A 57,671-nucleotide genomic window follows, 5' to 3' on the forward strand; every position below is an offset into this window, starting at 1 on the left:
AGAAAAAACCATGGGCGCTTGCTAAGGTTGAAGGCGCAGAGCAAGAAGTTCAAGATGTTTGCTCGGTCGCGATTAATATCTTCCGTCAATTAATGGTTTATCTTGCGCCAGTATTGCCTGAGCTAACCGCCAATGCCAAAGCGTTTTTGAACATTGACGACTTAAGCTTTGCCAGCCGTAATGAATGGCTATTGGGTCATAAAATCAATAAGTTCAAGCCTTTGATGCAGCGTATCGAAGAAAAAGACGTTGCCGCGATGGTTGAGGCATCAAAAGAGTCTTTGGCTCAAGCTGCTGCTCCAGTTGCTAAAAAAGATAACAAGCCCGCAAAAGAAGCTGATGCTGAGACGAATACTGAGACGAATACTGAGACAAATACTGAGACAAATACTGAGACAAATACTGAGCAAACTGACCATATCGGTATCGAAGACTTTGCCAAAGTTGAGATGAAAGTCGCTCACGTTTTAGCCTGCAATCATGTCGAAGGCGCAGATAAGCTTTTACAATTTACCTTGGACGTTGGCGAAGACAAACCGCGCAATGTGTTTAGCGGCATCCGTAAGTTCTATGAGCCTGAGCAATTGCTAGATAAAAAGGTCATTTGCGTGACCAATCTTGCCCCGCGCAAAATGAAGTTTGGTATCTCAGAAGGGATGGTGCTATCAACTGGCAATCCAAAAACCCAGCTGACAGTGGTTACTTTACCTGACAACTGCGTGATTGGCGATGTGCTTGCTTAATAGTTAGGCTTACTCAACAAACAAAAAAGATGTCCAGCTGGGCATCTTTTTTATTGTCCAAAAACTATCGCTGGTCAATCGCAAAAATCAGTGCTTATATAGAAGATAATATCGATGAATATTGATTCAGCACGTTCTTTATAGAGGTAATGACAAACGCGTTTTAATTTCTTATTGCCATAAGTTACATTACTGTCATAATATGGACGTAATGATCAATGGATTGATTACTTTGATGTTAGCCCGTTATCTCAGCATGCACATAACATTGACTCGGGTAACCTGCACTCTCTAACCTATGAGCCCCAATAAAATGACCTTTGCTACTACTTTACGCTTCAGCCTATTCGGTGCTGCTATGAGCGCCGCGCTTGGATTAATTGGCTGCTCAAACACGACCGACACTGCTGCAACGACAGATACAAGTGCCGCCGCAGATTCTGACAAGCCTGCCAAGACATTAGCCATCACTCAAATCGTCGAACATCCTTCGTTAGATGCGATGCGTCGCGGCATTATTGATGAGTTGGCAGATAATGGCTATGTTGAAGGCCAAAATCTAACCATTAATTTTCAAAGTGCTCAAGGCAATACAGCGACAGCAGGTCAGATTGCGAAGCAGTTTGCAGGAGACAATCCAGATGCCATCGTGGCAATCTCGACGCCATCAGCTCAGTCTATCGTTGCGTCAACTAAGACGATTCCGGTTATTTATACGGCTATTTCAGACCCTGTCGCGGCAAAGCTCATTAATGAGAACAATACGCCTATCCAATCTAATGTGACAGGACTGTCTAGTGAGCTACCTATCGAGCCGCAACTGGACAATATTCAAAAAATTGCGCCTAATGCAAAAACCATTGGCTATGTTTATAGTCCAGGTGAGGTCAATTCGGTGGTGGTACTCAATCAACTAAAAAAAGCTGCGCCTGCGCGTGGGCTTAAGATATTAGACGTAACCGCCAATCGCCCAACGGATGTGGCGATGGCGACTCGTAGCCTTGCTGGTCGTGTTGATGTGATTTATACCTCACTAGATAATAATGTGGTATCCGCCTTTGAAGCGATGGCAGGTGCTGCCAATGAGCTTGATATTCCTGTCATTGCCTCAGACGAGTTCAGTGTGCGACGTGGTGCAACTGCGGCACTTGGTGTCAATGATTATGACTTTGGTCGTACCACAGGCAAAATGGTGTATCGTGTTTTAAATGGCGAAGCAGTTAGTAGCGTTAAGCCTGAAGTGATGAATACTTTAACCTTATATGCAAGCCCGAAACATGCGGCTGAGCAAGGCTTCAGCCTGACTGATGAGCTGCTAAAAAATGCCATTAATATCGACAAACAAGCGCAGAGTGCGGATAAATAATACGGATAAATAATACGGATAAATAGTTTTGACAAGTAGCACTGAAAAATAACATTTAGCCTTCTATATAGATGGCTCGCTTTACCCTTTATCCATCTATACCTTTTATCTATAAATTAAATAATGTACGGACACATTATTATTTTCAGGAGTGAGACCCATGTTGTATCAAAATCGTTTTGGTCATTTTAACTTTAGTAAAGCACTATTATTAGGTGGCGTTTGTACTGCCATCTTGACTGGCTGTAATCAATCAGCACAAGATACCAGCACCACTGATACAGCTGCGACTGGCGATGCAGCCACGGCTATGAAGACTGTCGCAATCACAGCTATCGTCGAACATCCAGCGCTTGATGACGTCCGTAAGGGCGTTATCGACGAGCTTAATGAAGCAGGCTTTAAGGATGGTGAAAATTTAAAGGTTAATTTCCAAAGCGCACAGGGTAACACTGCCACTGCTGGACAGATTGCTAAGCAATTCGTCGCAGACAATTCAGACGTTATCGTTGCGATTGGTACTCCATCAGCGCAGTCAGTAGCTGCTGCTACTAGCAGTATCCCTTTAGTATTCTCAGCAGTCACTGACCCAGTTGCCGCCAAACTAGTGACCAAACTAGATGGCTCTGGCACCAATGTCACTGGCGGCTCTGATGCCCTGCCTTATGAGCCACAAATTGAATTGATGCGTCAAATCATCCCGAGCCTGAAGAATGTCGGCTATGTTTATAGCCCAGGCGAAGTCAACTCAACGATTATCTTGAAAAACTTAAAAGAAAAACTGACACCACTAGGTATCAATGTACTCGAAGCGCCTGCCCAGCGTAGTACTGATATTGCGATGGCAGCACGTAGCCTCGAAGGTAAGGTCGATATGATCTATACCTCAACCGATAATAACGTCGTATCGGCTTACGAATCACTATATCAAGTCGCTAAAGAGAGCAAAATCCCACTGATTGCGTCTGACACTAGCTCCGTTGAGCGTGGTGCCGTTGCTGCATTGGGCGTGAATTACTACGAGCTTGGTCGCGAAACAGGCAAAATCGTGGTACGTATTTTAAATGGTGAAAAAGCAGGCGCTATTCCTGTCTACACCCCGCAAATGTTGGATCTATACGTTAGTCCAAAGCATGCCAAAGAAGAAGGCATTACTTTGTCACAAGCGGTTATCGATAAAGCAAAAGAAGTGGTAGAATAACGCACTTTTATAGCTAGCTCATTACAGCTATCATAAGGTAGATATCGAGTTTGATGGATTTGGTGTCAGCCGTCATCTACCTTTATGCGATGAGGCTAAATGTTTAACATCAGAAACCCAGCTATGAATCAGTAGGCTGGGCTTCTTATTTAAACCACATTGATTAAATATAAAGTATTTGCGTCATTTCTAAATTTGCCCTTTTTTTAATCAAAGCTTTGAACCTAGGTAGCTTATGATAGCTGTTGATCGTGACATGTTTTGGTTTACCCTAACCGCAGATTGTTTAATCTGTTAAATTCACCGCTTAGTCGTTTAGCTAAAATTGACGTATAGATGAGACAGCGCTGATCTATATCACGCACTCATTCTATGAATCGATATTAGAACGTTAGTTGCTAAACGCTTGGTTATGACTTACTGATCTCTTATGTCTTTAATTGCTTTTTTTGGTGCACTTGAAAGCGGTCTGATTTATGGCCTAGTAGCACTTGGTGTGCTGATCTCATTTCGCACCCTCGACTTCCCCGACTTGACCGCTGACGGTAGTTTTCCACTAGGTGGCGCTGTCGCTGGTATTTCTATCATCGCTGGTGTCAACCCATGGCTTGCCTGTGCTTTTGGTATGTTGGCAGGTTCAGTCGCTGGTATTGTTACGGCATGGCTACACGTCAAACTTGGCATCCTGCAACTACTTGCCAGTATCTTGGTGATGGTCGCACTATATTCTATCAATTTACGGATTATGGGTGCGCCGAACTTGCCATTATTGGGTGAAACCACGGTCTTTAGCACCTTGGTCACTGATGGCAACGGTTATTGGATGCGCTGTCTAATTATTGGTGTCGTGGTGATAGCTGCCATGTTATTTTTAAACTGGTTCTATAGTACCGAAACGGGTCTTTCGATGCGGGCGACGGGTTCCAACCTCCGCATGGCACAGGCGCAAGGCATCAATACCTCATGGATGACCATCATTGGTATGGCGATTTCTAATGGTTTGATTGCTCTAGCAGGTGCATTGTTTGTGCAGACTCAAGGTGGCGCAGATATCTCGATCGGTATTGGTACCATTGTCATCGGTTTGGCAGCGGTCATCATCGGTGAAACCATCATTCCTGCCAAGCGAATTTGGCTGATTACCTTTGCCGTGGTCGTCGGTGCGGTGCTGTACAAGCTATTTATTCAGGTGGCGCTATCGAGCGATACGCTCCGTAGTATTGGTTTTGGTCCGCAAGATTTAAACTTGATTACAGCGCTACTCGTCGTATTTGCCTTGGTATTGCCAAAAGCTAAAAATAAATTTTTAAGTCGTAAAGTTCGGGCTTAATGTCAATGTGCAACCATAAGGAATAATTATTATGATGCAAGCTACAGATTTGCGGTTGACCTTTAATCCTGGAACGCCCATTGAAAACCCTGCCCTACGCGGTATCAATCTCAACATCGCTGATGGTGAATTTGTCACTGTCATCGGTACCAATGGCGCGGGTAAATCAACCTTTTTAAATGCGGTCAGTGGTACCACGCGCGTCGATAGCGGTTCAATCTTATTAAATGGTATCGATGTCACCAAAAAGACCGCGCACCAACGCGCCCATTGGGTGGCTCGTGTCTTCCAAGACCCGATGGCGGGGACTTGTGAAGCATTAACCATCGAAGAAAACATGGCGCTGGCTTATAAGCGCGGCGGCAAACGTGGTTTGAGCTTTGCACTCAACCAAAATAACCGTGATTTATTTCGCGAAAAATTATCAGTATTAAAATTGGGGCTAGAAAATCGTCTGACCGACCGTATGGGTCTGTTATCCGGTGGTCAACGTCAAGCCGTCAGCCTATTGATGGCTTCATTGCAACCTTCCAAAATTTTATTGCTTGATGAGCATACTGCTGCCCTCGACCCTAAGACTGCTGCTTTCGTTTTAGAATTGACCGATAAAATTGTAACGGACAATCAGCTTACAACGATGATGGTTACCCACTCGATGCAGCAGGCATTGGCGCATGGCACCAGAACAGTGATGTTACATCAAGGACAAGTGGTATTAGATGTGGCTGGCGATAAACGTCAAGGCATGACTGTACATGACTTACTTGATATGTTTGAGCAAACTCGCGGCGAAAAAGTCGAAGATGATAGCTTGATATTGAGTTAAATAACTTAGCAAAATTCTTCAACTCTTGAAAAAATAGAACGTCTGTTTAATATCAGGCGTTTTTTTATGACTGCTTTAATTGATACGACTGTCTTAATTTTTAAGCATCAAGCAATACTAACTTTTGAATCAACTCACTGACATGTTGTGACTGCATTTTTTTCATCACTTGTGAGCGATGCACCTCTACCGTGCGGACCGATATATCTAAATGGTTGGCGATATTTTTATTCAGATTGCCTTGCAGTAACTCATTGGCGACCTGCTTTTCTTTATCGGTCAGCTGCGCATAAAGATTTTTAATATCATAAAGCGTGGCGCGTTTTAGAGTGAGGTCTTGCGCACGCGCAAGCGCTTCTTGTAGCCGGCGGCTATTAATCGGTTTTTCCAGATAGTCAGCCGCACCTTGCTTCAGCATATTGACAGCATCAGCAATCTCGCCATTTCCCGTTAGCGCTATCAATGCCATAGGGCTGTCCTGTTGACTAAGGTGCACTTGTAGCGCTTGACCACTCATCTCTGGCATCATCAAATCACTCACAATCACTGCTGGACGATAGATATTGACTTGCTGTAAAAATATCAGAGCACTTGCCCACACTTGGGTCGATAGCCCTAAGCTGCTAATCAAAAAATCACAGGACATGCGCACACTTTCTTCGTCGTCAATGATATGAATGATAAGCGATTCTGGCGTAATGCCTGATAAATCGTCAGACAGATGACTGCTTTCATCTTGCCAGCACGTAGGCTCATTTGAGAGTTGATTAGACGTCATATGTGACCTTATGGCTAAATACATTATTGATATTCATTAGAGTTTTTCGTCATTATTCGCTAAAGATAATGACAGATAAAAAGATATTTGTGCGCCCACCGTGTTTGACAGCTGATAGTTAGCATTGGTTTGTAGCAACTGTATTTTACCGTTTAAGCTACGTTTAAAGCGTCGGTGCTCGCTGCTCATTACTTGGTAAACTTGCTCAATTTCAGGTTCGGCATCAATATTATTTAGCTGCATCATACCGCCCAGCGACTTGCATAAGCGCTGACATATCATCAGTCCTAATCCTAGACCGCCTGCTTTCGTTGATTGAGTGGCATACTGACTGGGTAGGTTCTCTGGTAGGTGCTGTGCTTTAAGCTGGGCTTGATCAAAGCCGCCAGCATCATCGCTTAGATGCAATACCAGCCATTGCTTGCCATCGTGTTCTTCTGCCTGACAGCGTAGCATGATATTGGTCGCCCCTTGCTGCGCAGCATTGGTCATGCTATTTATCAATAACTGATCTAATAATAAATTTGGCAAGGTTAAATGCTGGTAATCACTTGCCAGCCAAAAATTGACACCTACTGCTTGCTCACCCAATAATAAGATGCACTGTTGATAGATAGCTGCGATATCGACACGAGTTTCATTCGCTTGCGACCGTCCAGCCCAGCGGCGAATATTAGTCACTACAGCAGCGACGCGTTCTGTTTCACATACAATCTGCTGTAGAGCATTCTCTGTTGCCGCACTATCAAGTGGCGCTATGTCGATAGCATTTTTAGACAAACTTGCGTGTTGACTGCGTATCAATAACCCTTGCGCATAATTTTGAATGGTTGCCAGCGGCTGATTGATTTCATGAGCGATAGCACCGCTCATCTCACCGATGACCGCAAAGCGCTCTGATTGGTGTAACTGCTGATCATAATCACGGATTAGTCTATTTTGCCGCACTATCTTTTTTTGCCGCCGCCATGCCAGCCAGCTCATCCAAGCATAATTTACTGTCGATATCAGGATAACCAAAATAATCACAGCCATCCACAATCGATGCGCCTTTATCCAGTCGATCATATGCGCGCTCAGCTGCTTTTGGGCGGGATGACGATTCATCTCATAAAGGATGCGCTCAGCATCGCTACTCGATTCTGCTGGCAACCAGCGCTGCTCTGCTTGACTCTTGCCAAATAAATGTTGATTGATCTGGCGCACCAAAGCATCTGGCGCTTGCTCGGTCGCTGCCAGTGTCCAATTTGGATATATTTTCGTTGAAGAGTGGCAGCTAGATACAGTGGCGACTGGGTGAATGAGACGGTACTGCTTGTCATTGATTTGACCGCGCCTTGCCATCTCCTCCATCAAACAAAGCGGCGTAATGGCAGCGTCTACCTTGCCACTAGCCAAGGCATGCAAAGTGCGCTCTATCGGATAACCGACAAACTGTGTTTGATAGTGACTTGGCGTGATGCCATTTTGCTGTAATAAATGCGCGCCCAATAAATAACCGCCAAATGCGTCAGTGTCGACGGCAGCAATATGACGTTGCTCTAAATCCTGCAAACGATAAATATCACTGTCGGCAGCAACCCATAAAGCACTGGCGACCTCTTCCATCGCACTCGGCTGTTTTAATGGCGTATATTCATTTAGCTTATTAAATTCATTGGCGAGGGTGACTGTCGTCGATAGCTGATTTTGCGATTGTTGCCCATTAACACCCTCAGCATCAAATCCTTGATTGCTAAAAATTTTATCACGAGGACTTTTATCACGAGCGTTTTGCGCATTGCTATTTAATTGAGCCGTCTCTGTTTGTAAGGTAGCCAGCCAGCGCCACCTGATGGTATTCATTTTTATAAACTGTACTTGCGGGCCAAGCACTAGCGCAAACTGCTGTGCTTCTATTTGCTGTTGCCAATTCTCCAGCGCCAAAGGTACCAATATCACGGTGTCATCTGATAACTGATCATTAAGCTCGTCAAGCCACGGCTGCCAGCGATTTTGTGCGGCTGTTTCGCCTTGCGGTGCCAGCACACCCAAATAGTAGGTCTGGGCGGTTGCCTTGGATAGCGGCAACCAAGCAACCGATGCCACAACGATAATAAAACAGGTCTTTAAGATAGTCCAAATTTTAGACTTTTTATGCATACACCTAGCCTTATATTTGACCTACTAAACGTACATTATAGTAAAAACCTTAATTCTAATGTGGTTTTCCACAATATCACAATATTACCCGCTACCCTATACTAGATGACAGTCGTGTAACTTTTAATTCGCTGAGCTTAAAGCACAAATATTCGATTTCAATTTTGATTTCAATAAGAATGATTAATACACCTCATGAAATATGGGTGATGAATTATAAGCTTGGTAAAAATATCTTATGGAGGGCGGGCTTATGAAAAAATGGCCACTGATTATAATAATAGCAGCCATCATCGGGCTGGTGGTTGCCTTTATTATTGGGCAATTACTGCCAAATATGCGCACCAGCAGTAGCGATATCGAGATCAATATCACTGATCCTGCTCTCATCAAGCAGGGCGAATATATCGCTCGCACTGCTGACTGTATTGCGTGTCATACCACGCTCGATGGCGAGACTTATGCAGGCGGTCTGCCTATGCTAACGCCACTTGGGGCAATTTACTCGACCAATATCACACCCGATCAAGAAACTGGCATCGGCAACTACAGTTTCGCCGACTTTAAAAATGCCGTTAAGCATGGGGTACGCAGTGATAATAAAGCCTTATATCCTGCTATGCCGTATCCCTCTTACCAGCTCATGCCAGAAGAAGACTTAGCCGCGATGTACGCCTTCTTTATGTCCGATGTCACAGCCGTCAAGCAAGCCAATCTAAAAAGCGAGCTACCTCCGATAGCAAACTGGCGCTGGCCCTTGGCATACTGGCAGGTCTTATTTGATCGCAAGCGTGACTTTGTCCCTGAGACAGACGACGCACTATTGACTCGTGGTCAATACTTAGTCGAAGGTCCTGGGCACTGCGGCTCTTGTCATACTGGGCGCGGTATTGGCTTTCAAGAAATCGCTCTAAGTAATGCAGATTCTAACAAGTATTTGAGCGGTGCCATCATCGATGGTTGGCGCGCCAAAAGTATCCGCGGTGAGCATCGCGGACTTGGCACTTGGACGGTTGCAGAATTAAATGACTTCTTCAAAACTGGTCGTACTGATACCACTGCTGCCTTTGGTGCCATGGCCGAAGTGGTTGAGCATAGCACCCAGTATATGACCGACTACGACATCAACGCCATGTCATCTTATCTAAAAACATTAACGCCAGCACCAAACAAAGAAGCCACACTGCCTGCGAAAAAAGACATCACTACGCAAAAATTACTAGATGGTGACTATGATTCGCGCGGTTCGATTTTGTACGCCGAATATTGCCAAATTTGTCACCGTGTCGATGGTAAAGGAGTCGCGCGTATTTTCCCAGCGCTTGATGGCAATAGTGCGGTTTATTCTAACAATGCCGATTCGGTCTTACAGATTACCTTGAGCGGTGGTCGTATGCCTGAAACTCCACATGACCGTATGGCATTTACTATGCCTGAATTCAGCAATCTTAGCGATGCAGATGTGGCAGAAGTGGTCAATTATGTCCGCAATAGCTGGACCAACCAAGCGCCTGAAATCGATGTCAATGACGTGGTAAAAATGCGGGCTTTCCTCGCCAAAAAACCAAAAACCAGTACGGATATTGCTCCAGACTTAAGTATTGACGCGCAAACAAAAGGAGCAAAATAATGAAAAAATCTCCACTCAACTTGCCTACTATTGCTCGCGTTATCTCTCAAAAAATGACCATAGGCAACTTAACCACCGCTATCCTTACTGCTTCAGCGCTTAGTATCGCCGCTATCAGTAGTGGTTGCTCGCAGCCCGAGCCTATCGAGCAGAATGCACCTGAGTACGGCTTAGTCACCACTGATGATGCCAACGAAGATATCGGCACTTATGTGCTGCCGCAAGATACGGCTATCTTGGATGAACCAAATGCTGATGAGATATTTTATGGTAAACGCTTATTAAACGAAACTAAGCGCTTACTGCCAGAGCATGTGGGCGCGCAAATGAACTGTAACAGCTGCCATATTTCACAAGGTAAAATTCCACTGGGTGATCCGTACATCAATAGTTATAACTTCTATCCGCGCGTGATGCCACGATCTGGTAAGGAAGTTGATTTAACCAAACGTATTAATGGCTGCTTCCAGCGCTCAATGAATGGCAAACCGTTGAAACCTGAATCCCCTGAAATGCTGGCAATGTTGGCTTATATGAAGTGGCTATCGCAAAACACCCCAAAAGAGCAAAAAGTCGATATCCAAAATACGGGTAAAGTGGATGAATCATTAACCCCAGACCCTGTCCGCGGCGAACAAATTTATAAAGCTCAATGTGCAACTTGTCATGGTGATAATGGCGAAGGCATCAAAGACAGTCGCGGCGATATCGTGTTCCCGCCACTGTGGGGCGATGAATCCTTTAATATCGGTGCTGGTATGGCACGTACTTACAAGGCGGCAGCCTTTGTAAAATACAACATGCCCATGGGTATTCAGACCAAAGGCTTATGGGGTCACGGAAATGTGCTGAGCGATCAAGATGCCGTCGATGTGGCGCACTTCTTTACTCATCAGCCGCGCCCTGACTTTGCTGGTAAGGTCAATGATTGGCCAAATGGTAAAAAACCTAAAGACGCGCGTTACTGATATCTTAAGAAGACGGTATTTATAAAGACTTTACTTAAGAGGACTTCACTTAGCAGACATCATTCTATGCTCGCTTGTGAGTGAGCATTGACACGATAAACCTTTAAGAAAATGCATTTTTCTTAAAGGTTTTTTTGTTATCTATCAAACCCGCGAAAGAGGACGCCATCCGACATTAGGGTGGCGGTGAATTTCGCATCATTTTCAATGTTTAAATTACATAATATGCGCCTGAATCCAGTATAATAATTAATTATTGTAATACTTATAACTCACCACGAGCATTTATGAAAATCAACAAAGCGTATAAATTTAGGCTTGAGCCTAATACGGAGCAAGAGGTTATTTTAAATAATCTTGTCGGCTCTGCACGTTTTGTTTGGAATCAAATGCTGGCAATCTCATTTGAGATGTTTGCTAAAGATGAGTTTATTAATGCCACCAATCTGGTTAATAAAATTATAGATTTAAAAAGTAATCCTGATTTTAACTTCCTAAAAAGCAGCTCAAACGCTGTGTCTTTACAACAAAAAGTACGCGATCTGGCATCGGCTTGGTCGCGGTTCTTTGATCCTAAAGTACATGCCAGATTAAAAGACAATAAAAAGAAACCTCGCAAACCCAAGTTCTTTAAACTGGCTGACGGCACAGAAATCCAGCTACGCTCGTTGATGCCAAGATTTAAGCGCAAATCCGATGGCTGCGACTCAATTCGCTTGGTTCAGTTTGATAAATATTGCCGTGTTGAAGGTAATCGAGTAAAACTGCCTAATGGCATTGGCCTGGTGAAGTTTAGGAAGTCGCAAGACATCATTGGTACAATTAAAAATGTCACCATCAGCAAGAAATCAGGGCACTGGTACGTGTCTTTTGGTACGGAGCGAGAACTGGATGAGAACCCTCGTCACCCTGCCACAAGCGCCATTGGCTTGGACATGGGTATCAGCAAACTACTCACCACTTCAAACGGTCAGTACATCAAACCGAAAAACAGTTTTAAAACCAATCAACTCAAACTTGCCAAATTGCAACGAGGGTTAGCAAAGAAAGTAAAATTCAGTGAAAACTGGAAAAAGCAAAACCGCAAGATTCAAAAGCTACACAGCCACATTGCTAATATTCGCCATGACTACTTGCATAAAGTCACCACCCGCATCAGCAAAAACCACGCCATGATTGCTTGTGAGGATTTAAAGGTCGCTAATATGTCGAAATCAGCCAGCGGGTCGGTGGAGAACAAAGGTCGTCATGTTAAAGCCAAGTCGGGATTAAACAAATCAATCCTAGATCAAGGCTGGGGCATGATGGTTAATATGCTTGAGTACAAACAGCAATGGCGCGGTGGGTTACTGATCAAGGTAAACCCACACTACACCAGTCAAACCTGTTCTCAATGTCAGCATATTGCTAAAGAGAATAGACAAACTCAGTCTAAATTTGAGTGCGTCAAATGTAGGTATGTTGCGAACGCTGATTTTAATGCGGCTCGTAATATATTAGCGGCAGGACATGCCGTTTTGTCTGCGGAGGGAGGATGCAGTAAGGGTCGCCCGTTGAAACAGAAAACAAGCGACCTTCGTGAGAAAGTCGCCTAAGAGCATCTGCTTTTAGAATCCCCCACTTGAGCTTGGCGAAAGTGGTGGGAGTATGTCAAAGTTAATGCTTCTACAAACTTCTCGCTCGTCACTATATAGTTGCTGTATATCAAAGTTCGCTACCGCCATTTACTATGAGGTCTGTCATGCGCAAAATTCCTGTCTACTCCCACCCTGCTGCCGGTTGGCCTGCGCTGATTTCCTCTACTCGTAAGCTGATGGATTATCAGACTTTTTTACGGGGTAGCGTAAGTGTGCTAAAAAGCAACCAACCTAAAGGCGGATTCGACTGTCCGGGCTGCGCTTGGCCTGACCACAAATCACATAAAGCCATCGACGTCTGTGAAAATGGTATCAAAGTCATTGCTAGTGAGACCATGACAAAAAAAGCCGATGCGCAGTTTTTTGCGCGACATAGCGTCACTGAATTACAAGGCTGGTCGGGCTATGAGCTTGAGCATAGTGGTCGTTTATCAGAGCCTGTATATTATGATGCCGCGCAAGACCGCTACTTACCAATCTCTTGGGAAGCTGCTTATCAATGTATCGCTGAGCAGTTAGGACAGCTTGATTCGCCAGATGAGGCGCTATTTTATACCTCAGGCCGTGTGACCAACGAGCCCGCCTTTATGTATCAGCTGTTTGTGCGCTGTTTTGGCACCAATAATTTACCAGATTGCTCCAATATGTGTCACGAACCAACGTCGGTAATGCTCGGTAGACAGTTGGGTATTGGCAAAGCGACCGTGAAATTGGAAGACTTTGAGCAAGCCAAACTGATATTGATGTTTGGACAAAATCCTGCGACCAATCATCCACGCATGCTTGAAATGCTTGCTCATGCTCACGAGCAAGGCTGTCGAATCCTCTCAATCAACCCTATGCGCGAACAAGGCTTACGTAAATTTAGAAATCCGCAAAAGCCCACGCATATGGCAGCTGGTCAAAGTGATGAGATGGTCGATGAGGTCATTCAAATTCAGATCGGCGGCGATGCAGCACTCTTGACCGGTATCGCTAAGTGGCTGACTAAAAACAATAAAATCGATCAAAGCTTTATCGATGAGCATACGTCAGGATATGAGGCACTCGACGCATGGCTGCGCCAACAATCATGGCCTGATGTGGAACGCGGGTCTGGTATCAGTAAAGAGGAAATCATTATTATAGCAAAACTGGTAGCGGCGAGTCCTGCGACCATTTGCACCTGGGGCATGGGCATCACTCATCACGTCCAAGGCGATGACAATGTAGCGATGATTACCAACCTATTATTATTAATGGGTATGATTGGTATTGATGGCGCAGGCGCGTCTCCCGTCCGTGGTCACTCTAACGTACAGGGCGACCGTACCATGGGCATCCATGAGCGCCCTGCACAAAAGCTACTAGACAGCCTTGAGCGTGTGTTTGAACGTCCGATGCCGCAAGAAAATGGCTTTGATGTGGTCTCTGGTGCAAAAGCATTGATTGCCGGTAAGCTAAAAGTATTTATGAGTATGGGCGGTAATTATGCCGTGGCAGCACCTGATACCAGTGCAATTCAGCAAGCTTTAACCACCACTCAGCTCAATATTTTTGTCGGTACTAAACTTAATGAAACTATGCTGTATCCGGGCGCGAACAATCTTATTCTGCCTTGCTTAGGTCGTACCGAACGTATTATTACTGCCAAAGGTGAGCAATTTGCCACTATCGAAGATTCCATGTGTCAGATTGTACCCACTCGAGGCAACCTGAAACCCGTCAGCGATACGTTGAAATCTGAAGCACAAATTGTGGCAGATATCGCCACTCATTTGCTTGGTGCTGATTCGTCCATTCCTTGGCAAGCAATGAGTGAAGACTTTGACATCGTTCGTGATTATATCGCCCAAGCGATTGACGGTTTTGAAGACTTTAATCAGCGTATTCGCGAAACCGAGCGTGGCTTTCATTTGTACCATTCTGCGCGGCATCGTGTGTGGAATACTGACAGTGGCAAAGCGCAATTTGAAGTACCACAATACCCTATCACCTACGTCGCAGCACAAATGGCAGAGACCTCTTTAGCCTTTCACCATGACAAAAAACCCAATGATAATACTAATAGTGCGCCAAACAATGAACAAAAAATTTGGCAATTGACCAGTGTCCGTAGCCATGACCAATTTAATACCATGATTTTCGGATTTGAAGATCGCTATCGCCAAACCACTCGCCGTGATGTGTTGTTTATGCACCCAGATGAAATGACTCGTTTGGGTTGGCAAGCAGGTGACCGAGTAATGGTATCTCGCCATGCCAGCTCAAATGGTTCAAATAACACAGACGGTACCGCTCAGCCACGCACGCTAGGGCCGTTAGTATTGACTGAGATGGATATCGCCGCTAACGCTGTCGCAACTTATTATCCTGAATGTAATGATTTATTTGATTTAGACACGCATGCACCAGACTCTCACATACCAGCGTATAAATCGACGACCGTTGTTTTGCAACGCGTTGAGGCAAATGCTGTTACGACCGATCATGCATAGTCAGCAACGGGCGAATCATTGAATGATGCATATATTTAAAGGAGATGATAATTTTGGTAATGACCATACGATATAACGAGGTATTATGATTGCCCAAAGTGATACTGAAACTGACGCAAAATATAGCGATAATTTTTCGGTAAACACCCTAACAGATAAGACGTCAGAAACTATAGAGTCATCTGCAACGCCGCTTGCACGTAATCATTGGGCGCAAAAGCATCATTATCCGACAGATAAGTATAACTCTAACAACATTATTGAGACCCGTGTTGCTAAGACTAATATTGCACAGACCCATATGCAGCAAATCAGTATCGACTGCCAATCAGCGAGCTTAGCAGTGGAAGCTGCGGTTGCTATCGTTATCAATGGTATTCACTATGCGGTACTGATGGCAAGCCCTCACCAGCTAGAGTATTTAGCCGTCGGCTTTTTGTCTAGCGAAGGCTTAATTCAGCATAGTCATGAGCTGCTTGATTGGGAAGTTACCCAACTGAATGATATTGCAGATTATCAAAATCTCACGCAAGATTCATTTATAAAGGAACGATTTATAAGAGATGCTACGGATGAAAGTTTAGAATCTGCAGCATTTGAACAAAGCTTATCGTCACTGCAAGATTATGACATTTATGTGGTGGAGCTAGTACTAAACCAGCGTTGTCATCAGCGTATCCAAGCGCAAAAACGTCAGCTAGCAGGGCGTACAGGTTGTGGTATATGCGGCATCACAGGGCTAACACAAGCACTGCCTGACTTGAGTATCTATCGTCAAAACAGACAAAAGGCAGATACACCAAGTCTTGACTGTCTATTAGCAATACGCCAGCAAGTCGATGCGATGCAGCATACTCACCAATTGACTGGTGCCGTACACGCCGCTGCGACGATGTATAATCAGCAGCTATACCTATTCGAAGATGTAGGACGCCATAATGCGCTTGATAAGCTGATCGGTTGGCAACTGCGCAATAAAATAGAGATTAGCTGCGTCCTTATGACCTCGCGCCTATCGATTGAACTGATACAAAAATCGATTCGTGGGCGCATCCCTTGGCTAGTCGGTATGTCTGCACCTACCAGTACCGCAGTGCGTGTCGCTGAGCGTTATGGCTTAGGATTAGCGGGTTTTTTGCGTGATAACAGAGTCACTTACTATTCAAATTATTCAGACCTATAAAGTTTTATGCTCGACTCTCTCATTAAGCGCACTTATTCATAAACTCTCATTTGCAGCGCTTTAATGACAGACATATAACGCTGATTTTTCGATAATAAACGGTCTCCTTTTTAGCTCAAACAAGACCTTTTTAAAACACTATCTATTCCCTATCTCGTTTTATCAAACACACAACGAAATAATAAAGATATTATTTCGTTGTGTGTTTGATAATTATGATGTTTTTTGACGAACCATTCCTAATTTTAAGCTTGATAATAGCTTAATTTGACCTCTTAATACTTTGAATAGCCATTAATTTATGGTCAAATAAGGAGAATTGAGTAGATAATTCGCATTTAGCTAAAAAATAACTTGTAATTTAAATTATATTTGCTAATATAGGCGTCCTTGATTGGCTGGGTGGCAGAGTGGTCATGCAGCGGACTGCAACTCCGTTAACGCCGGTTCGATTCCGACCTCAGCCTCCAATTATTTAGGTTAAAATTTTATTCATATTATATTAATTTTAGCTTGCTTTATTAATATAAATGCTTATAATAGCGACCACTATCTAACAAGTAGAAAGCTTACTTTTAGATAATACAAGTTTTGCCCGGGTGGTGAAATTGGTAGACACAAGGGATTTAAAATCCCTCGCTAGTAATAGCGTGCCGGTTCAAGTCCGGCTCCGGGTACCATTACATAGTCCTATACTATCTTATAGAACAGCTAAAGCCCCTGATATCAGGGGTTTTGTTGTATCTGGCGTTCTATACTGTCTTATGAATCTATCCTAATCCATGCACTTTGAGTATACTGTCAAGTATACCGAGTTTTGAGTCTACTCATGGAGATCTAGGATATGGAAAGAAAAGCGATCAGTTCAGACCGAAGCATCAGCAGCCATAAGCCTGAAGGTAAGAAGTACTTCGTTGCTGTCAAAAATCATCCTAAACTATTCTTAATGGTACGTCCTACTGAGACTAAGTCATGGATGTATCGCTACTACCCGCCTTCAAATCCTAAGCAAAGCATTATCTCCATAGGTATATATCCAAATATCTCATATGCTCGTGCCTGTGAAGTTTGGCGTGAATATGAAGACCTACTAAGCAAAGGGGTTGACCCAAAATTACATCGTGAAGAAATAAAGAAAAGCATTATTAGTAAAACTAAAAACTCTTTTAATCATTTTGCATGGGAGTACTTTGACGGTCTAGATCAAACTCAGAAGAGCAATACCCTCATTCGTAAGAAAGGTCGTCTTGATCTTATATGCAAATATATTGGTGACGAGCCAATCAGCGAGATCACCTCTCCTAAAATGCTTGAAGTCCTGTTAGACATTCAAGCTAACTCATTAAATAAAGCTGGCAAACCCACAGATAAGGCTGAACGCTGTGCAGGTATCGCCAGCGACGTATTTGTCTATGCTGGTGCTCGCGGCTTCTGTAGTAGCAATCCAGCTGCCTTGATCAAAAGCCAATTGGCTAAATCGAGCTATGGTCATCGTCCTGCGATCACTAAGCCTAAAGAATTAGCTAAGCTGCTACGTGATATCGAGACTATAGAAGGTGATCCAAACACTATCAATTCCCTTAGGCTATTAGCATTACTCTTTGTGCGTAATGGTGATCTACGCCGTATGCGCTGGGCTGACTTAGATCTGGAAGCTGGTAGGTGGCGGTTAAAGCCTTTAAAAGGCCAAGGCAAGGTAAATATGGTCAAGGACATGGTCGTGCCCCTACCTCGTCAAGCAGTAGCTATTTTGCGTGAGCAGCAGCAAATCAATGGTCATACTAAATTTGTCTTCTACAGTGAGACAGCAAAAAAGCATCAGATCATCTCTGATGCGACAGCGAATAAGCGTTTAAAAGATTTGGGCTACAAAGACATTCATTGTGCTCACGGCTTTAGAGCTACAGCGAAAACCATCTTACAAGAGCAATTAAAGTATCCTCTCGTGCTTGTTGAGATGGCTTTGGGTCATACAACCAAAGATCCTAATGGCACGGCATATGGTCGATTCGAATACATTGACGATCGTAGTGATATGATGCAGAAGTGGGCTGATTATTTAGATGCTTTGCGAGAAGGTAGAGATACGGCAAAGTTTAGAGCGGATGCGCAAACCAAAGCTGACTCTACCGCGCAGCTACAAGCATTAATTGATCAGCTTGGTGAGGACAAAGTGCTTGGATTACTTAGCCGTAAAGTCTCCGGCTAAAATTTAAAAAAATATTGAGCAATATAATATTTACTAAAAACTGTTATTAAGCTAATAGCAATAGATTAGGAAAGCTGCGAAGCCTATCTCATTTTATCAGACGTTTGATCGACATAGTAAACCGCTTGCGCTAGCCTATCGATCGCTTTGGCCTCTTCCTTACTATAATGATCTTTATTGATCATACTCGACAAACCCCTTCGCATTCTTGTTATATATCCTTTCGGATACATAAGCTTGCAAGTATCTTCATAAGATTCTTCTATGTATCTATAAAGGTTCTTAATGTGGGCTATTTCAGACTCTATGCATCGATTACTGTTTCTAAGCTGCACATCATCATAGTTTAATTTTTTTGTTTCTGACTTGAACTTCTGAATATTCTTCTCACGGCCGTTAACAGAGGAATAAAGCAAGGCTGCAACTGGAATAAAAAATACAACGCCTAATGCAACTATACCGCCATTAATACCGTCCCCACCTGATACTAGAGAGCCACCGCCAAACCATGCCAAGGTAGCATTAGTTTCTGCAGCACCTGACAAAGATTGGATAGAGGTTCCAGTGGAAGCATTTCCAAACATTGATACCAAGCCTAATAATGCCATAACTAAAATAGCGCCAATCAATGCACCAAACATCACTGCTACAATTGGCTTTATATAAAACTTTGATATACGTTTTAAAGGGTATAACTCCTCTGGTACAAAGCTATACGAGTTAAGTTTTTGCTCTAGTTCATATTTATCGTAAGGCTGTTTACACAAGCTTTTACTTTTTTCTATCAGTTTAAAGTTATGGATAGTAGTATTTTCTAGCTTCTTTAATAAAGCATTAGTTTGGTTACGCACGTCAATATGTTGGTTAAACGCATCGCTATATTTTGCAAAGCTACTTTCGTATTCCTGGTTACTTATACTCATAGATGCTTGATCATCAATAGTATTATCAATTGGTAATGCTTTGATTTTACTACGAACTTTTAGTTTTTTAAGTTTGAAACGCCTGTCGCTTTTTATTTTTCTTATAACAGCAAATAATATTACTCCTAGTACCACGACCAATACCACCCAACCGAGCGTAGTTACTTCAGATGTCATTGCTATATCAGTCGTGTCCACTGCGGTATGACTCCTTTTACAGATACTCTATGCATCAAAACAGTTTAAAAATCAAAATCACTCGTAAATGAACGTCTTACTGTATATTTAAGCGATTTGTATTCTTTGTAGTGAGAAGTTCCGCCTACTTTTTCTTCTAGCTTTAAAACAACCTCTTGACCGTTAAGCTCATCGATTCTACGCGTGAAAATCAAGTTTACCTGCTGCTCACGCGCGCGAGGGTTTTCTGAGCGTAAATCGAATGTCATCTCATAGCTATCTGAGATCAACTCACCTGATTCAGTGTAGACACCTACTCTCAGCATACGGGGCTGATTTTTTTCAGTGACAGGGGTGCTTTGATATAAGCTAACGGTAAGCTCCTCTGTAGTAATTAGAGAATTGGATCCGCGTAAAATATCTACCTCAACTGCTGTAGTATCACTTTGCCTTTTTTTATTAATGCTAACGACGGGAACGACAACTTCCTGTAATGATGCTCCGCCATGTACAAAGCGGCTTCCCGAGCCACTAAGTCTTAAGCGATTAATCGACTTAGGTATCTGTACTTCAACATCACCAATTAAACCGAGCGCTTCAGAGCTAAACTTATGCAAGCCTGGTGAATCAACCAATCCCTTACCCAGTATAAATCGACGATCTTTGTATAATATTTCTTTGCCTCTTACTTCAGCACCTGAAAAATCGCTCTGATCTATCTCACGGTTTTGGTAAATAAAACCGTGATCAGCCGTGATTAAAATGTTATTAGCATTAGCTGCTGCTAGCTTCTTAATGATTTTCATTAAATCGCTAAGCGTCTTTTCTGCCGCTTCAAACGCCTGCCCTTCTGAGTGCATTTTGTCGCCAGTATGATCTATCCGATTATGATAAATATAAATGACGTCGTTAGCTTTTAACAGCTCTCGACTGCCCTCTCTATTGAGCTGCATAAAATTATCGGCAGTGATCGCATCTCCTCGATCTTGCAACGCAGCTTTAAGTATCTTACTTCTATTGGACGTTCCTTGAGAGCTTTGACCATTCACAAGCACTGTGCCTGAAGTGTTGTCTGCTATGGATAATGTATCGTTTGGTAGGAGCGCTGCCATACCAAGCTGAGTATAGCTAGGTAGCATAGACAGCATAGGCGCTATATCAGCACTGTAACGATCTTCTTGACGTATTAAGCTGACCAGTTCATCCGCTATCTCATAGCGCATGGCATCTGAGATGATAACGTATATCTTGTTGTTGTTATCTAGAAACGGTTTCACCCAATGACCAAAAAAGTTATCCTGTCTGAGAATTGCCGCAGCATTCCATTGGCTTTCAGATTCTACGAATTCCTGAAAGCGATTACCTAACTTAAGCAAATAGTTATTAGAGTATATATTCTCTATTTTATCGTTAAGATGGTTGAGCAGTGACACCTCTCCTGACTCAAGTTTATGGTAGATAAACTTACGATAAAGCTGATCAAGCTTGTACCAAGACTGGGTATAACGCTCTACCCCTTGTACAAGGCTATCCATATCGATTTTGACTTGATTAAAAGTAGCTATAAACTGCGCTGCATTATCAAGGGCTTGGTAGGTATGCTCAAAATCAGCGTACCAGTGACTCTGACGACGCTGGCGAATCCAGATGGCCATTTGCTCAGCGGTAAAGTCACTTTGCAAGACTGCATTAGCTAGCGCGCTAATTATCTTGTTATCGATTAAACGGAAGTAGTCTATATCGATGAGCTGTTTAAAATCTCTACTACTAAGATCATCTCTAATATCAAGATCATCAGAAAATTTATCGGATAACATCTCAAAGCTGTCTTTATATTGTCTACTATCTTTCCAACGTTTCAGAAATACCAAAGCATCATTGGACAGCTTTACCTGACCATCCGTTGCCATTGCATAGCTAGACTTGAAGAGTTCAATGGCAAAATCATGAATACTAGGCTCAGTAGAGTTATAGCCATAGTAGCGATTCATTTGCTCCCAGAAAAAGCCATCAAGAGCAGATCGACTAATCAGACTCATCTTTTCATCTTTATCATTGGCTAAGTCCTGCAACAGACTCTCAACGACTGTGTCCATTTTAGGCTCGCTCTTAGCACAAACAGCCAGCATCTTTAGCTGAACCATACCTGAGCTATCACTGGGCTCTATAAGCTTGCTTAGAGCATCTTTACGGCTTTTAGCGCGAAAGAACTCTGCATGATCCTTTAAGACCTCTGCAAACTCAATACCTAATGATAACTCCGAGAGCCAGATAGCAACTTGGTCAGTACGAAATTCCCCGTGAGCCAGCTGTACATCCAATAGCCAATTATCTAATAGCGCAGGCTGAGCACCTGCACGATAAAGCAGAAATTTTTGATTAGGCTGCTCACGTATTATTTTATATTTAACACTGAACTCATTGTTATCTAGGACAATTTTTTCAATATTCTCTAATACTAGACTGTCAAAGTCATCACGCAGCTCATGCTTGGCATCGTACCAAAAAACAATACGATGTTTTTTAAAGAGCTGCTGTAATGCGTTGATGATGCGATCATTCATTAGCTAAGCCCCGTCACTTTCTTTAATGCTTTACCAAATTTAGGGTAGTTTACTTTTACACCATCATCTAGGTCTATCTCTATTTGTTTGGTCGCTAATGGATAGAGTACGTCGCGCTCATAATCTTCCATCTCTGTGATCATTTTGTTAGTGATATCTAGCTTTTTTTGTGCTTTTGTTTTTTCACTTTGGCTTTGACTGGCACTAATATTGATCATAGTAAGCTGGTCTTTATAAGCATTAAGCTTAGTACGGAATTCGCGTAGATAGTCATTGAGTACGATACTTACCGTATCTGGCTGATAGCGATGCATGTAGATAAGCGCACTAAAGCTACCACTAGTGAATAGCCAATATATTGGACGTTTCTTATAACGTTTTACGTGATCGTCATAGAAGTCTTTTAGGAAATAGTCACGAATATCACGTGGCTTGTCATTCTTGCCAAGCGACTGCTCAATGAATTGCATATTGCTTTCATACTGCTCTTCACCAAAAGCCACTTTGATGAATTTACGGAAGCGCTCAACAATATCATCGCTGAACCAGCCATCATCTAAAATAGGAATAACGTTGTTTTTATCAGGCATGAAACTTGGATTAGGTATCTGTTCAAAATACTGCTCTATTTTGTCACCTTGATTGGCAAGTATCAGCCCAGGCTTGTCTAAGCTATAGCGACCAAACATACAGCCAACGGCATACGAGATCAGCTCACGCATGGTATCAGCTAGCAATAGCGCCTCTAGCTCATCGTCTGTCTTATCGCCACCATAGCGATAATACGGATTACAGGTCAGAGTAATCTCTTTAAGAGGTACTTCTGGAGTTAACTCATCTTGCAGACCATAGGCGTCAATAAAAATACGATTATTTTCTTCTTCTAACCGCTTCATGTCATCGGTCATTTGTTGCCAATGAGTGCGTAGCTCTTTATAGGTATCCGATAATTTTGACTGGCGATATTTGCTTTCAAGCAGTGGTAAGGTAGTAAAATCCCATGAGTCTTCGTAAGAATCCCAGTCCTTTTTTGATAAAAGCACCATGCTCTCAATATAAGAAAAGTTTTCCTGAGTTTCACTTAACGGAATTTTAGCTACTATACCTCCATTGAAATCTAAAGTAGGCGACATTGCTGATAAGAAATAATAAGCAGCTTTAGAATTTAATAATCCAAGTAAAGTATGTTTATCACTTAAAGTTATAGGGAAAAGCATCTGCCCTTTAGTATCAAATAAAGATCCATAACCATTGTCTCTAAGTGAAAATTCATCTGAAGATAGTGATGACCATGTTAAACCATCTTTAAAATAAAAATCCTGATTCCAGCATTTGGAATTATTGCGAGTTATTTTCCCAGCTTCTAAGTCATTTCTTTTTTTCTCTTTTATGTCATACCCATCATTTTTCCAGTTGATCGAATAGTCTTTATTACCATACCACTTGCGGTAACCACCACCTTTATTTAGAGGAAACCATTTTGCTTCAGACTTAACGGATTCTTCTCTATTTCTACATGAAGGTTCAAAATGACCTATACTAACTTCATACCAAAATCTCAGGAATAGATCGTTGTTACCAGTTTGCAGTCCTGCTCTAAAAACCGCACTATCACTTAATGGTTTATTTTTGAAACAACTTATAGAGTTTTCACTAATCCAATAAGCAATTGGTTTGCCAGGTATCTCGTTAAAGCGATTAACGGAAGTTTTGAATATTAATTCATCTTCAATGTTATTTGCAATTCTTTTAATTAATGTATACTTCGCTCTTTCCGAGCTTCCATCTACTAGTCTTAAGTAGCTACCAATATATTCTAGATTGGGTGTATTAGCTAAAACAAATGCCGTAGTTTGAACTTTTTCCCCACTAATAGTATCAAAAGCTCGTGAGCCAAAATGAGCCATCGATAATATAGTATTACTCTTTAGAATGCCCTCCCTAAGCCTTTCGTAAGAAGATATAAACATCCAACTATGCATAGTAATCATTGCAATTAGTCCATGCTCTATCGTAAGGCTTATGCTACGTTCAATGAACATAGCAAATAAATCATACTTACTATTAAAATATTCTTTTTCAGCCCATTTTTTTAGCCTAACGTTCATACCTCCGCCACCCATATATGGTGGATTAGCAACGACAATATGATATTGTGGACTTAAATAATCTGCTTGTTTTAAAAGCTTAAGTACCTTTTGATGAGTATGACCTAAAAATAACTGCCCTGAGACATCAGTCGCTTCCAACTGCTCTAAAATTTCAGCAACATTTTTTAGCTTTGGTCTGATCAAAGAACCAAAATTATCGACCTCATCAAACTGGCGCAGCGTTTCCTCTAAGTCAGCGGTAAATATATCACGGCCGATAAAGTCCATATACTCATCTAACTCATCGTCATCAAAACTGATCGGCTCAAGCACACAGATATTTGGACGTACGCCTGTATTGAAGAATCGACGATGACGATCACGTGCTTTCATAGTCAATGCAAAAGCCGCCAACTCACCAGCTCGTTCATCAATCTCAATACCGTACAAGTTATGCGTTAAGATAAGCGAAGGTATGTCTGCTGCACCATAGCCTTGCTCTTCATAGATCGCGTATAGCAGATCAAACGCATAAGTCAGCATGTGACCTGAGCCACATGCTGGATCGCAAATTTTAAGATCTTCTGGACGCGCTACCTTGAGATAATCAGAGTCATCATTATCATCAGCAGGCTTTATATAGTATTCCATGCTGTCTGCTAACTTGGACTCTGGATGATTCAGCAACCATAATCGCCCAAGCGAGTTCTCTACCAAATAACGTACGATCCAATGTGGCGTGAATAGCTGAGTAGCCGCTGGAATATTTTCTGGTGTCACTTTCTCATTTTTCTTTAATCTTGCAAATACATCATCTTTTTTATCTGATATGTAAAACTGATACAACCAACCAATGACTTCAACGTCTTTACAAGCGCTTGCTGGCATGGCTTCACGCATATCAGTTAATACTGAGCTACTGGACAGCAAGTCATCAGGCATTAGCAACTCTGTATAGTCGTCGATACGCTGGAATAAGAATGGCATGGACTCATGCCATTGATTACAGTATGCGACCAGTAGCAGACGATAAACTTCTGCTTCAGGATTTTGACTGGGCGCTCTGCCATTTAACAGATTGAGGATTTGCTCACGGACTGGTTCTGATACCACTCGCTCATCAATGTCTCCAGCCTTTGCCAGCGCCAGTACTTCAGGTTGAGTATCATCGGCAGCAGCAGAGACCACGAGGCTGCGGTTATAGCGATTCATATCCATGAAGCGAAGGGCACAGAAACGGTTGAACCAGATGTATGCGATACGCTCGACGATTTCCTGTTCGGACTGCTGCTTGATTAGCTCCTCTAGCTTTTTAACAGCGATAGGATTCTCACGTCTGGCTAAACTTTCTTCTGCGCGTACAAATTTGAGCTTAGTAGCGACTTGCTCAATCAAAGTGACACGTGCCTGTTGAGCAAATTTTTTGAGTTTGGTCGTTTCCATTAGATATAGATCCTTTTACCTTTACGTATTTCGCTGAGCAGTGCCTCACTCATCGCCTCTAGATAACGCTCTACATCGGTCTCGTTCTCTATCCAAGCTCGATCGTAATCCACCCTGATTTTGTTTGAGTTGATATACTCATTTTTAGGCTCACTCACCTGTTTAGGCTCAGATAGCGCAGACACTTGTGATTGGTCTTTATCACTCTTATCACCGTTGTTAGTACTTACCTTTGCAGGCGTTGGTGGTGGCTTGGGCGTTGCCATTACTACCATTTTCTGCAATAAAGTTGCATAGCCCTTGTCTTCAAAGTATCGCAATCTATCATTAATAACGGCAATCAGCTTCTCTTCATTCACCTTATCAATCAGTTGTGTATAAGGAGCGTCAAGTTCTGCCTGTCTGATATCTGGAAGTTTTTTATACTCATCCATCTCTTGCATACGCGACTGCATTTGTTTAAGCGCTTCAATCGATTGGCTACGAGCTTCCTGTAGGGCATCATTGACCTTGTCTTTCAAGCTGCCTAATAGCACTTTGACCTGTTGGATCTTACTGCCTTTATATATAGAGGTATCGTTTAGACTGGCCTCAAGCACCCTCACCTGTTCTCTTTCGATATAATCAAAGTTCGCTGATTGATCTTTCAAGAAATTTTGAGTGTTATCATATATTTCTCTTTGAGAACCATTCATAAAATTGTAAATAGGATCTATCAGCTGCTCTTTGATCTTCAGAAGCTCATCTTCAATATCTTCGTTAAGGTCAGTTAAAAACCATGCGTAGGATGATTTTGAAAGCTTTTTGATTTGCTGAATAGCGGGATCTAATGCACTCAAGAAAGGATATCGTGCGGACTGTGCATACCAACCCTCCAAATCTTGTAACATCTCTTTGAATGCATCAATCGTTTCATTGCCTAGTGCTTTTGCCTCATTATTACTAGCAGGCTTAGCAAAAAAGTCTTCATAAAACTCTTTGAGATGACGAACTTGTGACGAAGAAAAGTCAACTTGGGGCTCTAATACCAGGTTGCTTTGACGTTGACTATTTACTAAGGCACGCGCAAGCTCTCTATCCTCAAGTATGCTGCCATCCATTCGAACTTCGACCTTGCCATTTACACATAACTTTGCAAGGGTGCTGAGTACAGCGGCGTATGACCATCCGTATGGTTTTTTTTCAAACTGTTCTAACAACCCTTTTACTGTCGTCCGTATAGCCGCACTAGCATTTCTTTGGATAAAAGATAATACATCACGCTCTGGCTCAGCTAATGCGGTCGTATCGTCACCCAGCATGTCTTGTTGGGTAGAGTCGAGAATCTTGGCAACATCAGCCTCTGTGTAAGATACATCGCGTAACATACGTAGATGTGGATATGCTCTAGAAACAAGCTCATGGAAGCCTTTTTCAATACGTAACTGGGCATCTTCTGAGCTAATATTTAGCTCCGTACCTGCTACGAGCAACTTTGCCTGACTCATGAGACTTTTTATTCGCTGTAGCAACTCGGCCTGACGCTTAGTATTTTGTTGTCCTTTCTCGCCTAAGATACGTTTTACCGTCTCTTGCTGAGCAATAGAATAGTTTTGCTTGACATATTTCTCTGTACGTTTGTACATCGTTATATCACTCATCAAGCGAGAGTCGGCTGGCAGGATTACAAATAATTCATCGCTAGAAAAGGTAGATTTATTAGACATCATCTCTTCATTTTCAGCATGCTCATAAAACGGGCTGATGACATTGATACCTATCTCGTATTCACGACCATATAACTTATCATCAAGCTTTCGTGAATAAGAATAGTCTTGTCCTTGGCTACCTGATGCGCCGCTACTGTAACGAATCTTGCGATTTTTAATCACTTGATCAAAGATTATGCTTTCAAGCTCAGTGGCAACATCAGCTGCTTCCACTTCTGTATTTTTTATTTCTTCTTCAATATCTTTTTCTTCGTCCGTCAAATACTCGTACATATCTCCTGTACGTTGTACATAGGTCTCGTCCTCTAGTAGATTAAGCGCCTCTTCAACACGCTGACGAAGTACAGCTACATCCTCACCAAAGCTACTTAGCATTAAGACACAGATATTACGAATTGTGGATTTGAATCCATCAACATATTTCACTAAAAACAATGCTTTTAATACCTGTACTGCAAATTTATTATCTAAATGGGTTTCTGCATTGATAACAGCTCGTTGAATGTTGGACTTCAATGCGGTACGAATACCTTCAAACATTAAATCAAAAGTTGCTAGCTGACCTATGTCATGATCACCTACTTTTATTGCTACTTGTTGAAACACACCCAACATCGAACGCTCACCAACTGAGCTATGCTTACCCTCAAAAGCATTATGTAAGGATAGATCAGCAATCGCAGACTGAAACAAGCTGAACTGGTAAGGGATGAATGGATAGCTATTTATAAAGTGTTCTTTGTCTTTAAAATTTCTATATGTCTGTGATCCATCAGCGAAATCAAACAGCGTTTTAAAATTGTTTGACTGATTATCATATATGCCAGATAGCAACTGAGCGCCTTCATCAGTCTTAACGAGGAGACGCTTTTGGATAACTTCTGCTACGTTGGCACTGGTTAGCTTCATACGGTTAGCAAAGCGAGCTTGAATTTTTGAAAAGTCATTACTTTGTTGCTTGCCCATCTCACCAACAACAGTCCCCATATCTTCTTGGGCGGTTACAATAATCCAAGAACGCCCACGAGACTTGGTCGCTAAGCTCTCAGCGATAGTCTGAAGGTTGGTCATAAGCTTAACGTTTTCAGCTATATATTGCCCCACCTCATCAACAAAGAAGTTTAGACGAAACTCAGTGTAGCCATTTTCTTTAATCTGACGCTCAATATAATCATCAACTTGAGAAGCGAAATCTTCAATCGATACATGATACTGACTACGGTATTTATCTAAAATACCCATAGCTAGCGCCTGATCTTCTCCAGTAACCTGACTATAAGCTTGAGCAATATTCTTTGCTTCAAGTATTGCCTGCTCACGTCCTTTTTCCCAAGGCTTATTAGCGATAGATTCATATGCCTCTTTGAAGCTACCATAAAGTTTTCGACTATCGAGGTCACGTTCAAACTGAGCAATATGTCCCTGCTTACCGTAGTAGCCACACATTTCATCGAAAACTTTAACAAATACTGCCAATAAAGCATCAACCTGTGTCTTACTAATAACATCTGCTTTTTGGTCAATGTTAAACAAAATGCTTTTAGAGGGAATCGCAACCGCGTTTGTGATACCAGAGCTCAATGCATCATTATCACCACACTTAGGCAAGAATAACTCCAGTGCCGATGTGTTATCTATTTGGCGATTCTCAAGTAATAGCGCCAACATTTTCAATAAGTGTGATTTTCCCGAACCAAAAAACCCAGAAAGCCAGACACCATTAGCAACCTGATAGTCATTGTAAGCATCGAAAAATGATATTAGACGATTTTCTACTTCATCTGTTAATACATACTCTTCTAACTCTAGGCGTAGGCTGGCTTCATCATCAGCTTTAATTACACCTTCAATTGGACGGTTTACTGGTTTTTGAAATATTGTTTTAAGGGCAGTCATATCTGTCTCATTATGCTTCACAGTGATAAATGTTGAATGCTCGATAGTATTTGTCATCATGCAGTCTGCCAAATAAATCAAGCGATGCGCCAGACTCTAAAGAATGAGTGTAGGCTCCTGGAAAAAAGATAACGGTTGGTTTTTCTTTGGCTGTACTTTGTAAGTTATTCAAAACGTTATGCGAACGTATATACGGGAAAACCTCACCAACACCTGATAGAAAAAGAACATCGTATTCTGTACTACTTAGCTTCTTAGCAATCGCTGGTGCCAAATGAGACTCAGGATCTAAGACTCCTTGAAGCAACTCTTTCAGCTGTTCTTTGTCAATCTGCTGTTCCATTTCTAGTATCTGATCAAAAATTTCGCGTTCTTTGAGTAGCTCTATAGACAGATCGTACAAATTTATAGCCAAGATATTGATACCATTTTTCTGTAACTGCTTAGTTAATTGGTCTTCAAGACGCAGCATCTCGTTTGATTCTTCAGGCCTAAAAGGACAAATGAAAAATGGAACCTCATTCCCTAGGCCTTGCATCTTAAGGAAATTCTCACTTGAAATGACAGAAAAAAGATGATCATAACTTTTTTTATCACATGCTTGTACGTTGCTCATAGTCATGACAGCACTTCCTTATATTGCATTTTCAGAAATCGTGAAGTATTTGATATCTCTACTACCATTACGCTTTATCGTTTCTATTAGTCTTGAGCTCAACATAGTGGCTTGAATATTATTTTTGCTGTCTAAGAAATTGGCATCACGAAGCATTTTAAATAATACCTGTCTAAGCTTTTTCCTGGTACTGACACTTAAACTATCAAGCTCACTATGCCAATCACACTTTCTATTCAGAAACGTATCAAAATCTGAGTGTTGAAGATCTGGTTTGAAAGTGATAAAGCGCTCTCGTAGCACTTCAGTAGCAAAATCAGCGATAAACTGATAATAACGACAAATCGCAATCCACAGCATATAGGCTTGATCTTGGTACTCAGACTCTGTAAGTAACGTAAGCTCTTCAATATTAAGTGTACTCAAGCGAGCTATAATTTCATGGCTTAAGCGTTTAAGTGTACTTAATGCTCTAGATTGAAGTAAATTCTCAGCAATCACTTTGTCTTTCACTAAATCCCAGTCGCCTACTTCAAGATATAACTTGGCTATCGTTACTGACTCTGTCTGAAGTAGCGCACCAGCTGTAAATGACATGTTGTATTTTTGGCTATTCATCTATTTTTAACCTGCTTAAAAAACGCTTAACCTGCATATAGAGGTTGATCGTTTTGGATAATGCTTATTGTTTATTGCTATAAGGTAACGCAGGCCAGTATTGTACATGGTTCTGTATATTGCTTAAACATTATGTGTATAACTGAGATATGCTGAAGAAACTGTAGAGGTAACCTAAAAACTCAATAAAGAGCTTACCATGATTAAGAAAACTAGAACTTATGGCACAGAATTTAAAGCAGAAGTCGTTAAGAATATAGCGGACAATAACGGTAATATTTCAGCGACTGCAAAACAGCTAGGCACAGCCATGTAAACGTTATCCAACTGTCATAATCAAGGCAGGCTTATCGGCACGGAACAATATGGTCCGCTTATGGCGATTCTTCTGTTATCTGTTTAATAAAACGTATTCATCACAACTAGGCTTATCGCCATTATCACAAGCTTTACTATACCAATCTCTTGACTGCTTTTTATCTTGAAGAACACCTCTGCCCTCAAAGTACATTAAGCCCAGACTGTTTTGAGCTAAAGCATATCCTTGATTGGCCGCCTTCAAATACCATTTAGCTGCTTTTACATCATCTTTACTAAAGCCAGTACCTTTTTCGTACATATCGCCAATATTATTTTGAGCTCCGGCATCTCCTTGATAGGCAGCTTTTAAATACCAATTCATCGCCTGATTATAATCTTGTCTAACGCCTCGACCGTTATGGTACATCCATCCAAGATTATACTGCGCATCACCATACCCTTGATTAGCGGCTTTCCTGTACCACTCAACTGCTTTAACAGAATCTTGACTAACGCCGTCAGCATGCTCGTACATCCATCCAATATTAAATTGAGCCGATGCATTGCCCTGTTCTGCTGCCTTCTGATACCACTCAAATGCTTTAGCAGTGTCTTGGGCAACACCATTCCCTTCGTCGTACATCACACCAAGGTTAAATTGAGCTGACGCATTCCCTTGATTAGCTAGTAAACTCGTCGTATTAAAGTCTGCTGCAATAACAGGTGCTGCAAGCCCTACTGACAATCCAAAAATTATTAACCTGTAAAGAAACATCTGTCTTACTGTTTGTAGATTCATACTTTTTCCTTTTCAATTATCCAACATCTGGTCTGTCAAATATCTTGGAACACCTGAAAAATACCCCTTCATCGTCATCCTATCAAAGCTATAGACATGCGCATGAGGCGCTTCCCTACAGCGCCCTACTAGCGGTTGCTTTTGATCCGGCTTGCCATTAGCCAGCTCTATCAATCCTGAGCAAATTGGACAAGTTGCAGTAAACTCTGTGACTCTCGCTACATTCAGCCTATCTTTATCCCAATACATCTCAATATCCGCATTAACGACATTAATATTTGCAAAGAACATAGGCGCTTTAATAACACGATAATAAGGTAGTCTATATAACGGCACAAAGAAATATCGCCAGTTAAGATAAGCCAGAGGAATAAATGCCACAAAAAGTATGGCTTGCCAAAGCTTAAAATTTGGCAAATCGCTTAGTAATAAAATGACGAGTAACGAAAATATAGCAATAAAGATATCTACCAAAAAACTTAGCATCAGCAAGATCATTAGCAAAACGCCTCGAAAGCTTAAGATCTTTAGCTCACCCTTTTTGAAGAAAAGCCGAGTGAATAAAGATGGCTTAATCTCAGAAGCCGCTTTGCGCTCATAAGTAATACTACTTAAATCTTCGTCGTTCTCAATATTTTCATCAGAATCAAAAACAGCAGATTTAGCTATCTGCTCTTTCTCACACACTTCCTCATTTTCAATAGCTTTGATGCTCATCCATACGAGGGTTCTGTTTTTGGCACCACCCTCTGATACAGATGAAATAACTTCTGGTAAATAACCTATAGCATTAAACGCCTGTTCACAGTCTGGTTGTGACTCAATAAACCTTATTAACTCTACATTTAATCTATCCGTTTTTATCTTATTTTTAGCGATTTCACTGCTTACAGTATTTTCATTTACGCCTCTAGCTTTGGCGTAAATAACTTGCCTCGATAGCTTCTCAGGCTCAAACTCTTCATCTGAATATTTTAGTTTGTTGAGCTGTGCGTCAACTATTATTCTTAGACAATGATCATAAAAAGTATTTCTTGGAAAATTAAGCAATTGTTTTTTGAGCTCTTCAAAAACAACTAAGTGTATGTTTTTCATAGATAAATACCGATTAAAACCCTATTATATCCCCTATAGCAGTCTGTTCCAGAGGCAGAATTCTTCTCATAATTACCTCACTCCTAACCAACTAACAAGAGGATGGTAACTATGTCAATGTCAATCGCTGTTAATGAGCAAAAGCAAATCGTCAATGTTAAGCAAGTCGAGCGAGGGCTGGCTTGTATGTGTTTTTGCTTTGAATGTGGTGAGCCTGTAGTGGCTCGTAAAGGTGAGAAAAATGAGCATCATTTTGCGCATCTCAACAATAAGGAAAGTTGCACTATCCACCCTGAAAGTATCCTACACAAGTTTGCCAAGCAAGTCATTATGGAACAGAGGTATTTAACACTGCCATCACTACCTGATGACGAAAATAGCGAGGATAAAACTTGGGAGTTTGATCAGCTGATTGAGGAACAAGCTGTTGGCTGTATTCGGCCTGATATAGTCGCAACGGTTGACGGGGAAATGATGTTTATTGAAGTTGCTGTGACTTCTTTCATCGATACCGATAAAGCGGATTTTATTAAGCAATTAGGTATTAAGACCGTTGAGATCGATTTGAGAGAAATCATTACGCAAGGTATTGAGTTGCCAAGTGAGGAAGCAAAGGATCATATTTTAGACTGCGTCACTAATAAGCAGTGGATATTCCCATCACCTAACTTATTATCAATACCAGTAGCCCCTACACCATTACCTGAGCCTCTTTATAATTGCCAGAGCAGTACTGATGAGAATAGCAACGAAAGCTTTGATAAAGGCTATACGATCTATCGCTTTACCATCAACCATGCTTGGGTAGATGTCAGGGTCTTTAATTCAGGCATGGTGTCTATTAAGTGTGTGACCTATAACCATGATGTTGTTGAGATACTAAAGCAATGGCGTAACGAAGGGGGTGGTCAGTACAATCAAAAATATAAGTCATGGAATTACTTCAAGCCGTTTTCAGACACTGTCTTTCAGCGACTGCAAGAAATGGACATGACCCCTACTGCTTAAACATGATTCTATTTGATAATACGGAGAATAAAACTATGACACTCACTACTATGCTACTAATTATAATCCTACTAATGATTGCTCTACTTGTATGGACTATACAGCGAATACAATTGCAAAATAAGGCCTTGCTACAGAGTGAACAGGATGTTGCGCAAATTAAGAACGAGATGCTTGAAAGAGAAGCAGGCTTTCAACAACAATTAGCAAAGGACATTAAAGTGGCTCAAAAGCGTTCCAACAATATGCAGCGCAATGTACTAAAGGGTCAAATTGGTGAGCAGTTCACGCCCTTTATTACTGACTTTCCTTACAACCCCTCAGATTGCAGATTCATGGGTGAACCGATTGACTACGTCATCTTCCAAAACTTGCACGAATGCGCCGATGGCAATGTGCCTATCGAGGACGTGCATCTCATTATTGCAGAAGTTAAAACAGGAAATGCTAGGCTAAACCAACGACAGAAAATCATCAAGCAAGCTATCCAAAATGGTCAGGTGAGCTTTAAAGAGCTTAGGATAAAACACTGTGAAGATACGGAAGATATGCGTGTGAATGTTAGTGCGTAGTTCAGTCTTTCTATTCACTCCAACCTTTATATATACAGTCTCTATAATTTTCTTAAAACATATTTACTGGAAAAACAAAGACCATTCATTAATCTCTAGAGAGACACTTAAGTATTTGTTTTATATAGACATTCAATGATAGAAATTCCATTAATAGTCTTTTTTAATGAAAAGACTATTTTTGCAACAGCATTAATCCTAAATAAAACACGATACATTTTTAGTAAAACGTCATTATTAATGGAAGCATGACAGTTGCAAGTATATGACATTCATTACCAGCAAATTCAATTTCATATAAAGGGGGTTTTCATCAATGATATATATAGGGGCTATTTAAATAGTACAAACAATCGTATAAAGTTATCTAAGGTAGAAGCTGAAAATCTATCATACTTCAATAAAATTAAACGACCAGCGCTAGATCTTATATCAAATCAAATACATGTTGAGTTGTTGGAAAAACAAGCACGTGAACAGCTATCTATCTCAAAGTCAGCTTAGTGACCTAATACTAAGGATTTCTATCTAACTCCGAGCATTCTACTATTAACTTGTCAGATTCTTATCTACAAGTTAATACATCTGAAACACCCTACAAAAACTCTCTTCAAGATTATATTGAGCTAACACAAGTACTATAACTACGTGTGCCTTCATAAACTCAACAATACTACATGTGCATTAATATGCTATATTATCAACGAAACCACAATATTTTGTTAAAAGTGACTTAATATGATTACTTATATTCGCTTTAATAATTTTTATTCTTACTCAGAGTCTACTGAGGTGTCATTCTCTTTGGGTAAGCAACCTACTAAGACTGACTATGATTTTTATGTTGATACCACACAAGACCAGTATCGATTAAATAAAGTCACCGCTGTGCTTGGCGCGAATGGCTCCGGTAAAACGCAGCTATTAAAAGCCATTGCTTTTCTTCGTTGGTTTATGTGTGAATCTACTAGCAGCCTTGACTCAGAGCAACCTATTTCTTTTAGCCAATTTGCGCTAAGCAATGATGAATTTTCTGAATTTGAATTTGGTTTTTTACTTAAAAATGCTGATGGCATTTATGATGAGTATCGCTATGAGCTAACGTTAACACAGCATAGCGTGGTTAAAGAGGCATTATACAAAAAGACCAGTAGCCAATTTAGCTATATATTTATACGCCATCATGACGGTGACGAGCTTAGCTATAAGCATCGTCACTTTGTTATCCCTTCTTTAGCGGATGATGTGAAAAAAAATGCCTCACTTATCAGCTATGCCAATTTGCTCGATGAGCCATTGGCAGAAGCCATTTTTGATATGTTCAATCACTATAAAACTAATGTGGTCTCAATGGGTAGGCTTGGTAGCCTTAGCCAATCTATACCTGAAATGACAGAATTGTTTGCTAAGGATGATGGTTTAAAACAAACTGCTGAAAAGCTACTTTGTCAGTTCGATACGGGCATAGATGAAATTAATATAAAAAGCGTGATGATGGTAAACGAAGGTAAACAGCAAGAAGTACTGCTACCTTTTGGTGTTCATAAAGTGGGTGATGAATCATTTGAGCTTATGATTTATGAAGAGTCTAATGGTACACAATCAGCCTATAGCTTGCTTGGGCTCATACTGCCAGTACTTAAGAATGGTGGTGTCGCTATTATTGATGAGCTTGATAATGACTTACACCCCCTACTGTTACCTGCCATTTTTGATTTGTTTCGCTCATCGCATCATAATCCTCATAATGCTCAGCTTATTTTTAGTTGTCATACCCCAGAGGTGTTTAACTTATTGAACAAACATCAAATTTATTTGGTCGAAAAATATGAGCAGGCTTCAGAAGCTTGGCGGCTTGATGAGATGGAAGGAATTCGTAATGACGATAACCTTTATGCAAAGTACATGGCTGGCGCGTTTGACGCGATACCAAATCTATAAGGGGCTAGATTATGGCAAAGCGCAAACCTACTAGGTCAGTCAACAAAACCACCCTACTCGTAATGGGTGAAGGTGAACACGACAAGGCGTTTTTAAGTCATATGAAAGACATCTATCATGAAAGGCGCTCTGGCAGTAAAGTAACTCTTGATTTTTCGAGTGGTGGCTCACCGCACGATATCATCAAAGACACGGTTAAAAAGAGTCGTCACGTTGATTATGATCAGAAGTTTATTTTGATGGATAGCGATGTTCCGGTTAAGCAACAAGATATTAAAGCAGCTAAAGATTCAGGTATCACAATCTTATACTCAACACCACTATGCCTAGAAGGCATGTTGCTTAGCGTACTGAAACAGAATATTCCTCATACCGCGCAAAAGTGTAAGAGTCTGTTACACCCACAATTGTCCGATAATCCAGTGTTACCGAAAAGCTATGATCCCTTATTCGCTAAGCGAGTGCTTGATGAGACCAATCATGCCACAGTCGTAATGTTACGCTCATTATTAGGCATTAAACAAAAAAAATAGCCGACTCACTTTTGAGTGAATCGGCCGATCTATTAACTAAGCTGATCTTGCTTCAATTCTGTCATTAATCCAATTAGCGATTTCGCTCGCTACCCACACTATCCTTACCTGTGTCAGCTTTACCTTCTTGGGGAACGTTGGATCGTAACGATCAGATTTTTCATTGATCATTTCATAAATCGTAGAACGACTAAGACCAGTATAGCTACTAACGTCTTTGATACTCAATAGCTGAGGAATATGGTTGCATTGCTCAATAACTGGTTGTGCTATATTTAAGTTTTCCATCATTAGCTCCTTGTAAGTGAATGAGAGCGTTTCCTCTCATATACTTACCGAGTCCCATATTTATTTACGGCGTCCTATGCAGTCCTACCCCCTCCCTTATTTAAAGCAATAAAAAAAGAGCTGAGTCATTCAGCTCTCTCTTATGTCGCTTATGAACCTTAACTATTTCAGCTCACTGCTGTCACACTTTTCCGAAGACCTTGCTCAATGCTAGTCACATTGTGGGAGGCTAAACCACTCCTAGGCTTGCCTATTTGGTTATTACTAACAGCGTCTATTTCCATCGGATAAAATTCCTCAGCAACTTCCGCTAGATCATCACCATCAATCTCAAAGCATGAATTCACATATCCTTGTTTTGCAGCTTGCTCTAGTGCTGCCTGATCAAAACCGTGTTCACTAAGCTCTTTATCTATCGCTTGTGCATCCTGCACCGCTTGCTTAAGTGTCACACCATCACGTAGCGTTAAATCCACAAAGTAAATTGGCGTGCGATAGCTTTGCGTCGTGCTTTTACCGCGTAGGGTTAGTTGTAGTGGCAGACAAGACAGCTTATTACCGGATACTGCTGCAAAGTAGCTAAGGCGTGCTGCAAGCGTGCGAATACTGTTAAAGCCTGTGGTGCGAAAGATAAACGTACCCAGCTCATCATCTTCAGAGAGATTGGCGTAAAGCCTGCCATACGGCTTACAAGCACCGCCTTGCGCCAGTGGACAGCGATCAGGTGACGGGCAAGGATGGCTTTCAACGCCTTTACTGGTTCGACGCTGACATTGCTCACCATCACCCACGCATAATGGGCGTCCGGTCTGTCTATCAAACAAGGTGTACTCAGCACGTAGGTTTAGTTCAGGATCGTTAAACAGCATACGTACGGGAATTTGTCTGAGCTTGCCTTCGTTATTTGCACGTAGCTTTTCGTCTAGTGGATGATTGATCCAGCCGTCTTTATTTTGTACTTGGCTAGTAATGGTGAATTGATCGTCTTTAGCAGGGAGGCGCTTGCCGTCCTTTTGAATGACACGCCCGATGCTGATACGACCTAAAACTGGCGGGGTAATTGTTAGACCTTTAATCATGGTGATATTCCTTCTGTTTTTGATAGGTTTTGTTTAGCCATAAAAAAGCCCACCTGTGACGGGTGGGCTGTTATGCGCTTAATTGAGTGTCGTAATTTATTGATTATGATTGATGACTGAGACTTGGCTTAGTTATCGTTAAGAATCACAAAGCGACGACTGCCCGGGCGTATTTTATTAAACTGATCAAGCATTTCAGGATGCGCTTTGGTTAGCGCCTTGCTATCAAGACTGATGCTGTCTTTCGAGCGTTTCCAAGAAATAGCACCTTTCTCGAATACTGCAATCTCATTATCTTGAATTAAGCTTTGCAGCTGATGCTTCACTTGATCGTGGCGCTGCTCTAACTCCTGCATGTAGTCACGGTAGCTAAGCAGTTGCTCAAATAACTTGTTAGCTCCCTCATCTTCACGCAGATCAACCTTGCTTGACGGCTCAGGGGTTGGATACAGCAGCTTTAGTGCACGAGCTGCTGACTCACTATGATCAGGCGTTGGTGGCGTGTCTGTTTCCACGTACTGCCAGAACAGCCGCTCATGCTCGATGATGCTTGCAATCAGCTTCTCATCACGCTCAACCTTAAATATCTTGGCTTCATGTCCACAGATTAACACGCAGATATGCGCCGACGTTTTACCTGTGACCGCCAGCTGATGCTGCACTTGGCACGTCACATATAGCGGTACGCCATGCTTCCACAACTTGGCACCATGTTCCCCTGCGGTTTTACACTCGAGTATCTGCACCTCATCGCTACCCGTGATTGCGTAGTCTAGGTTTGCCAGCATAAAGTGGTTGTCAGAATCAGGATGCTGCAAGATCGCATTGACGCGTCGAACTTTATTGCCCGTATGCTGTTGATAATATTTAGCGACCATTGGCTCCAAGGTATTGCCCCAGTACAGTGGCGAATAGCCATCAATGTCATCCTCTAAGTGTGAATGCAGACGACCAGTCTTAATCATCCACAGCTCAAGCATAGAGAGATACGGATGGATACCACAAGCTGCTGCGGCATCAGAGCTGCCAATGCCTTGCTTGCGTACCTCAAGCCATTTCTCATGGCTTAAGTTTTTGGTGTTGACCAGACGTTTTGCGGTGGTTGATTGAGTGGTGGCTATGGGCGCTTTCACCTTAACGGTTGCACGCTTGGTTTGTCTTAGCTGAGCGATATGGTTCAATGCGATTGTGTTCATGATGAACTCCTTCGTTAGATTTATTAGCGGTTAAATAAACAGCATAAAAAAACCACGCCTTAAGACGTGGTTTAATTGGTTAAGTTTAATACAGTTAATTAAGCCAGCATGAGCAGCGATTCCTCTAAACCCTTTTGTTTGAGCTTAGCGCCAGCACCGAACCATGCTGAGTTGAGACGGTTATCGGTATTCATAGCACGTCTTTCATGATCAACATATTCAGTGATACTGCATAGCAAGCCATAAGCCGTATCACGAGCGGCGTCAAGATCTGCTCCGCGTCCTTGACCGTTAAACATCTGCATGACCTTGTTCATGGCTTTAGCATTGGGTACGGCGTCTTTCTCTTTCTTAGCACTGTTAAACAAGATAATGTTGTTGTCCTGATCATTAAATACACGGCTAAGATAATTGGCTGCTTCTGCTTGGGTAACACGGCGCTCAGACAATTGCTTCATCTCATAGCTGTGTTCATCCCACTGCTTCACTGAGACGCCCAATTGCTGCTTGACCTTATCGGCATCAAATGAGGTACTGTGTGGTACTTTAATGACGCCTCCTGAACCATCCGCTAAGCTGATTGCCAAGGTGTTATTGCAGACCACACGTATCGATGTGAACTGTGCTGTGGTCGCCAGAGTGCCGTCACAAGCCGTTGCCAGTAACAGATATCCATTACTAACATCTTTCCCCTTAAGCGTTGCTGACTGGCCTGTACGGGCCAAGGCCCATAGCTTTCGACCTCCCTTCAATACCCCAGCAGTCTCAAGCTCAAAGTCAGACTGTTCCGTAAGATCACGATAGAATTCTAAAATCTCACGAGGCTGTACTTCCTGATATCGTTGACTGACCACCGATAACGGCTCAAAGTTATCGCTACGGTACAATACCTTCTGCTCAGCAAACGGCAAGATCAGGTTATGCCCTTTGTCGTTGTTCGCCATGTAACTGACATCTGAGGATTCGATACGCCAATCAAGCCCTGCTTGCTTCGCCCAAACCTCGATAGGCTGCTTGGGAGCCAGCTCATTACCTAAACCATGCCAAGGGGTTTCGCCAACGTATGCCATTGATTCGATTAAATGTGCCATTATGATTTTTCCTTTTAGATTTGATTATGGGTATTGGTTATATAGATAGGTTAAATGCTGAAAGTTCTTGAGCAGGTATTGCATAAATAACTAGGTCTTGCTGCTAGAGTGATCAAAGGCGGCTGCTGTAGCTTATCTTTAGCCAAGCTGATCGCAGAAGCCAGTGCAGTACCTACTACCACACCAATAGCGGAATTAATTTTGTAGTACCTACAGATACTCACACCAAGCCCTGATAGGGCAGATTGTGAGCACAGTTGTTCGAAGATATTGAAAGGACTGTCAGTATCGGTAGTGCTTGTGACGTTGGCTGAATGACAGTGTGGGCAGATCGGTCTCATAGAGAACTCCATAAGTTAAGCGCATAAAAAAAGGCCTGCAATTAAGCAGACCTTTAATTAGGATGGATTGGGGTTAAACAGTCAGGAGAGCGATGCTTCCTGACTGATCGCATAGGAATACTATATATCTGAATTTATTTTACTATGGGCGGTAGTCCGCGACGTTTAGAGGTTCTATAAATACCATGACCAAAGGTGCGCATGTTTGGTAGCCACAGTTTAAGTTGCTGCTCATCTTTACTTGGCTTCGTTAAGTATAAAGCTGAAGCTATAGCGTTTTCGACTTCCTGAGGGTTATCACGATGAATCATGCCGATACCTAACTTACCGTATTGTTGGTACTTCTGCTTAATCTCTGGATCGTGGTAGCTATAATATTCACCTAAACCACCAGTTATAGTCTTCCATTTCTCGCCGACATCTTTAGCAACGTGCCAGTCACTTTGTCGCTCTGAGCCATCATACATAAGCAGTAAATGACAGTGTAATCCACCGTTGATTCCCCCTTGCTCAATAGCCCAAGCATTACCCTGCAAATGCTTAAAACAAGTTTTCTTATTACCGATAAGATCCCGTAGTTTACTCATGTGATCATCAAAGTTCTCGATAGATACATGATTGCTCGTCTTCTGTGCGTATTTTAAATCAATACGAATAAATAGCAGTCTTGAATAATGGTTAATCAGATTATTAACATAGAGCTCCAATTTTCTTTTGTTTTGAGATTCTTGATAAATGAACGCATGACGTTCATTCTCAATATCACTTTTATAGTAGGACAATGTAGTGATAAGTCGCTGGGTTTTATCATGATCCCAAATCACGTTTTCTGGATAGTCATTTCCAACAATAGCGTTGGTGCTATAAATAAATGCGAAAACTGGCTGTGAATAAAATAGCTCAGTATTTAAGTGTGTAATGAACGGGCAATACAACCATTTCAGTTTATTTATGGTCTCGTTAAAGCTAATAGCGTTTGCCAATATATCTGTAACCAGACTATGGACGTTAGCGACAACTTGAGGTTGGTTGAAGTTTGAATACGGCATGATTTTGATCCTATTGAGTTAATGTTCATAGGGTCAGATCAGTCCGTATTTTTATAATGTGCAGTGCTGAGAGGTCAGCTCTCAGCACTACAATAAAGCACCTAGTGTATTCAATAATATATAGAACCCACTAAGGATAAGCTGCTGTAGTGCAGCTATTTTTCAACTAGCATTGCAGAATGACGTAATAAGCGATAGCAATTCGCTATGGTTTATAGGCTTATGGTTAGGATGGAGTTAGGATTCTAGATGTCATAATAATTTTAGTATGATTGGCACCCTTAAAGGTATATTCTACGGTAAAATACATAATTACTAATGACGTTTTAATGACGTTTTAATGACAGTAATTTGATGGTCTGAAATTTGATGATAACGTTTTTTTTGGGATAGAGTAATGAGCAAAGATGAATTTCGATTTGAAACCAGTCCTTTGAATTTGACTGAACGGAATGCAAGATACATTGAAAAGAAGGTGAATTATCTTAGTGCATATAGCGCTTATTGGTGCTTATTTGAGTTAAGATCTTTAGGCGAACTCTCCCTACAAGATATTCTAAAAGACGATACTCACGTCAAATCTAAGCTAATTAATATTCTGAAAAGGAAAAATTGTAGCCCGAAGTTTTTGGATGGAATTTTACAGGTGAGTGCTGACCAAAGCATACCTCTGTCTTACGTCAAATGGTTTTATGAAGATGATAGAACAACCTTGTGGATTAATATGGTTTTGAGAAAACATGGTATCTTAAACGACTATATAAGAACAAAATCAGACATTGCTATTTTTGCCCATAACCTAATTTTCAATACAAATTTACAGTTGATAGGAGGCATAATTGATTCGAATTTTGATGCTTATAACGACTCTTTAGTGCTGCGAAAAAGACAATCTTTAGAATTTCTACAACAAGCTTATAATCGCAGTAGAATCAAATTAAGTGAAACGAAATGGCTGGATAGTTGTAACGACATTCAAGTTAATCATTTGTATATATACATGCAAAAAGCTCACGATCTAAATAATATATACGTAAATGAATTAAACAAGAAGCCCGGTAGCTATCCTAAGTTAGCTCTATTAGTGCCTAGTCTTAATCAAGCTTTAATCTATGCCGACAAAATTATGATAGAAGAATCGGACACAGATAGTAGGCGTGATCATATACTAGCCTCACTGGATTATTGGACGTTTGACAACTCCCGTTTTGATAGTGAAGATATTACGGGAAAAGAGTACAAAATATATAGCAGAAGCATATTTGTAAAAAAAATGAAGGATGTTTGTAGCTCGAAGGCGAGTCGTATTCGTGATAAAAAGATAAAAGAAAAAGGCTTGGAGCTTACTGGTAAAAATAAAAAAGCTCTAAAGCTAATTGCTAAGAAACAAGGTAGAACACAAGTACAAATGCTTAATGATATCGTAGAAAGCTATGATCAAGCCTCTTTCTTAGAAGTATCTAAAACTACTAGCGCTGCCGCTGCCTATATAGCGGGTAACTATGGAAAACGCTACGATGACTCATTTGAAACGCAGCAAAGCCTGAAGGCTAAACAGGCTAGCTCTGAGACTATATTGGTACATAGTGATAGCGAGGAGATTACAGAGGATGTTCCTGGCACTAATATACTAGAACCAATAGCAGGCATTGAAAGTGAAAACCGCAAGTGTGTTGAATATGCTGATATTGATGAATGCATTAAGAATGACGAGCAAGTTAAAAATGCTAAACCAAAGGATTTCGATAATCGATGTAAAAACTTAGAAGACGCTGATAATAGTGCTACTGGCAAATTAACAGATGAACTCATTATTGCTATCACTCCAAGCAAAAACATTGGTACACCTATAGACATCTCTACAATTGAAACTGTACAGCCTGTGACTAGCTCACATGCCACTGAAGATATTTCAGCTTCAGTTGAGAATCTTCACAACATTGATGATAAAATATATGATAACGATCCTTTTTTGATAAACGCTAGGGTTATAAGGCAAAAAGTTGGAAGAACATAAACAAACCAACTAGTAGTTAGTAGCTCAGTACTGATAGTAGAGCTATCAGATCTCTGTTACGAAATTACTATAAAACTGAAAAACTAACCTTAAGTATACTCACAAGTGTACCGGATTATTTTTCTAAATATTTATCCTTATATATCAAATACTTAATATCATACTATCGTTCCGGATCCGGGTACCATTATATTAAAAGGCTTCCAAGCAATTGGAAGCCTTTTTCTTATTGTGCATTTTCTCTTATTAAACTAATTTTTTTCCACTATTTAGACAATTTGCTAGTAATCAACTGCTAGCTTTACTGTTAAACGTCCTTCTCACGTTTAGGGTAATAAGCTATATCAATTGTATATAATCAATAGTTAGCCACATCCTATTATCCCATTCTGAAAAGGCAAACCTTGTGTCGTAATAAAAAATAGATAGAACGATCCTAACATGATAAAAAAAGCAGCCACTTTCATAGTACTTAACGGCCTATTGGTGACACTAGCCAGCGCAAGCATTAATTTGGAATCCGTGAGCATAAATAAACACAGTGCCTGCATAAAGATAGCCTTTAATAATTGCTCATAGATTAAAGGACCGCGAGTTTGTTCAACAAACAGCAGAATCGATATATCTACGATGATCATAGTGAAAAAGGCATGTTTAACAGAGCTATTTAAATACGCATTTCCATTGTGTCGCCTGGCTCTTTTCCTTTTTATATAACTCGTGGTAGGTTGAATAGTCATCGGGTTGGTTGCGTTAAAATACCAAATGGTTTCCCACCTTCCTTTAGTCATGTCTGGCATGATGTCTTCTGCTTGAAAATGTTGCAACTCCTGACTGGCAGGTGACCACCAATATCCTGTCTGCGGACAAGGCTGATTTGCCTCACAACGTGAAGATTCCAGTACTACACTACTGCCACCACCACTATCCGCGATACGCTCAACGAGCATCCAAGTAACAGGAGCTCTACCGACAGCGTGTGTCGTATCAGGGTCATAACCGACATTAGCTTCATTTGCTAACATGCCATCCAATAGCACTTGAGCACTGGCATCTGCTCGATTTGGTACATAAATGCCAGCGACAGGGACGACTTCATCTACCTTAACGCTATATTGTTGGTTGAGACTATAGATAGGCCATGATTCAGGCGCATTGAGCGCTCCTCTTGATTCAATGCTATAATTTTCTATTAAGTCGTATAAACACCAACCAAAATAACTGGTTATTCCCATGTTAAAAGCGCATAAGCTTGCCTCTCTTTCCCATTTCTCATAATTCAGCTGTTGCTGCTCTGGCATCCAGTCGGTATCATAATCCATACTGATAGCGCGAAAATCACTCTCAACATTACCACCATATCTTATTGCTATTAAATCGCCATTTAACAGCTCTTGATAGCCAACATTTAAGCTGTCTAGAGTATCACGCAGGTTTGGCAATACCCGCTCGCCCCAGACGATATCAGGTTGTCTGTTAATAGGACGCGTTCGGTAATCAAAGGGCAAATCATTGACGAACAGTTCTAATGCGTATTCAGCAGCTTCTAACATATTCGCAAAGGCATCGCGCATCTCTTTAAAGTAAGCAGGTGAGCTATAGCGCTCTAATAAGTAAATCTCTTGCGGTCTTATGATGTAGTTATTCATTTTTTATTGATTCTCGTACTGTCTAATCGACGTTGGCTAATCAGTTTTCATCTAAGCAATCACCAGCATCACATACAATATAGAGCCAATAAACCAAGTCGCATTAATAGCCATTCCTGAATACCATTTCCGCTTAACGGCTTGATTTTGGTTTGCAAAAGCTGCTTGGCGCTCTGCGGTGACAGGCAGAATATTATATGGGTTGTTTTGCCCATCCCACATGAGCCGACGTTGCACTTCCGGATGTAGAGCAGGATTAGCGCTCGACTGGTATATATTACCCTCGGCTAAATCTAAGTAGCTAACCGTACAAGCGCGCAACCAACCCATAAAAGTCACCTCGTGGCGTAGTCCTGTTAAGCCTTTGTTTTTCTTCTCTTGAGCAATATCAGCACAGGCAAAGAGTAAGGTACTGATGTCTGTCGGACAAGCATGAGCATATCGGGGATCAAGCGGTAGCTCTTCAGCGGGACGTTCCATATAGGTGCGAATAAACGCCCACTGGTCGTAAGGGTTTAGTTGCATGTCTTCAAAGTTAATAGATAAGCTTGGTTCTCTTGTTGACTCATCGATGACATGCAGATTCAGTACTTCATACACCAAACCTTCATTGCGTCTTACGGAGGCTGTGATGTATTTATAATTAATCAGATGAAAGATAGGGGCTTGCTTACGGTTATGCTCGTAGTAAGCAATCTGCTGGGTATTTTTTAGTAGTAAGATTTTGTGGTATCGAGATTTTTTAGTTTTAAGTTGTTTTAAAGTTAGAAAAGGAGCAGTGAAAAAACTAATGAGGATAAATATTAGACATATAATCGCATAAAGATAGTAGATTAATACTCCTTCCTTTATTACTGAATTGAACATAGCGTAAATTAAGAAAAAAAACTGTCCAAGCAACCATAGTGAGGCATAAGATGCCAATAAAACTAAGTTTTGAATAGAGTTAATAATAGGATGAAATAGCAGATAGTCTGGATTCACCTCATGAATAAGTGTACTTATTCTATCAATACTGGCTTTTTTTTCTTGGAAATTACCAATCTCTCCTTCATAAGGGCGACTGAGTATTTTACCGACAGGAGGTATAGGAGGAACAGGTAAGATCATAGTAGCATTCAACTCAAATGTATTGTTTCATCAGATTTTTTAATATTTATTATTATCTAGATAGCTTACGTTTTTTAAGGGGTATGACGGATTGCGGCTACTATCAGGCGTATAAGTAACGATCACTTTTGCCTTGCTAATATTATGGGGTTCAAACTTTAGTAACTGTGTATCAATGGTAAATTGAGATTCCGACTCTTTTTCAGTCACTTTTTTTGTCACTATCGGTATTAATTTCTCAATGGCTAATGACGTAATATTACTAGCAACGGGTTCATCGCTGGTAGAGTTATAGAATGTCGCTTTATATAGGTTTTGTGCTCTGCCATTTTTGTCAGCGACGACTTCTATCGTCAACTGGCTTGCTTTGTCCCAATTGCCAATGTGAACCTGACTTTCAAATAAGGTCAGATGCTCTCGCACACTGCCGAATACTGGCGGTAGCCTTATTTCACTGGTTGAGTCAACTTTATGCTCTACAGGCATTCTACCTTGAAAGGTTTGCAAACGATTATTGGCTAAGAATAAGGTGCTCGCAGTGATAAAGCCACTAATGTCATCTGCTAAACTGTTAAAAGCGGGCTGTGTCTGAAACGGGTTTATCAGGTAGTAGTCTTGTCCTCGCATAGCTTTATGACCAAACACGCTGTTGTCTAGCCAATACTCTATTAATACGTTTCGTTTATTATCATACTTATAAGCTAAACGCTGAAAGCTATAGATTATTAGTCAATCATCCTAAGCAATCACCAGCATCACATACAATATCGACCCAATAAACCATATCGCATTGATCGCAATTCCTGAATACCATTTCCGCTTAACGGCTTGATTTTGGTTTGCAAAAGCTGCTTGGCGCTCTGCTGTGACAGGCAAGATGTTATATGGGTTGTTTTGACCATCCCACATAAGCCGTCGCTGAACTTCCGGATGTAGTGCAGGATTGGCACTGGATTGATAGATGTTGCCTTCGGCAAGGTCTAAAAAGCTAACTGTACAGGCGCGTAGCCAGCCCATGATAGTGACTTCATGGCGTAGTCCTGTTAAGCCTTTGTTTTTCTTCTCTTGAGCAATATCGGCACAGGCGAGTAGCGATGTGCTGATATCTGTTGGACACGCGTGGGCATATCGTGGATCAAGCGGTAGCTCGTCTGCGGGACGTTCCATATAGGTACGGATAAACGTCCACTGGTCATAAGGGCTGAGTTGCATGTCTTCAAGGTTGATATTTTGAATGGCTTGGTTGGTTTTAGGATCAATCACATGCAGGTTCAAGGCTTCAAAAACGACGCCGTTGTTACGTCTGACTGAGGCGACAATATCTTTATAATTAATTAAATGAAAAACAGGCGCTTGCTTACGATTATGCTCATAATAGGCAACTTGCTGGGTCTGCTTTAACAATACAATTTTATTATAGTAGGATTTTTTATTTTTAAACTGTCTATATGCTATATACGGTAATAATCCGAATGTTAGAATGAGAAGTACTTGCATAATCATTCCCAAAAAAAATAAAAAATCCATACTCTTATTAAATAAAATATCATAAAAAATAACAACTGAAATAAATAATATTTGCCCAAATAACCAACTAAAGCAATAGGTCATTAAAAAACCAACCAATTGATATGAGTTAATAATGGGGTGAAACAGTAGGTAGTCTGGGTTTACCTCATGCATATCACGGCTCAGCTTCTCTACGCTGGCTTTTTTTTCTCGATACGCAGGTATGCTCCCTTCCCAAGGTTTACTTAGTAGCTTTTCGATGGGATGGGTATTGTTAGGAGGATTGTAAATCATTATTTTTTTTGCAACCTTTCTTTAGTAGCTATTATTATCCAAATAGCTTACGTCTTTTAGAGGGTATGGCGGATTGCGACTGGTATCGGGCGTATAGGTCACAATCACTTTTGCGTTATTGATATTCTGCGGTTCAAACTTTAATAACTGCGTTCTAATAACAAACTGATCGTCTGCCTCCCCTTTTGTCACTATAGGTAGCAGTTTCTCAATAGCCAGTGATGTGATATTACTAGCAGAGGGTTTGCCAGTGGCGGAGTTATAGAATGTCGCTTTATATAGGCTTTGTTCGCTACCGCCTTTATAAGCGACTACTTCTATAGTCAGTTGACTTGCTTTGTCCCAATTGCCAATATGAACATTACTTTCAAATAAGGTCAGATGCTCGCTTACACTGCCCAAGACTGGCGGTAGCCTGATCTCACTGTTTGAGTTAATCGTGTGCTCTACAGGCATTCTACCTTGAAAGGTCTGCAAACGATTATTGGCTAAGAATAAGGTGCAAGCCGTGATAAAACCGCTAACATCTTGCTCCAAACTATTGAAAGGCAACTTTGACTGAAACGGATTTATCAGATAATAGTCTTTTGTCTTCATGGCTTTATGACCAAACACGCTGTTATCTAGCCAATACTCCATTAATGTATTTTTTTTATCATCATACTTGTAAGCCAAGCGCTGAAAGACATAACTTAGCGTCATGCCAACAAACATGATTGCTAATAGTGGTAGTGCGGGCAGCGCAGTTGGCGAGGCTATCGCTAGCAACCCTAGGTTTAATCCAGCATAAGCTGAAGCACTTATCGAGAAAGCAGCAAGCCCCGTTAAACCAGTTGAAACTCTATTACCATCATTAAACTTACGATAGCCATAAATCGCTAAACTGCCTACCTCAAACGTCGCGCCAACAACTCCTATCCATCCTGCTCGGTAGACCAGCTTGTTTGCAAAGCTGGTCTTGCCTAGTACGCTAGCTCCTGAAGCGGTCACATCCATACTAGCAGTCACCAGTGCAAGCCCTGAGCTGACTGTTCCCAACTGCTCTTGCGTTAGCCGTAGTGGGTCACCTGCATATTTCAATCTGGCAAGGGCTGGCACACTAGCAATCACTGCATGGAACTGAAAATATGCGATAAAAACAGACACGACACCCATACTTCCATTCGCTATTTTTTGGGCACTATTGTGCCATTCAATGCCTTTAGCTGCTAAGTCGCCATTTAACAGCTCTTGATAGCCAATATTAAGACTATCTAAAGTATCACGTAAATTCGGTAATACCCGTTCGCCCCAGACAATATCAAGTTGTCTATTGATGGGACGCGTACGGTAATCAAAGGGTAAATCGTTGACAAACAGTTCTAATGCGTATTCAGCAGCTTCTAACATATTCGCAAAGGCATCGCGCATCTCTTTAAAGTAAGCGGGTGAACTGTAGCGCTCTAGTAGGTAAATCTCTTGCGGTCGTATGATGTAGTTATTCATTTTTTATTGATTCTCGTACTGTCTAATCGACGTTGGCTAATCAGTTTTCATCTAAGCAATCACCAGCATCACATACAATATAGAGCCAATAAACCAAGTCGCATTAATAGCCATTCCTGAATACCATTTCCGCTTAACGGCTTGATTTTGGTTTGCAAAAGCTGCTTGGCGCTCTGCGGTGACAGGCAGAATGTTATACGGATTGTTTTGCCCATCCCACATGAGCCGACGCTGAACTTCCGGATGCAGGGCAGGATTGGCGCTTGATTGATAGATATTGCCTTCGGCTAGATCTAAATAGCTGATTATGCAGCATCTAGCCCAATCACCAAGACGAAACTCATGCGTGGGATTTTTAAGATAATAATCTTTGGAAGCTTGAGCAATATCAGCGCAGGCAAATAATGATTGACTCATATCAGTTGGACAGGCATGGGCATATCTTGGATCAAGCGGTAGTTCCTCTGCGGGACGCTCCATATAAGTGCGAATGAATGCCCATTGATCGTAGGGGTTGAGTCGCATGTCTTCAAAGTTAATAGATAAGCTTGGTTCTCTTGTTGACTCATCGATAACGTGCAAATTAAGAACTTCATAAACTAAGCCTTCATTACGTCTCACTGAGGCAGTGATATCTTTGTAATTGATTAGGTGAAAGATAGATGCTTGCTTGCGATTGTGTTCGTAATAAGCAATTTGTTGAGTCTGCTTTAGCAATAAGACTTTATTATATCGAGATTTTTTAACGACAAGCTGCTTAAATGTTAATAAAGGAGCAAAGCCAATTAATATTAAAAACAGAATAATCATGCCAATTGGAAATAAGACTATCAGTTCGAATTCTTCAATTATTAAGTATTTAAACGACACAAACAACAATATAAATAGACTTTGTCCAAACAACCATGCCGCCCCATAGGAGGCTAAAAGCCATAAATTTTGAATAGAATTAATCACTGGATGAAACAGTAGATAGTCTGGGTTTAACTCATGAATAAGCGAACTTAATCTCTTAATACTGGCATTTTTTTCTTTAAAATTAGGAATACCGCCCTCATAGGGGCGACTGAGTATTTTACCGACAGGAGGTATGGGAGGAATGGGTAAGATCATAGTTAAACGATATGTGATTAGCGAGCAATGTTAACTAACTATTATAAGCCACCACTGCCCACGAAAACAAACTTATGTTAATTAATATCGCTACTATCCATCTAAAATTGACTTGCCAATTCTTACCTTGAAATGCCCTCTGTGCTTCAGTAGTGATTGGCTGTATCGGATAAGGATTGTCTTTACCATCCCATGTCAGTAGCTTCTTTACATCAGGATGTAGAATCGCCCTTTTGACACATTGATAATGACTGCCATGAAACAAGTTACCTAAAGCATATACTGAACCTATAGCTAGCATGCCCATAACGGTTTCCCCACTATGTTTCGTGTTTATAGAACCCTCTCTTCGATAGATAATGTCGCTACAAGCAAATAATGATTTGCTGGTATCAGTAGGATAAGCCTGACATAGCTTTGAATCTATCGGTAGCGCTTCACTTGGACTTTCCATGTAGGTGCGGATAAAGGCCCATTGCACTCTTGGATTCACGTTATAGTCTTCCAATTTTAGATGATGGGTGATATCTCCGGTCTCGGCGTCGGCAACGTATAAATTAAGCGGTGTATATGCCCGATTGCCTTTGTCTTGATGCAGGTCTGGATGGATGTCTTTGTAGTCTACTATTTTTAGCTCGTAGGGCTGTCTGATTTTCCATAGCGGACGGTAGTAGTAGGCTATCTTTTGCTGCTGTTTTAAGAAGTAATATTGGGTGCGAAACGGTTTCTTGATAATGAATTGATAGAGGAGCAATATTAAAGGTGTACATGATGGTATAAACATGAAGAGTGTAATAAACACATTTAAAATAGACCAATCGTCTAAATAAAAATAAGATATGTCTGCGATTAAACTAATTACGAAAAAAAAAACAGAAAAATAAACCCATCCAATAGCAAAATAAAAATACCAAAAGTAGGCGGGGAAAAAGGTAAGGTAGTCTGGATTTATATTATGAATTTCTCTATTAAGATAACCGATATCACTTTTATGATCGTTAAGTAGCGTATTTCCTATAGGCTGAGTGTATGGACGTTCAAGCGGTTCATTAAGTTCACTAATATGTTTAGCGAAGTCGTCGCGTAGTTGCATGTTATTATCCCTAATTACTTTTATCTAAGCAATCACATACAGTAATAAAAAGGTAGCCAATGATTTATTAAGACAACCACCCCAAACCAATCACATACCAGAGTTTATCGACCATGCTCGGATAGTCACCATGTGGTCTTGCCGCGCCTATCATGTCTATAATAAATGCACCGATAAACAGCATGATAATAGTAGCAATAATAATACCTACACTGTAAACAATGGTCTTCCAAATAGGCTGGTTATTCTGTTCAAGGTTGCCCTCTGGTAAATGTTTGTTTAAATCATAAGGGTCATTGGGATCAATCTGACATTCCGCTTCAATAGCTTTGCTAAACTGATGGCGGTAGCTGGTCAGCATGGAGATTACACGCCCTACATAGCGCAGTGCTAATAAAGGTAGAACCACTAAGGTCACAGGATGAAACTCAAAAGTCCGTTCTGGATACTCCATGTTCTCATGATCATGATGCACCTCATTGAGTATCAAACGCTTAAATGACATCAGTGGGGTTTCACGCTTTTCATGTATAGGGTAGATGTAACGTATTGCTTCTTTGACTTCTTTTAGTTGCTGGTCATCGCCTTCCATATAACGACGGATAAACTCAAAATAACTGATTAAACTTTTATCAAAAACTTCATCTTGAAAGGCAAGTGCAAACATACCGGTAATGGTTTCGCCGTCTTTATCAAATGTCACCGCTCTGATGTCTTTATCTTCATTGATATAAGCAATAAAAAAGGTTAAGTCATCCCAGTTATATACTTCTACTTTGCGATTATACTGACGAACGTAGACCTTACGGGTTTTACGGTTGAAGCGGATAGGAGAATGCCGTGTGGTAAATAACTCGGTTGAGAGCACATTGATTAATGGAACAAAGAATAAGGTCATAGAAAAAGCGAGAATAAGACCAATACTGAGAGATACAATATCAAAATCTGTTGTGGATTTTACAATCAGATAGAGGATACCATTACTCACAGATAGCCCCACAAACCCTAAACATAATCCCCATCCTACCGCATCACCACGTCGTCTTTCATTGCGCCCTGTAGTCTCAAGATAAGTCGAGTTAAACTGTACCACCGTTTGTTGAGGGTGCAATGGCACATCATAGTTTTTATATTTATCCAAAGGCACTGTCTCATGGATGCCTTTAACGTCTGCAAGCTTCTGCCCTACCGCTTGATAACCTGGGGTCAAAAATGGCGGTTTCTTTGTCAGTCGAAACCGCCCTTCCATGTCTACAAGATATGCACTCATTTTTAGTTGTCCTTAATGTCGTGGCAGTTTGAGCAGACTCTTATCAAGTACAAACCTCATTCCTGATCATTAATTGTGCTAAGCATCTTAAAAATATTATGAGTGGCATTGGCTTCTAAGCCGTTGTAATTCACAAGAACCAATTCATTCAAGTCCTCTGTCGTTGGATCATTGTTGATATTTATCAGACCTTGTATACCAACTTTGACTGACACATCGCTATGCTCTGATACAAACTTCATTAACTGCTGCCTGAGCTGCTCTTGACGCTCGTTTCTAGTAATAATAAGTAGCTTACCACCTGAAACTTTTAATATAAGCTCATCACCTTCTAATATTAAATCGCCAAAGTATCGATCTGTCCCTCCTTCATACTCACTGATCGGAATATCATCAGGATTGGTTGCAAAGTTTTCAAAATATAGCTTGTTCTGCTCTTCTTCAAGCGCTTCGAGATACTCTAATCTCAACTCTTCTGCGGTCTTGGACGTATTATCAGCATAAGAAGTGTCAGCTGCCATAGCAAGTTGCGACTGACTAACTCCTATCGTAAATAGTAGGGACACACACAACCACATTTTAAATAAGGTCTTTGGAATTGAATGATTTACCATATGTAAAGTTCATTTGTTATTAGTAACTGATAAGGCATAGGTTATCTATCTTAATCATCCAACTGATTGGTCTCGTTAAAATACCAAATGGTTTGCCATTCAAGCCGCTTCATCTTTGGCATGATGTCACCTGCTTTAAAGTGTTTAACATCCTGACTGGATGGTGACCACCAGTGACCCGTCTGTGGACAGGGTTTACCTGACTCGCAGCGTAAGCGTTTTGGTGCGACATTATGGCTACCGCCACCACTATCCGCGATACGCTCAACGAGCATCCAAGTGACTGGTGCATCACCGACAGCTTGCATGGTTTCAGGATCATAACCGACGTAAGCTTCATTTGCTAACATGCCATCCAATAACACTTGAGCACTGGCATCTGCTCTACTAGGTACATAAATACCTGCAACAGGGACAACTTCATCTAACTCAACGCTATATTGAGGATTGAGACGATAAATAGGCCACGATTCGGGTGGGTTAAGGGGTCCTCTTGATTCGGCAGTATATCGTTCAATTAAACTACCAATTTTCCAGCCAAAATAACTGGTTATTTCTAAGTTAAAAGCGCGCGTGCTTGCCTCTCTCCGCCATTTTTCATAATCAAGTTGTTGCTGCTCAGGCATCCAATCGATATCATAATCCACGTTAATAGCGCGGAAGTCGCTCTTAACATTACCGCCATATCTTATTGCCGCTAGATCCCCTTTTAACAGCTCTTGATAGCCAACATTGAGACTATCTAAAGTATCACGTAAATTCGGTAATACCCGCTCACCCCAAACGATATCAGGTTGTTGGTTTAAGGGGCGCGTACGGTAATCAAAGGGTAAATCGTTGACAAATAGCTCTAACGCGTATTCAGCAGCTTCTAACATAGTTGCAAAGGCATCACGCATCTCTTTAAAGTAGACGGGTGAGCTGTAGCGTTCTAGTAGATAGATTTCTTGGGGTCTTATGATGTAGTTGTTCATTTTTATATTTTTAATTCGGCCTACCGCATAACTCTGGATTTGAATAACTACTATCTACACCGAAACTCCAATAATTACAATACATCTTGCTATAATATTCAGACGATATATCAGTTTGCTCTACATAACTTGATGGTTCAAATGGATATAGTTCTAGATCAAAAACTATAAATCCTACAAATGCTCTTATAATTAAAATTAAAATCGGTATGATAAGAAACCAAAAAAGCCTTAAAATAATTTTTTTTAAGATTTTAGATAGAAGAACTGGAATTGACAAAGAAATGATACAAATTAAACAGTTAAATATAAAAGCTATATAATATAACTGATAAACTTTTGCTGACGACTTAGAAGCCCATAACCAAATAAAACTATATTTAGATTCTAATAAGAAAACTGAAACATAGGTAATATTCAATACGATACACATAGAAAGTAATATAATAAAAAACACAATTTTAAGCTTATTTTTTTTATAGCTATCCATCAATTCTAAATCCTAGTCCAGAGGTTTGAGTATTATTTTTTATGAAACTAGCGCTTACTTCCCAAGTGTTGTCATAGTATAAAAAAACCGAGTCACTACCCTCACATCCCATTGCATGAATACAGTTACGTTCTACAAACAAGTCTCGAAACTCATAATATGTTAATTTAGCTGCATCATCCTGTTCAACAATCACTACAACACTACCGTCCAACAGTATTCCAAATCCTGCCTTACCTTTATTTTTTGCGATATTTAATGCTGCAAATCTAGCAGAACTTCTTTGCGTAAGGAACTGCTTATGACGTGCTAATGGCTCACCTCCCGGAACAGAATTAACAAGTTGACGACTGTATTGATTGTTTTCGCCATATTTTAAGTTGTTAACAATTAGAGGGTACAATCCTCCGATACACGTGTATGCGTTGCTAGGCGGATCTCCGTATTGAACAACCCACTTATAGTTACTAGTTTGTGAAACGCTCCATAGGCTAGGAAAACTACTACCATATCTTTCACCTGTCCCCAATACAGCAATCCCTTCATTGCCTGTAGTACCAAGAGAAAGATTGTAGTGGTCAACTAATTTAGGACAGCTGATAAGAGGTTTTTATTAAAATAGCGTTTCTCTTTTTCAGCTGGTGTTAAATAATTATTGAAAGTATGCGGTCTCACGGTTTGATAATAGCCCCAAATATAATTACTGATGGCGATCTTAGCTTCAGTAATATCCTCATAACCGCCCTTTGGCATCCATTCTGTCTTAAAGCTTCTAAAGAATCGTTCTGTTGGGGCATTGTCCCAACAATTTCCGCGACGGCTCATACTTTGCGTCATGCCATTACAACTGACCACGGATTCAGCGAATATCTTACTGGTGTAATGAGTGCCTTGATCAGAGTGAAACAACACGCCACTTGGCTTTAAGCGCGTCTGATACGCCATTTGTAGTGCTTTAGCGGTCAATACGCTATCAGGGGAATCTGATTGAGTGCTTTGAATCGTTAAATATTTGACGAATTAGTGCCTTGTACTTGACGATTTCCAAGCAGATGGGCGGCGGCTTTAGTCCATAGTAGTAACTGCTCTTCATCACGCCAAACAGCTTGCACAGAAGGCTTTTACTTATCCGTCTGTCTTGCTCTGCAAGCTGACTGATTAACGATAGCCGTTCAGGCTGTCCAAGGCCAGCAGAGCAGAAGCCTTTTTTAGTATATCGCGCTCCATAGTCAGCCGTTTAACCTGTTTACGCAGTTCTTGGAGCTCTCGCTGCTCATCTGTTAAGGCGTTGCCGACTTTAGGTGCTTCGCCATTTATTTCTTGACGGTACTGAGTCAGCCATTTCTGCAAGGTGGATTTGCCAACGCCCAGTGAGCTTGCCACATCGGGTATTTTACGTTTGTGTTCAACGACTAAGCTGATGGCTTCTAATTTGAATTCTCGGGTATATTGATTGCGCTTGTTGGTCATACTGTTTTCCTCTTTAGGTTAGTATAACCTCTTAGCAGCTGTCCAATTTTATTATGCCACTACAGTTGAACTGTACTACCGTACGCTGTGGACGTAGTGGTAATCCGTAATTCTGTTGCTGATATAAGCGGTAGGCTTCATACTCTTTTTTATAAGGCTGACCTATAGTGTTATAGGTTTTGTTCTTTGAACGTCCCGTTAGATCAATAAACATTTATGCTGTTTCTACCTATTTGAGTCAAAGTTGCTATTGAATGGCAAAGGCTAATGTAATTAAATCCACCGAAACAATAGCCAATCCCACAGCATCTTAAAGAAGCTCGGATAATCACCATGCGGTCTTGCTGCGCCCATGATATCGATAAACAAGGCAAAGACAGACAAGCCAATGATAGAACCAACGATAAGTAGCACGCCAATACCCGCTTTTTCTAGTAAGCTGTACTCTCGCCTTGGCGGATTGGGCGGGTTTTTATTTAAGTCAAACTTGTCCTTGGGGTCTATGTCACACTCGGCTTCTATCTCAAAAGGAAAGTGCGGGGTGGTTGATGTTAATACGGCTAGGCGACGTCCCAGTAGTTTTAATAACCAAAAAGGTGTTGCAGCTATGTAATGCAGATCAATATCGAGACTAGTTTCAGGATACTCCATATCCTCCCATCTGTTATAAAATTCAAAGCGACTACGCTCAATGCTCTCTTTAACAGTTTCTTTACGCTTATGAATAGGAAAGACATGTCTGATACTATCCGCTACATGCTTGAT

The 57,671-nt window shown here is 41.1% G+C and carries 47 protein-coding genes, 2 tRNA genes and 1 pseudogene (2 of these 50 only partly in view); 19 read left to right on the forward strand and 31 right to left on the reverse strand.

Annotated elements, in window-relative coordinates; genetic code table 11:
- From metG to INT03_RS13925, 5 genes are all read left to right on the forward strand, one after another.
- On the forward strand, positions 1-743 hold the 3' portion of the coding sequence (gene metG, locus INT03_RS13905; protein ID WP_193009396.1) for a methionine--tRNA ligase. The gene continues 1,390 nt to the left of window position 1, outside the view; 743 of the gene's 2,133 nt are visible here — the last part of the coding sequence; the start codon falls outside the window, past its left edge; it ends in the stop codon at positions 741-743.
- Positions 744-1,056: 313 nt separating this feature from the next.
- The gene (locus tag INT03_RS13910; RefSeq protein ID WP_193009397.1) at positions 1,057-2,109 is read left to right on the forward strand and encodes an ABC transporter substrate-binding protein; all 1,053 of its coding nucleotides are present in this window, start codon (positions 1,057-1,059) and stop codon (positions 2,107-2,109) included.
- Positions 2,110-2,269: 160 nt separating this feature from the next.
- On the forward strand, positions 2,270-3,310 hold the full coding sequence (locus tag INT03_RS13915; RefSeq protein WP_087815043.1) for an ABC transporter substrate-binding protein: 1,041 nt from the start codon (positions 2,270-2,272) through the stop codon (positions 3,308-3,310).
- A gap of 430 nt (positions 3,311-3,740) precedes the next feature.
- Positions 3,741-4,640, forward strand: a complete 900-nt coding sequence (locus INT03_RS13920) for an ABC transporter permease (RefSeq protein ID WP_045446789.1) — start codon at positions 3,741-3,743, stop codon at positions 4,638-4,640.
- Positions 4,641-4,671: 31 nt separating this feature from the next.
- Complete coding sequence (locus INT03_RS13925) at positions 4,672-5,466, forward strand: ABC transporter ATP-binding protein (RefSeq protein ID WP_045446787.1); 795 nt, start codon at positions 4,672-4,674, stop codon at positions 5,464-5,466.
- A 100-nt stretch (positions 5,467-5,566) separates the two neighbouring features.
- On the opposite strand, the gene INT03_RS13930 is transcribed toward INT03_RS13925, so the two are convergent.
- Both INT03_RS13930 and INT03_RS13935 read right to left on the reverse strand, forming a co-directional pair.
- On the reverse strand, positions 5,567-6,244 hold the full coding sequence (locus INT03_RS13930; protein WP_176393072.1) for a response regulator transcription factor: 678 nt from the start codon (positions 6,242-6,244) through the stop codon (positions 5,567-5,569).
- A gap of 36 nt (positions 6,245-6,280) precedes the next feature.
- A complete protein-coding gene (locus tag INT03_RS13935) occupies positions 6,281-8,386 on the reverse strand; it encodes a PhnD/SsuA/transferrin family substrate-binding protein (protein ID WP_193009398.1) in 2,106 nt (701 codons plus the stop codon).
- Positions 8,387-8,639: 253 nt separating this feature from the next.
- Between INT03_RS13935 and INT03_RS13940 the strand changes: the two genes are divergently transcribed.
- The 8 genes from INT03_RS13940 (at position 8,640) to INT03_RS13975 (ending at position 18,490) form a co-directional block, all read left to right on the forward strand.
- Entirely contained in the window at positions 8,640-10,016 is a 1,377-nt protein-coding gene (locus INT03_RS13940) for a cytochrome c (protein WP_193009399.1), read from the forward strand.
- Positions 10,016-10,984, forward strand: coding sequence for a c-type cytochrome (locus tag INT03_RS13945; RefSeq protein ID WP_226950204.1), 969 nt, complete (start codon positions 10,016-10,018; stop codon positions 10,982-10,984). The genes INT03_RS13940 and INT03_RS13945 overlap by 1 nt, the downstream gene beginning before the upstream one ends.
- A gap of 287 nt (positions 10,985-11,271) precedes the next feature.
- Positions 11,272-12,579, forward strand: coding sequence for an RNA-guided endonuclease InsQ/TnpB family protein (locus INT03_RS13950; RefSeq protein WP_087815047.1), 1,308 nt, complete (start codon positions 11,272-11,274; stop codon positions 12,577-12,579).
- 146 nt (positions 12,580-12,725) lie between these two features.
- A complete protein-coding gene (locus INT03_RS13955) occupies positions 12,726-15,098 on the forward strand; it encodes an FdhF/YdeP family oxidoreductase (RefSeq protein ID WP_193009400.1) in 2,373 nt (790 codons plus the stop codon).
- Between the two features lie 85 nt (positions 15,099-15,183).
- Positions 15,184-16,281 (forward strand): formate dehydrogenase accessory sulfurtransferase FdhD, encoded by a 1,098-nt coding sequence (locus INT03_RS13960; RefSeq protein WP_193009401.1) that lies wholly within the window; start codon positions 15,184-15,186, stop codon positions 16,279-16,281.
- A 396-nt stretch (positions 16,282-16,677) separates the two neighbouring features.
- Positions 16,678-16,751 (forward strand) — tRNA-Cys (locus tag INT03_RS13965).
- Positions 16,752-16,874: 123 nt separating this feature from the next.
- Positions 16,875-16,961, forward strand: a tRNA-Leu gene (locus INT03_RS13970).
- A 164-nt stretch (positions 16,962-17,125) separates the two neighbouring features.
- Positions 17,126-18,490 (forward strand): tyrosine-type recombinase/integrase, encoded by a 1,365-nt coding sequence (locus tag INT03_RS13975; protein WP_193009402.1) that lies wholly within the window; start codon positions 17,126-17,128, stop codon positions 18,488-18,490.
- Between the two features lie 83 nt (positions 18,491-18,573).
- Here the strand turns inward: INT03_RS13975 and INT03_RS13980 are convergent, their stop codons facing one another.
- From INT03_RS13980 to INT03_RS14005, 6 genes are read right to left on the reverse strand one after another with little or no spacing between them, the layout of a single operon-like run.
- Positions 18,574-19,611 carry a hypothetical protein gene (locus INT03_RS13980; protein ID WP_193009536.1) on the reverse strand — a complete coding sequence of 346 codons (1,038 nt, stop codon included), beginning with the start codon at positions 19,609-19,611 and terminating at the stop codon, positions 18,574-18,576.
- A gap of 44 nt (positions 19,612-19,655) precedes the next feature.
- Entirely contained in the window at positions 19,656-22,154 is a 2,499-nt protein-coding gene (gene pglZ, locus INT03_RS13985) for a BREX-1 system phosphatase PglZ type A (RefSeq protein WP_193009403.1), read from the reverse strand.
- Complete coding sequence (gene pglX / locus INT03_RS13990; RefSeq protein WP_193009404.1) at positions 22,154-25,687, reverse strand: BREX-1 system adenine-specific DNA-methyltransferase PglX; 3,534 nt, start codon at positions 25,685-25,687, stop codon at positions 22,154-22,156. The genes pglZ and pglX overlap by 1 nt, the downstream gene beginning before the upstream one ends.
- Positions 25,687-29,352: a BREX system P-loop protein BrxC gene (gene brxC, locus INT03_RS13995; RefSeq protein ID WP_226950212.1), complete on the reverse strand. Its 3,666-nt coding sequence runs from the start codon at positions 29,350-29,352 to the stop codon at positions 25,687-25,689. The genes pglX and brxC overlap by 1 nt, the downstream gene beginning before the upstream one ends.
- Positions 29,303-29,914, reverse strand: a complete 612-nt coding sequence (locus INT03_RS14000; RefSeq protein ID WP_193009405.1) for a DUF1788 domain-containing protein — start codon at positions 29,912-29,914, stop codon at positions 29,303-29,305. The genes brxC and INT03_RS14000 overlap by 50 nt, the downstream gene beginning before the upstream one ends.
- A gap of 12 nt (positions 29,915-29,926) precedes the next feature.
- Complete coding sequence (locus INT03_RS14005; protein WP_193009406.1) at positions 29,927-30,526, reverse strand: DUF1819 family protein; 600 nt, start codon at positions 30,524-30,526, stop codon at positions 29,927-29,929.
- 199 nt (positions 30,527-30,725) lie between these two features.
- Here INT03_RS14005 and INT03_RS15145 point away from each other — a divergent pair.
- A pseudogene (locus tag INT03_RS15145) lies at positions 30,726-30,914 on the forward strand (IS3 family transposase); the annotation flags it as partial.
- A 3-nt stretch (positions 30,915-30,917) separates the two neighbouring features.
- On the opposite strand, the gene INT03_RS14015 reads toward INT03_RS15145, so the two are convergent.
- On the reverse strand, positions 30,918-31,625 hold the full coding sequence (locus INT03_RS14015) for a tetratricopeptide repeat protein (RefSeq protein ID WP_193009407.1): 708 nt from the start codon (positions 31,623-31,625) through the stop codon (positions 30,918-30,920).
- A 12-nt stretch (positions 31,626-31,637) separates the two neighbouring features.
- Positions 31,638-32,720 (reverse strand): hypothetical protein, encoded by a 1,083-nt coding sequence (locus INT03_RS14020; protein ID WP_193009408.1) that lies wholly within the window; start codon positions 32,718-32,720, stop codon positions 31,638-31,640.
- Between the two features lie 111 nt (positions 32,721-32,831).
- Here INT03_RS14020 and INT03_RS14025 point away from each other — a divergent pair, with 111 nt between their 5' ends.
- The 4 genes from INT03_RS14025 (at position 32,832) to INT03_RS14040 (ending at position 36,774) form a co-directional block, all read left to right on the forward strand.
- Positions 32,832-33,728, forward strand: a complete 897-nt coding sequence (locus INT03_RS14025) for a competence protein CoiA family protein (protein WP_193009409.1) — start codon at positions 32,832-32,834, stop codon at positions 33,726-33,728.
- A 74-nt stretch (positions 33,729-33,802) separates the two neighbouring features.
- On the forward strand, positions 33,803-34,300 hold the full coding sequence (locus INT03_RS14030; protein WP_226951699.1) for a Holliday junction resolvase-like protein: 498 nt from the start codon (positions 33,803-33,805) through the stop codon (positions 34,298-34,300).
- A gap of 738 nt (positions 34,301-35,038) precedes the next feature.
- Positions 35,039-36,241, forward strand: coding sequence for an AAA family ATPase (locus tag INT03_RS14035; RefSeq protein WP_193009411.1), 1,203 nt, complete (start codon positions 35,039-35,041; stop codon positions 36,239-36,241).
- An 11-nt stretch (positions 36,242-36,252) separates the two neighbouring features.
- Positions 36,253-36,774, forward strand: coding sequence for a hypothetical protein (locus INT03_RS14040; RefSeq protein ID WP_193009412.1), 522 nt, complete (start codon positions 36,253-36,255; stop codon positions 36,772-36,774).
- A 36-nt stretch (positions 36,775-36,810) separates the two neighbouring features.
- Here the strand turns inward: INT03_RS14040 and INT03_RS14045 are convergent, their stop codons facing one another.
- The 6 genes from INT03_RS14045 to INT03_RS14070 form a co-directional block, all read right to left on the reverse strand.
- The gene (locus INT03_RS14045) at positions 36,811-37,062 is read right to left on the reverse strand and encodes a helix-turn-helix transcriptional regulator (RefSeq protein WP_193009413.1); all 252 of its coding nucleotides are present in this window, start codon (positions 37,060-37,062) and stop codon (positions 36,811-36,813) included.
- A gap of 167 nt (positions 37,063-37,229) precedes the next feature.
- The gene (locus INT03_RS14050) at positions 37,230-38,141 is read right to left on the reverse strand and encodes a hydrolase or metal-binding protein (RefSeq protein ID WP_193009414.1); all 912 of its coding nucleotides are present in this window, start codon (positions 38,139-38,141) and stop codon (positions 37,230-37,232) included.
- A 128-nt stretch (positions 38,142-38,269) separates the two neighbouring features.
- Positions 38,270-39,337 carry a YqaJ viral recombinase family protein gene (locus INT03_RS14055; RefSeq protein ID WP_193009415.1) on the reverse strand — a complete coding sequence of 356 codons (1,068 nt, stop codon included), beginning with the start codon at positions 39,335-39,337 and terminating at the stop codon, positions 38,270-38,272.
- A 98-nt stretch (positions 39,338-39,435) separates the two neighbouring features.
- Entirely contained in the window at positions 39,436-40,428 is a 993-nt protein-coding gene (locus INT03_RS14060; protein WP_193009416.1) for a DUF932 domain-containing protein, read from the reverse strand.
- Positions 40,429-40,478: 50 nt separating this feature from the next.
- Complete coding sequence (locus tag INT03_RS14065) at positions 40,479-40,769, reverse strand: hypothetical protein (protein ID WP_193009417.1); 291 nt, start codon at positions 40,767-40,769, stop codon at positions 40,479-40,481.
- 134 nt (positions 40,770-40,903) lie between these two features.
- Complete coding sequence (locus INT03_RS14070; RefSeq protein WP_193009418.1) at positions 40,904-41,818, reverse strand: inovirus-type Gp2 protein; 915 nt, start codon at positions 41,816-41,818, stop codon at positions 40,904-40,906.
- Between the two features lie 397 nt (positions 41,819-42,215).
- Here INT03_RS14070 and INT03_RS14075 point away from each other — a divergent pair, with 397 nt between their 5' ends.
- The gene (locus INT03_RS14075) at positions 42,216-43,835 is read left to right on the forward strand and encodes a hypothetical protein (RefSeq protein ID WP_193009419.1); all 1,620 of its coding nucleotides are present in this window, start codon (positions 42,216-42,218) and stop codon (positions 43,833-43,835) included.
- A gap of 365 nt (positions 43,836-44,200) precedes the next feature.
- On the opposite strand, the gene INT03_RS14080 is transcribed toward INT03_RS14075, so the two are convergent.
- The 15 genes from INT03_RS14080 to INT03_RS14150 form a co-directional block, all read right to left on the reverse strand.
- Complete coding sequence (locus tag INT03_RS14080; protein ID WP_193009420.1) at positions 44,201-45,484, reverse strand: hypothetical protein; 1,284 nt, start codon at positions 45,482-45,484, stop codon at positions 44,201-44,203.
- A gap of 51 nt (positions 45,485-45,535) precedes the next feature.
- Positions 45,536-46,594: a hypothetical protein gene (locus INT03_RS14085; protein WP_193009421.1), complete on the reverse strand. Its 1,059-nt coding sequence runs from the start codon at positions 46,592-46,594 to the stop codon at positions 45,536-45,538.
- Positions 46,595-46,633: 39 nt separating this feature from the next.
- Positions 46,634-47,221, reverse strand: coding sequence for a hypothetical protein (locus INT03_RS14090; protein WP_193009422.1), 588 nt, complete (start codon positions 47,219-47,221; stop codon positions 46,634-46,636).
- 111 nt (positions 47,222-47,332) lie between these two features.
- Positions 47,333-48,397 (reverse strand): DUF6708 domain-containing protein, encoded by a 1,065-nt coding sequence (locus INT03_RS14095; protein WP_193009423.1) that lies wholly within the window; start codon positions 48,395-48,397, stop codon positions 47,333-47,335.
- Between the two features lie 21 nt (positions 48,398-48,418).
- Positions 48,419-49,882 (reverse strand): hypothetical protein, encoded by a 1,464-nt coding sequence (locus tag INT03_RS14100; RefSeq protein ID WP_193009424.1) that lies wholly within the window; start codon positions 49,880-49,882, stop codon positions 48,419-48,421.
- Positions 49,883-49,933: 51 nt separating this feature from the next.
- Entirely contained in the window at positions 49,934-50,995 is a 1,062-nt protein-coding gene (locus tag INT03_RS14105; protein WP_193009425.1) for a hypothetical protein, read from the reverse strand.
- Between the two features lie 34 nt (positions 50,996-51,029).
- Positions 51,030-51,779: a hypothetical protein gene (locus INT03_RS14110; RefSeq protein WP_193009426.1), complete on the reverse strand. Its 750-nt coding sequence runs from the start codon at positions 51,777-51,779 to the stop codon at positions 51,030-51,032.
- A gap of 376 nt (positions 51,780-52,155) precedes the next feature.
- Complete coding sequence (locus INT03_RS14115; RefSeq protein ID WP_193009427.1) at positions 52,156-53,358, reverse strand: DUF6708 domain-containing protein; 1,203 nt, start codon at positions 53,356-53,358, stop codon at positions 52,156-52,158.
- A 56-nt stretch (positions 53,359-53,414) separates the two neighbouring features.
- Entirely contained in the window at positions 53,415-53,972 is a 558-nt protein-coding gene (locus tag INT03_RS14120) for a hypothetical protein (protein ID WP_193009428.1), read from the reverse strand.
- A gap of 50 nt (positions 53,973-54,022) precedes the next feature.
- Positions 54,023-54,946: a hypothetical protein gene (locus INT03_RS14125; protein WP_193009429.1), complete on the reverse strand. Its 924-nt coding sequence runs from the start codon at positions 54,944-54,946 to the stop codon at positions 54,023-54,025.
- A gap of 482 nt (positions 54,947-55,428) precedes the next feature.
- Positions 55,429-55,965: a hypothetical protein gene (locus INT03_RS14130; protein ID WP_193009430.1), complete on the reverse strand. Its 537-nt coding sequence runs from the start codon at positions 55,963-55,965 to the stop codon at positions 55,429-55,431.
- A 53-nt stretch (positions 55,966-56,018) separates the two neighbouring features.
- Positions 56,019-56,381 (reverse strand): integrase core domain-containing protein, encoded by a 363-nt coding sequence (locus INT03_RS14135; RefSeq protein WP_193009431.1) that lies wholly within the window; start codon positions 56,379-56,381, stop codon positions 56,019-56,021.
- Between the two features lie 213 nt (positions 56,382-56,594).
- Entirely contained in the window at positions 56,595-56,906 is a 312-nt protein-coding gene (locus tag INT03_RS14140) for a transposase (RefSeq protein ID WP_193009432.1), read from the reverse strand.
- Positions 56,907-56,937: 31 nt separating this feature from the next.
- Positions 56,938-57,120, reverse strand: coding sequence for a hypothetical protein (locus tag INT03_RS14145; protein WP_157908384.1), 183 nt, complete (start codon positions 57,118-57,120; stop codon positions 56,938-56,940).
- Between the two features lie 59 nt (positions 57,121-57,179).
- Positions 57,180-57,671, reverse strand: partial view of a DUF6708 domain-containing protein gene (locus tag INT03_RS14150; RefSeq protein ID WP_193009433.1) — the 3' end only. It continues 663 nt past the right edge of the window; only the last 492 of its 1,155 coding nucleotides appear in the window; the start codon falls outside the window, past its right edge — the gene reads right to left on this strand; it ends in the stop codon at positions 57,180-57,182.

It is taken from the genome of Psychrobacter sp. PG1, from assembly GCF_014897815.1.
GTDB lineage: Bacteria > Pseudomonadota > Gammaproteobacteria > Pseudomonadales > Moraxellaceae > Psychrobacter.

Coding starts and splice junctions, on each gene's coding strand:
- INT03_RS13910 (WP_193009397.1), top strand. CDS start 1,057: ATGACCTTTGCTACTACTTTACGCTTCAGCCTATTCGGTGCTGCTATG.
- INT03_RS13915 (WP_087815043.1), top strand. CDS start 2,270: ATGTTGTATCAAAATCGTTTTGGTCATTTTAACTTTAGTAAAGCACTA.
- INT03_RS13920 (WP_045446789.1), top strand. CDS start 3,741: ATGTCTTTAATTGCTTTTTTTGGTGCACTTGAAAGCGGTCTGATTTAT.
- INT03_RS13925 (WP_045446787.1), top strand. CDS start 4,672: ATGATGCAAGCTACAGATTTGCGGTTGACCTTTAATCCTGGAACGCCC.
- INT03_RS13930 (WP_176393072.1), bottom strand. CDS start 6,244: ATGACGTCTAATCAACTCTCAAATGAGCCTACGTGCTGGCAAGATGAA.
- INT03_RS13935 (WP_193009398.1), bottom strand. CDS start 8,386: ATGCATAAAAAGTCTAAAATTTGGACTATCTTAAAGACCTGTTTTATT.
- INT03_RS13940 (WP_193009399.1), top strand. CDS start 8,640: ATGAAAAAATGGCCACTGATTATAATAATAGCAGCCATCATCGGGCTG.
- INT03_RS13945 (WP_226950204.1), top strand. CDS start 10,016: ATGAAAAAATCTCCACTCAACTTGCCTACTATTGCTCGCGTTATCTCT.
- INT03_RS13950 (WP_087815047.1), top strand. CDS start 11,272: ATGAAAATCAACAAAGCGTATAAATTTAGGCTTGAGCCTAATACGGAG.
- INT03_RS13955 (WP_193009400.1), top strand. CDS start 12,726: ATGCGCAAAATTCCTGTCTACTCCCACCCTGCTGCCGGTTGGCCTGCG.
- INT03_RS13960 (WP_193009401.1), top strand. CDS start 15,184: ATGATTGCCCAAAGTGATACTGAAACTGACGCAAAATATAGCGATAAT.
- INT03_RS13975 (WP_193009402.1), top strand. CDS start 17,126: ATGGAAAGAAAAGCGATCAGTTCAGACCGAAGCATCAGCAGCCATAAG.
- pglZ (WP_193009403.1), bottom strand. CDS start 22,154: ATGAATGATCGCATCATCAACGCATTACAGCAGCTCTTTAAAAAACAT.
- pglX (WP_193009404.1), bottom strand. CDS start 25,687: ATGGAAACGACCAAACTCAAAAAATTTGCTCAACAGGCACGTGTCACT.
- brxC (WP_226950212.1), bottom strand. CDS start 29,352: ATGATGACAAATACTATCGAGCATTCAACATTTATCACTGTGAAGCAT.
- INT03_RS14000 (WP_193009405.1), bottom strand. CDS start 29,914: ATGACTATGAGCAACGTACAAGCATGTGATAAAAAAAGTTATGATCAT.
- INT03_RS14005 (WP_193009406.1), bottom strand. CDS start 30,526: ATGAATAGCCAAAAATACAACATGTCATTTACAGCTGGTGCGCTACTT.
- INT03_RS14015 (WP_193009407.1), bottom strand. CDS start 31,625: ATGAATCTACAAACAGTAAGACAGATGTTTCTTTACAGGTTAATAATT.
- INT03_RS14020 (WP_193009408.1), bottom strand. CDS start 32,720: ATGAAAAACATACACTTAGTTGTTTTTGAAGAGCTCAAAAAACAATTG.
- INT03_RS14025 (WP_193009409.1), top strand. CDS start 32,832: ATGTCAATGTCAATCGCTGTTAATGAGCAAAAGCAAATCGTCAATGTT.
- INT03_RS14030 (WP_226951699.1), top strand. CDS start 33,803: ATGATTGCTCTACTTGTATGGACTATACAGCGAATACAATTGCAAAAT.
- INT03_RS14035 (WP_193009411.1), top strand. CDS start 35,039: ATGATTACTTATATTCGCTTTAATAATTTTTATTCTTACTCAGAGTCT.
- INT03_RS14040 (WP_193009412.1), top strand. CDS start 36,253: ATGGCAAAGCGCAAACCTACTAGGTCAGTCAACAAAACCACCCTACTC.
- INT03_RS14045 (WP_193009413.1), bottom strand. CDS start 37,062: ATGGAAAACTTAAATATAGCACAACCAGTTATTGAGCAATGCAACCAT.
- INT03_RS14050 (WP_193009414.1), bottom strand. CDS start 38,141: ATGATTAAAGGTCTAACAATTACCCCGCCAGTTTTAGGTCGTATCAGC.
- INT03_RS14055 (WP_193009415.1), bottom strand. CDS start 39,337: ATGAACACAATCGCATTGAACCATATCGCTCAGCTAAGACAAACCAAG.
- INT03_RS14060 (WP_193009416.1), bottom strand. CDS start 40,428: ATGGCACATTTAATCGAATCAATGGCATACGTTGGCGAAACCCCTTGG.
- INT03_RS14065 (WP_193009417.1), bottom strand. CDS start 40,769: ATGAGACCGATCTGCCCACACTGTCATTCAGCCAACGTCACAAGCACT.
- INT03_RS14070 (WP_193009418.1), bottom strand. CDS start 41,818: ATGCCGTATTCAAACTTCAACCAACCTCAAGTTGTCGCTAACGTCCAT.
- INT03_RS14075 (WP_193009419.1), top strand. CDS start 42,216: ATGAGCAAAGATGAATTTCGATTTGAAACCAGTCCTTTGAATTTGACT.
- INT03_RS14080 (WP_193009420.1), bottom strand. CDS start 45,484: ATGAATAACTACATCATAAGACCGCAAGAGATTTACTTATTAGAGCGC.
- INT03_RS14085 (WP_193009421.1), bottom strand. CDS start 46,594: ATGATCTTACCTGTTCCTCCTATACCTCCTGTCGGTAAAATACTCAGT.
- INT03_RS14090 (WP_193009422.1), bottom strand. CDS start 47,221: ATGCGAGGACAAGACTACTACCTGATAAACCCGTTTCAGACACAGCCC.
- INT03_RS14095 (WP_193009423.1), bottom strand. CDS start 48,397: ATGATTTACAATCCTCCTAACAATACCCATCCCATCGAAAAGCTACTA.
- INT03_RS14100 (WP_193009424.1), bottom strand. CDS start 49,882: ATGAATAACTACATCATACGACCGCAAGAGATTTACCTACTAGAGCGC.
- INT03_RS14105 (WP_193009425.1), bottom strand. CDS start 50,995: ATGATCTTACCCATTCCTCCCATACCTCCTGTCGGTAAAATACTCAGT.
- INT03_RS14110 (WP_193009426.1), bottom strand. CDS start 51,779: ATGTTTATACCATCATGTACACCTTTAATATTGCTCCTCTATCAATTC.
- INT03_RS14115 (WP_193009427.1), bottom strand. CDS start 53,358: ATGAGTGCATATCTTGTAGACATGGAAGGGCGGTTTCGACTGACAAAG.
- INT03_RS14120 (WP_193009428.1), bottom strand. CDS start 53,972: ATGGTAAATCATTCAATTCCAAAGACCTTATTTAAAATGTGGTTGTGT.
- INT03_RS14125 (WP_193009429.1), bottom strand. CDS start 54,946: ATGAACAACTACATCATAAGACCCCAAGAAATCTATCTACTAGAACGC.
- INT03_RS14135 (WP_193009431.1), bottom strand. CDS start 56,381: ATGGCGTATCAGACGCGCTTAAAGCCAAGTGGCGTGTTGTTTCACTCT.
- INT03_RS14140 (WP_193009432.1), bottom strand. CDS start 56,906: ATGACCAACAAGCGCAATCAATATACCCGAGAATTCAAATTAGAAGCC.
- INT03_RS14145 (WP_157908384.1), bottom strand. CDS start 57,120: ATGTTTATTGATCTAACGGGACGTTCAAAGAACAAAACCTATAACACT.